Origin of the sequence: Sporomusa acidovorans, from assembly GCF_900101845.1 — a bacterium.
In the GTDB taxonomy this organism is placed as follows: Bacteria; Bacillota; Negativicutes; order Sporomusales; family Sporomusaceae; genus Sporomusa; species Sporomusa acidovorans.
This window is the reverse complement of sequence record NZ_FNAM01000003.1, coordinates 1-54,994: the sequence shown is the minus strand read 5'-3', so window position 1 is coordinate 54,994 and position 54,994 is coordinate 1. Positions and strand designations below refer to the sequence as shown.

Annotated in this window: 73 protein-coding genes and 1 pseudogene; 15 read left to right on the top strand and 59 right to left on the bottom strand. The window is 45.0% G+C overall.

All coding sequences use genetic code 11. From position 1 onward, the window contains the following. Window positions 1–607: 607 nt before the first annotated feature. Entirely contained in the window at window positions 608–1,297 is a 690-nt protein-coding gene (locus tag BLR65_RS03775) for a class I SAM-dependent methyltransferase (protein ID WP_093792644.1), read from the top strand. A gap of 54 nt (window positions 1,298–1,351) precedes the next feature. Here BLR65_RS03775 and BLR65_RS30725 read toward each other — a convergent pair whose 3' ends face one another. Next, on the bottom strand, window positions 1,352–1,765 hold the full coding sequence (locus BLR65_RS30725; RefSeq protein WP_245692380.1) for a TVP38/TMEM64 family protein: 414 nt from the start codon (window positions 1,763–1,765) through the stop codon (window positions 1,352–1,354). Window positions 1,766–1,788: 23 nt separating this feature from the next. Continuing rightward, complete coding sequence (locus BLR65_RS30720; protein ID WP_245692377.1) at window positions 1,789–2,052, bottom strand: hypothetical protein; 264 nt, start codon at window positions 2,050–2,052, stop codon at window positions 1,789–1,791. A gap of 117 nt (window positions 2,053–2,169) precedes the next feature. Between BLR65_RS30720 and BLR65_RS03765 the strand changes: the two genes are divergently transcribed. From BLR65_RS03765 to BLR65_RS03755, 3 genes are all read left to right on the top strand, one after another. Beyond that, entirely contained in the window at window positions 2,170–3,087 is a 918-nt protein-coding gene (locus BLR65_RS03765) for a YIEGIA domain-containing protein (protein ID WP_093792642.1), read from the top strand. A gap of 6 nt (window positions 3,088–3,093) precedes the next feature. Beyond that, on the top strand, window positions 3,094–3,282 hold the full coding sequence (locus BLR65_RS03760; RefSeq protein ID WP_093792640.1) for a capping complex subunit for YIEGIA: 189 nt from the start codon (window positions 3,094–3,096) through the stop codon (window positions 3,280–3,282). A gap of 219 nt (window positions 3,283–3,501) precedes the next feature. Next, window positions 3,502–4,614, top strand: coding sequence for a cell wall-binding repeat-containing protein (locus BLR65_RS03755; protein WP_093792638.1), 1,113 nt, complete (start codon window positions 3,502–3,504; stop codon window positions 4,612–4,614). 97 nt (window positions 4,615–4,711) lie between these two features. Here the strand turns inward: BLR65_RS03755 and BLR65_RS03750 are convergent, their stop codons facing one another. From BLR65_RS03750 to BLR65_RS03740, 4 genes are all read right to left on the bottom strand, one after another. Continuing rightward, window positions 4,712–5,770, bottom strand: coding sequence for a YncE family protein (locus BLR65_RS03750; protein WP_176772677.1), 1,059 nt, complete (start codon window positions 5,768–5,770; stop codon window positions 4,712–4,714). 475 nt (window positions 5,771–6,245) lie between these two features. Continuing rightward, window positions 6,246–6,404 (bottom strand): hypothetical protein, encoded by a 159-nt coding sequence (locus tag BLR65_RS29475; RefSeq protein ID WP_176772676.1) that lies wholly within the window; start codon window positions 6,402–6,404, stop codon window positions 6,246–6,248. Window positions 6,405–6,483: 79 nt separating this feature from the next. Beyond that, window positions 6,484–7,704: a DUF3084 domain-containing protein gene (locus BLR65_RS03745; protein ID WP_093792636.1), complete on the bottom strand. Its 1,221-nt coding sequence runs from the start codon at window positions 7,702–7,704 to the stop codon at window positions 6,484–6,486. 161 nt (window positions 7,705–7,865) lie between these two features. Next, complete coding sequence (locus BLR65_RS03740) at window positions 7,866–9,008, bottom strand: S-layer homology domain-containing protein (protein WP_093792634.1); 1,143 nt, start codon at window positions 9,006–9,008, stop codon at window positions 7,866–7,868. A 395-nt stretch (window positions 9,009–9,403) separates the two neighbouring features. Between BLR65_RS03740 and BLR65_RS03735 the strand changes: the two genes are divergently transcribed. Further along, window positions 9,404–9,949 (top strand): hypothetical protein, encoded by a 546-nt coding sequence (locus BLR65_RS03735; RefSeq protein ID WP_093792632.1) that lies wholly within the window; start codon window positions 9,404–9,406, stop codon window positions 9,947–9,949. Window positions 9,950–10,189: 240 nt separating this feature from the next. After that, window positions 10,190–10,741, top strand: coding sequence for a hypothetical protein (locus BLR65_RS03730; protein WP_093792630.1), 552 nt, complete (start codon window positions 10,190–10,192; stop codon window positions 10,739–10,741). A gap of 428 nt (window positions 10,742–11,169) precedes the next feature. Here BLR65_RS03730 and BLR65_RS03725 read toward each other — a convergent pair whose 3' ends face one another. Continuing rightward, window positions 11,170–11,355, bottom strand: a complete 186-nt coding sequence (locus BLR65_RS03725; RefSeq protein ID WP_093792628.1) for a hypothetical protein — start codon at window positions 11,353–11,355, stop codon at window positions 11,170–11,172. Between the two features lie 453 nt (window positions 11,356–11,808). On the opposite strand from BLR65_RS03725, the gene BLR65_RS03720 reads away from it, so the two are divergent. The 3 genes from BLR65_RS03720 to BLR65_RS03710 all read left to right on the top strand — a co-directional run bounded on the left by BLR65_RS03720 (window position 11,809) and on the right by BLR65_RS03710 (window position 14,335). Beyond that, the gene (locus tag BLR65_RS03720; RefSeq protein WP_093792626.1) at window positions 11,809–12,504 is read left to right on the top strand and encodes a CAP domain-containing protein; all 696 of its coding nucleotides are present in this window, start codon (window positions 11,809–11,811) and stop codon (window positions 12,502–12,504) included. A gap of 342 nt (window positions 12,505–12,846) precedes the next feature. Beyond that, complete coding sequence (gene spoIIP, locus BLR65_RS03715; protein WP_093792624.1) at window positions 12,847–13,983, top strand: stage II sporulation protein P; 1,137 nt, start codon at window positions 12,847–12,849, stop codon at window positions 13,981–13,983. A 16-nt stretch (window positions 13,984–13,999) separates the two neighbouring features. Continuing rightward, window positions 14,000–14,335 (top strand): hypothetical protein, encoded by a 336-nt coding sequence (locus BLR65_RS03710; protein WP_093792622.1) that lies wholly within the window; start codon window positions 14,000–14,002, stop codon window positions 14,333–14,335. Between the two features lie 74 nt (window positions 14,336–14,409). On the opposite strand, the gene BLR65_RS03705 is transcribed toward BLR65_RS03710, so the two are convergent. The 13 genes from BLR65_RS03705 to BLR65_RS03650 form a co-directional block, all read right to left on the bottom strand. Then, window positions 14,410–15,090: a hypothetical protein gene (locus BLR65_RS03705; protein ID WP_093792620.1), complete on the bottom strand. Its 681-nt coding sequence runs from the start codon at window positions 15,088–15,090 to the stop codon at window positions 14,410–14,412. A 367-nt stretch (window positions 15,091–15,457) separates the two neighbouring features. After that, the gene (locus BLR65_RS03700) at window positions 15,458–17,140 is read right to left on the bottom strand and encodes an ABC1 kinase family protein (protein ID WP_169716898.1); all 1,683 of its coding nucleotides are present in this window, start codon (window positions 17,138–17,140) and stop codon (window positions 15,458–15,460) included. A gap of 163 nt (window positions 17,141–17,303) precedes the next feature. After that, window positions 17,304–17,720 (bottom strand): hypothetical protein, encoded by a 417-nt coding sequence (locus BLR65_RS03695; protein ID WP_093792616.1) that lies wholly within the window; start codon window positions 17,718–17,720, stop codon window positions 17,304–17,306. Between the two features lie 289 nt (window positions 17,721–18,009). Then, window positions 18,010–18,729 (bottom strand): multicopper oxidase domain-containing protein, encoded by a 720-nt coding sequence (locus tag BLR65_RS03690; protein WP_245692374.1) that lies wholly within the window; start codon window positions 18,727–18,729, stop codon window positions 18,010–18,012. A 46-nt stretch (window positions 18,730–18,775) separates the two neighbouring features. Then, window positions 18,776–18,907, bottom strand: a complete 132-nt coding sequence (locus BLR65_RS31320) for a cupredoxin domain-containing protein (RefSeq protein ID WP_281241484.1) — start codon at window positions 18,905–18,907, stop codon at window positions 18,776–18,778. Between the two features lie 68 nt (window positions 18,908–18,975). Further along, the gene (locus BLR65_RS03685; protein WP_093792614.1) at window positions 18,976–19,701 is read right to left on the bottom strand and encodes a YetF domain-containing protein; all 726 of its coding nucleotides are present in this window, start codon (window positions 19,699–19,701) and stop codon (window positions 18,976–18,978) included. Window positions 19,702–19,773: 72 nt separating this feature from the next. Continuing rightward, window positions 19,774–19,968, bottom strand: a complete 195-nt coding sequence (locus tag BLR65_RS03680; protein WP_093792612.1) for a spore coat protein — start codon at window positions 19,966–19,968, stop codon at window positions 19,774–19,776. Between the two features lie 18 nt (window positions 19,969–19,986). Next, window positions 19,987–20,187: a hypothetical protein gene (locus BLR65_RS03675; RefSeq protein WP_093792610.1), complete on the bottom strand. Its 201-nt coding sequence runs from the start codon at window positions 20,185–20,187 to the stop codon at window positions 19,987–19,989. A gap of 14 nt (window positions 20,188–20,201) precedes the next feature. Continuing rightward, window positions 20,202–20,966 (bottom strand): YetF domain-containing protein, encoded by a 765-nt coding sequence (locus BLR65_RS03670; RefSeq protein ID WP_211285152.1) that lies wholly within the window; start codon window positions 20,964–20,966, stop codon window positions 20,202–20,204. Beyond that, the gene (locus BLR65_RS03665; RefSeq protein ID WP_211285151.1) at window positions 20,941–21,639 is read right to left on the bottom strand and encodes a YetF domain-containing protein; all 699 of its coding nucleotides are present in this window, start codon (window positions 21,637–21,639) and stop codon (window positions 20,941–20,943) included. The genes BLR65_RS03670 and BLR65_RS03665 overlap by 26 nt, the downstream gene beginning before the upstream one ends. A gap of 34 nt (window positions 21,640–21,673) precedes the next feature. Beyond that, a complete protein-coding gene (locus BLR65_RS03660) occupies window positions 21,674–22,192 on the bottom strand; it encodes a DUF4149 domain-containing protein (RefSeq protein ID WP_093792608.1) in 519 nt (172 codons plus the stop codon). 175 nt (window positions 22,193–22,367) lie between these two features. After that, the gene (locus tag BLR65_RS03655) at window positions 22,368–22,568 is read right to left on the bottom strand and encodes a hypothetical protein (protein WP_093792606.1); all 201 of its coding nucleotides are present in this window, start codon (window positions 22,566–22,568) and stop codon (window positions 22,368–22,370) included. 43 nt (window positions 22,569–22,611) lie between these two features. Next, window positions 22,612–22,791: a hypothetical protein gene (locus BLR65_RS03650; protein WP_093792604.1), complete on the bottom strand. Its 180-nt coding sequence runs from the start codon at window positions 22,789–22,791 to the stop codon at window positions 22,612–22,614. Window positions 22,792–22,933: 142 nt separating this feature from the next. Between BLR65_RS03650 and adhE the strand changes: the two genes are divergently transcribed. After that, window positions 22,934–25,528, top strand: coding sequence for a bifunctional acetaldehyde-CoA/alcohol dehydrogenase (adhE, locus tag BLR65_RS03645; protein WP_093792602.1), 2,595 nt, complete (start codon window positions 22,934–22,936; stop codon window positions 25,526–25,528). Between the two features lie 50 nt (window positions 25,529–25,578). Here the strand turns inward: adhE and BLR65_RS03640 are convergent, their stop codons facing one another. The 9 genes from BLR65_RS03640 to BLR65_RS03600 all read right to left on the bottom strand — a co-directional run bounded on the left by BLR65_RS03640 (window position 25,579) and on the right by BLR65_RS03600 (window position 31,327). Next, the gene (locus BLR65_RS03640; RefSeq protein ID WP_093792600.1) at window positions 25,579–26,019 is read right to left on the bottom strand and encodes a hypothetical protein; all 441 of its coding nucleotides are present in this window, start codon (window positions 26,017–26,019) and stop codon (window positions 25,579–25,581) included. A 1-nt stretch (window position 26,020) separates the two neighbouring features. After that, window positions 26,021–26,818, bottom strand: a complete 798-nt coding sequence (locus BLR65_RS03635; protein WP_143122489.1) for a hypothetical protein — start codon at window positions 26,816–26,818, stop codon at window positions 26,021–26,023. Further along, window positions 26,803–27,156: a hypothetical protein gene (locus tag BLR65_RS03630; RefSeq protein WP_093792596.1), complete on the bottom strand. Its 354-nt coding sequence runs from the start codon at window positions 27,154–27,156 to the stop codon at window positions 26,803–26,805. Before BLR65_RS03630 ends, BLR65_RS03635 begins: the two co-directional genes overlap by 16 nt. Beyond that, window positions 27,143–27,916 carry a hypothetical protein gene (locus tag BLR65_RS03625; protein WP_143122488.1) on the bottom strand — a complete coding sequence of 258 codons (774 nt, stop codon included), beginning with the start codon at window positions 27,914–27,916 and terminating at the stop codon, window positions 27,143–27,145. The genes BLR65_RS03630 and BLR65_RS03625 overlap by 14 nt, the downstream gene beginning before the upstream one ends. A 9-nt stretch (window positions 27,917–27,925) precedes the next feature. After that, on the bottom strand, window positions 27,926–28,609 hold the full coding sequence (locus BLR65_RS03620) for a hypothetical protein (RefSeq protein ID WP_093792592.1): 684 nt from the start codon (window positions 28,607–28,609) through the stop codon (window positions 27,926–27,928). 37 nt (window positions 28,610–28,646) lie between these two features. Then, window positions 28,647–29,675, bottom strand: coding sequence for a hypothetical protein (locus BLR65_RS03615; RefSeq protein ID WP_093792590.1), 1,029 nt, complete (start codon window positions 29,673–29,675; stop codon window positions 28,647–28,649). Window positions 29,676–29,886: 211 nt separating this feature from the next. Beyond that, window positions 29,887–30,066: a hypothetical protein gene (locus BLR65_RS03610; RefSeq protein WP_093792588.1), complete on the bottom strand. Its 180-nt coding sequence runs from the start codon at window positions 30,064–30,066 to the stop codon at window positions 29,887–29,889. Between the two features lie 156 nt (window positions 30,067–30,222). After that, window positions 30,223–30,936, bottom strand: coding sequence for a L,D-transpeptidase family protein (locus BLR65_RS03605; protein ID WP_342741365.1), 714 nt, complete (start codon window positions 30,934–30,936; stop codon window positions 30,223–30,225). A 136-nt stretch (window positions 30,937–31,072) separates the two neighbouring features. Continuing rightward, complete coding sequence (locus BLR65_RS03600; RefSeq protein WP_093792586.1) at window positions 31,073–31,327, bottom strand: SHOCT domain-containing protein; 255 nt, start codon at window positions 31,325–31,327, stop codon at window positions 31,073–31,075. A gap of 68 nt (window positions 31,328–31,395) precedes the next feature. Here BLR65_RS03600 and BLR65_RS28920 point away from each other — a divergent pair, with 68 nt between their 5' ends. Continuing rightward, window positions 31,396–31,872 (top strand): hypothetical protein, encoded by a 477-nt coding sequence (locus BLR65_RS28920; protein ID WP_143122487.1) that lies wholly within the window; start codon window positions 31,396–31,398, stop codon window positions 31,870–31,872. Between the two features lie 122 nt (window positions 31,873–31,994). Here the strand turns inward: BLR65_RS28920 and BLR65_RS03590 are convergent, their stop codons facing one another. The 18 genes from BLR65_RS03590 to BLR65_RS03505 all read right to left on the bottom strand — a co-directional run bounded on the left by BLR65_RS03590 (window position 31,995) and on the right by BLR65_RS03505 (window position 44,597). Continuing rightward, window positions 31,995–32,291 carry an SHOCT domain-containing protein gene (locus BLR65_RS03590; RefSeq protein WP_093792582.1) on the bottom strand — a complete coding sequence of 99 codons (297 nt, stop codon included), beginning with the start codon at window positions 32,289–32,291 and terminating at the stop codon, window positions 31,995–31,997. 187 nt (window positions 32,292–32,478) lie between these two features. Beyond that, window positions 32,479–32,688, bottom strand: coding sequence for an SHOCT domain-containing protein (locus tag BLR65_RS03585; protein ID WP_093792580.1), 210 nt, complete (start codon window positions 32,686–32,688; stop codon window positions 32,479–32,481). A 194-nt stretch (window positions 32,689–32,882) separates the two neighbouring features. Next, entirely contained in the window at window positions 32,883–33,503 is a 621-nt protein-coding gene (locus BLR65_RS03580; protein WP_093792578.1) for a class I SAM-dependent methyltransferase, read from the bottom strand. A gap of 130 nt (window positions 33,504–33,633) precedes the next feature. Continuing rightward, a complete protein-coding gene (locus BLR65_RS03575) occupies window positions 33,634–34,239 on the bottom strand; it encodes a DUF2231 domain-containing protein (protein ID WP_169716897.1) in 606 nt (201 codons plus the stop codon). Window positions 34,240–34,445: 206 nt separating this feature from the next. Then, on the bottom strand, window positions 34,446–34,907 hold the full coding sequence (locus BLR65_RS29470) for a hypothetical protein (protein ID WP_176772675.1): 462 nt from the start codon (window positions 34,905–34,907) through the stop codon (window positions 34,446–34,448). Window positions 34,908–35,064: 157 nt separating this feature from the next. Beyond that, a complete protein-coding gene (locus BLR65_RS03565; protein WP_093792572.1) occupies window positions 35,065–35,256 on the bottom strand; it encodes a hypothetical protein in 192 nt (63 codons plus the stop codon). 316 nt (window positions 35,257–35,572) lie between these two features. Beyond that, window positions 35,573–35,755 carry a hypothetical protein gene (locus BLR65_RS03560; RefSeq protein ID WP_093792570.1) on the bottom strand — a complete coding sequence of 61 codons (183 nt, stop codon included), beginning with the start codon at window positions 35,753–35,755 and terminating at the stop codon, window positions 35,573–35,575. A gap of 190 nt (window positions 35,756–35,945) precedes the next feature. Continuing rightward, window positions 35,946–36,425: a hypothetical protein gene (locus BLR65_RS03555; protein WP_093792568.1), complete on the bottom strand. Its 480-nt coding sequence runs from the start codon at window positions 36,423–36,425 to the stop codon at window positions 35,946–35,948. 167 nt (window positions 36,426–36,592) lie between these two features. Next, window positions 36,593–36,865 (bottom strand): hypothetical protein, encoded by a 273-nt coding sequence (locus tag BLR65_RS03550; RefSeq protein ID WP_093792566.1) that lies wholly within the window; start codon window positions 36,863–36,865, stop codon window positions 36,593–36,595. A 118-nt stretch (window positions 36,866–36,983) separates the two neighbouring features. Continuing rightward, window positions 36,984–37,277, bottom strand: coding sequence for an SHOCT domain-containing protein (locus BLR65_RS03545; RefSeq protein WP_093792564.1), 294 nt, complete (start codon window positions 37,275–37,277; stop codon window positions 36,984–36,986). 220 nt (window positions 37,278–37,497) lie between these two features. Then, window positions 37,498–38,115, bottom strand: coding sequence for a hypothetical protein (locus BLR65_RS03540; protein WP_093792562.1), 618 nt, complete (start codon window positions 38,113–38,115; stop codon window positions 37,498–37,500). 4 nt (window positions 38,116–38,119) lie between these two features. Next, a complete protein-coding gene (locus BLR65_RS03535; protein ID WP_093792560.1) occupies window positions 38,120–38,461 on the bottom strand; it encodes a hypothetical protein in 342 nt (113 codons plus the stop codon). Then, window positions 38,451–39,236 carry a cytochrome b/b6 domain-containing protein gene (locus tag BLR65_RS03530; RefSeq protein WP_093792558.1) on the bottom strand — a complete coding sequence of 262 codons (786 nt, stop codon included), beginning with the start codon at window positions 39,234–39,236 and terminating at the stop codon, window positions 38,451–38,453. Before BLR65_RS03530 ends, BLR65_RS03535 begins: the two co-directional genes overlap by 11 nt. A gap of 28 nt (window positions 39,237–39,264) precedes the next feature. Continuing rightward, window positions 39,265–39,918 (bottom strand): hypothetical protein, encoded by a 654-nt coding sequence (locus tag BLR65_RS03525; RefSeq protein ID WP_093792556.1) that lies wholly within the window; start codon window positions 39,916–39,918, stop codon window positions 39,265–39,267. A gap of 65 nt (window positions 39,919–39,983) precedes the next feature. Further along, window positions 39,984–41,018 carry a hypothetical protein gene (locus BLR65_RS03520; protein WP_093792554.1) on the bottom strand — a complete coding sequence of 345 codons (1,035 nt, stop codon included), beginning with the start codon at window positions 41,016–41,018 and terminating at the stop codon, window positions 39,984–39,986. A 230-nt stretch (window positions 41,019–41,248) separates the two neighbouring features. Then, complete coding sequence (locus BLR65_RS03515) at window positions 41,249–42,352, bottom strand: sensor histidine kinase (RefSeq protein ID WP_093792552.1); 1,104 nt, start codon at window positions 42,350–42,352, stop codon at window positions 41,249–41,251. Continuing rightward, the gene (locus BLR65_RS03510) at window positions 42,345–43,043 is read right to left on the bottom strand and encodes a response regulator transcription factor (RefSeq protein ID WP_093792550.1); all 699 of its coding nucleotides are present in this window, start codon (window positions 43,041–43,043) and stop codon (window positions 42,345–42,347) included. The genes BLR65_RS03515 and BLR65_RS03510 overlap by 8 nt, the downstream gene beginning before the upstream one ends. A gap of 213 nt (window positions 43,044–43,256) precedes the next feature. Next, a complete protein-coding gene (locus tag BLR65_RS03505; RefSeq protein ID WP_093792548.1) occupies window positions 43,257–44,597 on the bottom strand; it encodes an HD-GYP domain-containing protein in 1,341 nt (446 codons plus the stop codon). Between the two features lie 122 nt (window positions 44,598–44,719). Between BLR65_RS03505 and BLR65_RS03500 the strand changes: the two genes are divergently transcribed. Further along, complete coding sequence (locus BLR65_RS03500; protein ID WP_094607922.1) at window positions 44,720–45,391, top strand: GGDEF domain-containing protein; 672 nt, start codon at window positions 44,720–44,722, stop codon at window positions 45,389–45,391. 63 nt (window positions 45,392–45,454) lie between these two features. Here BLR65_RS03500 and BLR65_RS03495 read toward each other — a convergent pair whose 3' ends face one another. From BLR65_RS03495 to BLR65_RS03470, 7 genes and pseudogenes are all read right to left on the bottom strand, one after another. Further along, complete coding sequence (locus BLR65_RS03495; protein WP_093792544.1) at window positions 45,455–46,009, bottom strand: LemA family protein; 555 nt, start codon at window positions 46,007–46,009, stop codon at window positions 45,455–45,457. Between the two features lie 225 nt (window positions 46,010–46,234). Then, window positions 46,235–46,876 (bottom strand): methyltransferase family protein, encoded by a 642-nt coding sequence (locus BLR65_RS03490; RefSeq protein ID WP_093792542.1) that lies wholly within the window; start codon window positions 46,874–46,876, stop codon window positions 46,235–46,237. Window positions 46,877–46,882: 6 nt separating this feature from the next. After that, window positions 46,883–47,701, bottom strand: coding sequence for a prolipoprotein diacylglyceryl transferase (gene lgt, locus BLR65_RS03485; RefSeq protein ID WP_093792540.1), 819 nt, complete (start codon window positions 47,699–47,701; stop codon window positions 46,883–46,885). Between the two features lie 19 nt (window positions 47,702–47,720). Beyond that, window positions 47,721–47,861: a hypothetical protein gene (locus BLR65_RS29465; RefSeq protein WP_169716896.1), complete on the bottom strand. Its 141-nt coding sequence runs from the start codon at window positions 47,859–47,861 to the stop codon at window positions 47,721–47,723. Between the two features lie 217 nt (window positions 47,862–48,078). Next, entirely contained in the window at window positions 48,079–48,387 is a 309-nt protein-coding gene (locus BLR65_RS03480) for a DUF2680 domain-containing protein (protein ID WP_093792538.1), read from the bottom strand. 456 nt (window positions 48,388–48,843) lie between these two features. Then, entirely contained in the window at window positions 48,844–49,011 is a 168-nt protein-coding gene (locus BLR65_RS03475; protein WP_245692410.1) for a YgaP-like transmembrane domain, read from the bottom strand. 156 nt (window positions 49,012–49,167) lie between these two features. Beyond that, window positions 49,168–49,290 (bottom strand): annotated as a pseudogene (locus BLR65_RS03470) (cation transporter); the annotation flags it as partial. Between the two features lie 181 nt (window positions 49,291–49,471). Between BLR65_RS03470 and BLR65_RS03465 the strand changes: the two are divergent. Continuing rightward, the gene (locus BLR65_RS03465) at window positions 49,472–49,768 is read left to right on the top strand and encodes a hypothetical protein (protein ID WP_143122486.1); all 297 of its coding nucleotides are present in this window, start codon (window positions 49,472–49,474) and stop codon (window positions 49,766–49,768) included. Window positions 49,769–49,804: 36 nt separating this feature from the next. Then, window positions 49,805–50,071, top strand: coding sequence for a hypothetical protein (locus BLR65_RS03460; RefSeq protein ID WP_093792530.1), 267 nt, complete (start codon window positions 49,805–49,807; stop codon window positions 50,069–50,071). Between the two features lie 156 nt (window positions 50,072–50,227). On the opposite strand, the gene BLR65_RS03455 is transcribed toward BLR65_RS03460, so the two are convergent. Together BLR65_RS03455 and BLR65_RS31680 are read right to left on the bottom strand one after the other, a co-directional pair. Next, a complete protein-coding gene (locus tag BLR65_RS03455) occupies window positions 50,228–52,651 on the bottom strand; it encodes a heavy metal translocating P-type ATPase (protein WP_425441009.1) in 2,424 nt (807 codons plus the stop codon). A gap of 78 nt (window positions 52,652–52,729) precedes the next feature. Then, window positions 52,730–52,810, bottom strand: a complete 81-nt coding sequence (locus BLR65_RS31680; RefSeq protein WP_093792528.1) for a hypothetical protein — start codon at window positions 52,808–52,810, stop codon at window positions 52,730–52,732. A gap of 133 nt (window positions 52,811–52,943) precedes the next feature. Here BLR65_RS31680 and BLR65_RS03445 point away from each other — a divergent pair, with 133 nt between their 5' ends. Continuing rightward, the gene (locus BLR65_RS03445) at window positions 52,944–53,288 is read left to right on the top strand and encodes a four-helix bundle copper-binding protein (protein WP_093792526.1); all 345 of its coding nucleotides are present in this window, start codon (window positions 52,944–52,946) and stop codon (window positions 53,286–53,288) included. Between the two features lie 54 nt (window positions 53,289–53,342). On the opposite strand, the gene BLR65_RS03440 is transcribed toward BLR65_RS03445, so the two are convergent. From BLR65_RS03440 to BLR65_RS03430, 3 genes are all read right to left on the bottom strand, one after another. After that, window positions 53,343–53,726, bottom strand: a complete 384-nt coding sequence (locus tag BLR65_RS03440; protein ID WP_093792524.1) for a NusG domain II-containing protein — start codon at window positions 53,724–53,726, stop codon at window positions 53,343–53,345. Continuing rightward, the gene (locus tag BLR65_RS03435; RefSeq protein WP_093792522.1) at window positions 53,720–54,469 is read right to left on the bottom strand and encodes a TPM domain-containing protein; all 750 of its coding nucleotides are present in this window, start codon (window positions 54,467–54,469) and stop codon (window positions 53,720–53,722) included. The genes BLR65_RS03440 and BLR65_RS03435 overlap by 7 nt, the downstream gene beginning before the upstream one ends. A gap of 355 nt (window positions 54,470–54,824) precedes the next feature. Continuing rightward, on the bottom strand, window positions 54,825–54,994 hold a 170-nt coding region (locus BLR65_RS03430; protein ID WP_143122484.1), incomplete at its 5' end, for a nickel-dependent hydrogenase large subunit.

The following is a 54,994-nucleotide window of genomic DNA, read 5'->3' as shown; positions in this document are numbered from 1 at the left end:
CTAGCTATACTATAAAGAGGCTTTCCCTATTGCGGGCAGCCTCTTTGTTTTTCCATTAAGTCCCTATCTGTTACTCAGCTTGCGCTCCCCCTATCTTTCACTGACAGCAACTAGCTTTTTAAAAAACAACAGCTTTTCTACTTTTACTCTAACAGTTTTAAAGCTCGTTGCCACACTGTCAACGTAGTACACGTCTATACCATCTACTACAACCTTTGGATAGCTTTGAACCTTCCCCTGATCAATTCCCAGTCGCACGGACGGGAGCTGCGCCTCGCGGCCGCCCTTTCAGACACTGCCTGGTCGTTTGGCAACGGTAACGGTGATGGCCTTATCCTTATTATTTTTCATTATATAATTAAGGGCATCAGGCTCAATAATGATATTTATTTTATTCACCTCCCGATATCGTGGTTTTGGCTTCAGTATAGCAAACGAATGTGAATTATTTATGAAGAAATGGCGTTTTTTGTATATTAATTTCCAGGTTTCAGAGCATACCGCTCAGGAAAACTCCTTTAGATTGCACTACCCCTTACATAAATTATAAAGTACAGGCTACCATATAACCAATACCGCTTTGAACCTACAACGGGGAGTGCAGCCTATGAACATACTTGCTCGCTTAGCACGCAGAATACAAGCCGAAGGACTGGGAAAAACCATTAAGTATCTCGGCTATGCTGGCTGGGATGGAATAAAATCATCACTACAAGACGCCATACTTGACCTAAAGTACAGCGGTCGGCTGCTGACAGGGCATCTCCCTACCGCCTATAAGCACCTTGGTGCAAATGATGTATATCATACTGAATACTCGGCCATGTCGATCATTTTTGACCAAGTAACGATCACGCCACATGACGTATTGGTTGATGTCGGCTGCGGTAAAGGACGCGTCATTAACTACTGGCTCAGCCAGGGATATACCAATAAAATATATGGCCTTGAACTTGACCCAGTTGTGGCCCAGGAAACGGCTGAGCAGTTCGGCGCTTGGGCTAATGTTACCATCTTACCTGGTGATGCTATCAAGAATCTCCCCCAGGACGGAACCGTCTTTTATCTCTATAACCCCTTTTCCCGCGAAAAGTTCTATGATTTTGAATCACATATCACTAAACTGGCGCACGCTAAAACGATAACTCTTGTATATTACCGGCCAAAAAGCCTGCATGTATTTAATAATGGCCGCTGGCATATTCGACTGATTGATTTTGACCAGGACTTAGGCATCCATCAATGGGGCCGGCTAAACAAATACCACAAGCTTGCTATCCTTACTCCGGTAAACTAAAGTGCAAGTTGTTCCCAGGCCGGCAACAATTCCCGCCCATGTCTGTCGTTTAGTTTAGTAGCCATTTACCAATTTACGTCTGTTGTACCACCATAAAAGACCATAGGTAACTGTTACCCCAACAACAACCAGGGTAAGACGCAACAGATTTTCCTGATAGTTTACAACATCATAGCCCACCACTACTTCTAACGCAGTTGAAGGCAACTTGCCAAGAAAGTTAGCCATAATATAATCCTTCAGTGATATACGGCTCACTGCACCTAAGGCGGTAATGATTCCGGAAGGGAAATAGGGTAACATCCGGGCAAAGAGCATCATCTTGAAACCGCTGGCACCGCTAAATTCATCGATTTTCTGCAGCATATTGCTCTTCTTGATTAGTTCCTCCGCCGAGCTGCGCAGCACCGTTCGCATTAAAATAAAACTTAAAATTACACCAACAGTCTCGGCAAACCAAGAAATCACAATACCGGGTCCAATGCCGAAGACTATGCCGTTGGCAGTAGATATGAAAATGGAAGGCAAAAACCTACCATATTTATGAGTATATCGATAACAATACTAATGACAATGGCCCACGCCCCGAAAGAACGGAGAAATTCAATTGTGCCATTTATATCGCCGCTTGTTGCCAAATACCAGATAGTCGCAAACAAATCCGGTCTGGCCAGGTAAGCGCCCGCAATCATGACCGCCAGCACCACGACAGCGGCAAGTTTAACTACTACTTCGCGATTTATTTTATTCATCATTTTACGTCTCCTTCAACGTTTGATATAAGGTACTACGAATACTATACCAAGACATTGTGCGATTCTCGTGAAGGAAATATGGAGTTCTAATGAAGAAAACAGTAGGGAGGCTAAAACATGGAGGGCAAAGGCGCCATTTCGCCTGAAGATCTTATCTTAATTCTCATTGCAACGGCAATGGGCACGCTAGCCCGTTATCTTTCCCTGAAAGTTGACTACCGCCAATACCCTTCTCACCCCAACGGTTACCTTATTCACCTGGTGATTGCCTTTATCGCTGCCGCAATCGGCGCTGTGGCCATACCGGCCATAAAAAGCAATAATTATACAGCAGTAACCTTTTTAGCACTCGCCATCCAGCATTTCCGGGATGTCCGGAAAACAGAGCGGGAAAGCCTGAAAGACCTGGAATGTACCGAATTCACACCCCGTGGAGAAGCGTATATTGATGGCATTGCCAAAACCTTTGAATCAAGAAACTATTTTTCACTTATTGTGGCGTTAACTACCGCTGCAACTATCGAGTTTATAAGATATCTGGGCTTTGCTAACGTTATTCAAATCGCTGCCGGCATCATCGCCGGCTATTTGGTGTTTTTTGGCATAAGTCGCTTTTCGCAGGGTAAGACGGTAGGTGACATCGCTTCGATTAAACCCGGGGTAATCGAAGTTAGAGGGTCCGAATTATATGTTGACGGAGTTTTTGTTAGCAACACCCTCGGCACAAAGAACGCGCAAAAAATGGTACAGGCCGAAGGGTTAGCCGTAGTAATTGAACCAACCGAAGAGCATTATCGAGTGACCTTGGATAACTTCGGCCAGCGCAAAGCCATGTTATTTGAAGCTACCCGTAGCATTGGAGTAAAAAGGTACCACTACACCCGGAAAGATTATGAAAGCGGCAAAACAGTCATTGTTCTTGTACCACTGCTACGGGATGCAGAAAAGCTGATAAACGTAGTACGCCACACACCCTTATTAGAGTCGGTAAAGAAAAGCCACTCGGTAATGAAATCTACTATTTGGGGAGAGTAAGATTAAATGAAGCAAAATACTACGATTGTTGCTGCCATCACCCTTCCCCACCATAAAGTGCCAGGCTCGGGCGGAGCCTTTATGATTGAAGCAAGTACCGAGGAAGAACAATATACGCTCATGCAAGATATCGCCAAAGCACTTAAGGCCGATGTAGTTAAATTAAGTAATGGCATCTTTATCTTGATAGGATAGTTAAATTAAAATTACGGAGGTGCCGGGTGATACAAATATCACAGGATGCAAATCTTTCTTTATCGTGGGCATCTAAAAAGGAGTCTCGCCGAGACTCCTTTTTCTTATTTATGAGCGAATTGTAAAGCAACTACTACGCATCTTGCATAAAATATATACAGAAACAATACCATTCTATATGAATCTATATGAATACAGCAGAACGAGGTGATCTTCAGGATGTTTCCATTAAATACAGTGGATACAACGCGCATTCCTTACGATACGGCAGTTGACCTGTCGGTTGCCGTATCACGCATGCAGTGGCCTAAGCCTGATATGGAGAAAGCTCCCAAGGTGCTCATACTGGTACCAGATGAGCATTTTCCTTACGCCTTTGCTGCGACCAGTTTGGTGCATGACCCCATTATGGGCAACTTATTACTTACGCCAGTTGACGAGCTTGCTTCGCTTACCCGCGAAGAAATAGAACGCCTTGACCCTCCAGGTACCGACTCCGTGCCGCCAATTATAGCTGTTGGCCCTTTTACCGCTCAAGTCATTCGCGAAATCGAGAGTATGGGATATGACGTGCTTCACATCACCGGGAAAAACGTCTTTGCCACTGCCGTTAAAGTGGCGAAACTAAGAGAACAACTAACACCCGAATCACCCGAAGGTCCGGTGAGCTTATTTATCGTGTCCGCCGATAATCCCTACGAAGGCATATTGGCAACCTATTATGCGACACATTCCGGTGTGCCGATACTACTTACTCATAAGGACCGGCTCCCCCGGTCAACAGCTACAGCCTTACAGGACATGACTGATAAAAACGTGTATATTATCGGCAGCAGATATTCTGTGTCCGATAACGTCGCCCGGGAAATCAGTTCTATCGTAAAACCACCTGTCCGGCGCATTGCTGGCGAGGACCCCTTTGCAACATCGGTTGAGTTTTCCACCTACTACGACCCGGTAACTAAACTTGGCTGGAACCGAAATCGTAAAGGGTTAGGCGATGCCTTTACGTTCGGCAACCTTACCCGCTGGGACTTAATTCTCGCCGCCTCGGCCCTGTCCCATCAGGGAAAGCATACCCCTCTTCTGCTTGTCGAAGCTGATTGCGCTCCCCCGGTAGTGCTGAATTATCTGCAATACCTCAAACCGCCTTTTCGTATGCCCCCCATGCCGCCGTTTATGCACGGGTTTATCCTAGGTACGCCAAAAATTATCCGCCTTACTACGCAAGCCGATATCGAAGAAGCGCTTAAAATTGACGAACAGCCAGAGAAACATGCAATACATCCGAATACTGGGCGAGAGGGAACAGCTCCATCCGAAGATCCATAAAAATATATAATACAAAACTTTTTGCGGTGATAGCAAAAAATATCCTGTAGGGAAATGTCCTTACAGGATATTTTTCATCCACCAGTGGTATTTCTATTTACTGCTTAAACGTAATTCCATTGGGAATTTTGCCTACCTCGACCTTGCCAACAACCTTGTCGGTTGTATTATCAATGATACTCACTGTGTTTTCATACATATTGGTAATATAGACAAACTTGTTGTCATTACTTGTCACTACGCCATGAGCACCTTTGCCAACTTCTAGGGTTGCCACTACTTTCTTTGTAGCCAGATCCACTTTGGAAACGGTATTGGACGGACTCTGCTCAGTGCCTTGATTGGCAACAAAAGCGTACTTGTTATCATACTGGATAAAGACTTGGGCTGGCCCCTTACCTACTGCTATCTTTTCCACCTTATCGCTGGTTAAGTCCACGATGGCCAGTATGTTCTCGGCATTGGCGGTAGCGACAAGTATTTTGCCATCACTCGTTATAGCAGTGGTTACCGGCGCTTTGCCAACTGTGATTTTACGTGTTTCTTTCCATGTGGGAATATCAATCACACTGACTGTATCTTCCCCCATATTGGCGATGTAGGCTGTTTTGCTGTCCTGAGAAATGCGAAACCCGTGAGGGCCTTTACCGGTGGGAACTGTTTGCACAACATTATAGTTTTTGGCATCAATGACTGTCACATTATTGGACGCGTTGTTGGTTGTTAGTATATATTTACCATCCTGGGTAAAGACAACATGTGCCGGATGAGCGCCAATCTCGACTTTTTTGATAAGATTATTGGTCATGGTGTCGTAAAACATGGCAAAGCCGTTCATCTCCATGTTTCCATGACCTTGCATCTTGGGCACTAAGGTGGCTCCCAGCACTTTACCATCCGGTGATATCTGCACATTATGTACCGCACCATCTAAGGGAATGGTATCCATTACCGTATTGGTGGCAGCGTCAATTCTAGTAATGCCGCCTCCTTCGTTGGCCGTATAATAGATGCTTTTTAAAACAACCGGCGGCGTTTCTTGCGTCGACTGCTTTGGTGTCTGCGACGGCGGAGTTTGGTTTTTAGTTCCAGCGCAAGCAGAGACCGCCATCGCCATAACTAATGAACCGCAAATTAGTACATTGCGTAATTTCATAGAAATCATCCTCTCATAGACTATAGATATACGGGGCATATAGTTTCACTGCTATTTTGTCCTACGCAATACTTATCTAGCCATAAAGAAACTCTCCCGCAATTATGAGGATTCCCTCCGAATAACACTTTTCATACTTTGGGGGTTCCTGCATCGATCGGAGAGCAGCCTATTAGTGATACTTCTGTAACGCTCGCAAGACGGGCCATCAGTCTCTCCCTCCCACAAACTTGTTATGCTATTTTACTATGATCATGTTGCCTGGGCCACTTGTCTCTGTGGCAATTTTTGTGAAGCAGCATATACTGGGGAAAACAGGAGAGGAGCGACAGCCATGAGTCAAGTAACAAAATTATGGTTGCTAGGAACGGTCTATATTTTAATTAGCGTTAAGTTGAAATTACTTGCTTGCCGGCAGCGAGTCAACTAGCTCACCGATAACAACCCCCAGGATATCTCTAATATAGATAACAGACTATATTTTAAATTCTGCCAGTGCTGTATGCAACTCTTCTGCCATCCTCGCCAGTGCTTGGCTTGCAGCAGCCACCTCTTGCATGGCTGCCGATTGCGAGGATGTTGTGAACGGTGCTAAGAGGTTTTGTGCACAAAAGATTGCCCTGCACTTCACCATTGCAGGGCAATCTTTTGAATGCGACGTACACCCACCGGCCGCCGAATACCAGTATGTACGCTACTTGAAATTTAATTTTTTATGGATGTTCTATAACAATCTTGATTTCTAATGGGCCAGCCACCGAAGTATCTGCAAGCGCAACCGCGCGTAACTGCACGATGCCCCCTTTCTTCTCAAGCTGGTTTACCACATTGAATAGTTCAGTCCCACTGATTGAGCCTACTGTACCCTGCAGCGGATCAGCTAGTACTCCTTTCTCCACAGCAATTCGGTTCACTTGCTGTAAAAACTGTAATACCACCGGCTCTATACTACCTCTATTTTCTTGTACATTAATCGTTGTTTTAGCAATCGTTTCGCCTTTAGCGAAGATTTGTTTATTAGGATACACTTCCAGATACGCAATGACTGCTTCATTCCATACTGTATTCTCGTGGGCAACAATCCGCACAACCATACTGCTATCAGACTTTTGCAAAGCCTTGGTTGCATTTTGGAAGTCGGCTTGACTAATCCACAACACTTCGGCCTCTGTACCCTGTTTTCCTATTTTCTGCAGAACTTTCCGATTGGTCTCAGAAATAACGCGCAATAATTCGTTTTGCACTTGCTCGACAGAGGTGTCGATAACCGCAGTAGCCAACACTTCATTGGCTCTGTAGAGCACAGTTTCCGCTCGCAGGTATTTAATCCCAGAGTTCAGTTGAGCTGTTGTTTTAGAGAGCCGGTCAGCATCGCTTTTTAACGTATCCCGTACCCTGGTTAATTCAGCAATGCGCGTATCCAACTTCCCTTTCGTGGTTTCCAGTGCCGCAATATCCGTATTGGCTTTTGCTAAGTCCACCTGAACTTTAGTGAGTGCTGCCATTGTCTGGTCATGCTCTTCCAGTGCGTTGACCAACTCGGTTCTTGCATGCGAAAGCTGGTTGGTTACGGCATTAATTTGGCTTACAAGATGGTTGTACTCCTGCTCTTTTGCCTGTAACAGGAGCTGATTGTCCTCAAGTTGTCGGTTCTTTTGGGTTACTTCCGAAGAAAGCGCCGTCAATTCGCCGCGTATTTTCTCCATACCAAACAAGGCTGTCCGGACATCGTAGGACACAATAGTTAGGATGGTAAGGGTGGATGCGGTAATAAGAATTCCGGTGGTTACGGCTACGATAATCGAGGTGTACTTGGGCCGCAGTCCAAACAAAGACAGCTTCTTTTTTCCCACCTTAGTACCAATCTTGTCACCAATATAGGCGATGGCACCGCCCATAATACCTAGGATAGCAATAAGTACCAGACCAAACATAGAAATCCCCTCCCTCAATAATGATTGCGGCACCAAACACTACGAGGTAAAAGGGATTCTTGTTACCTAAGAATAACCCGTTTTGTCCCGTCGTTAACCTGATTTACGTTAAGTCTTTAGCAATAAAGAGGCTCCGGTTTAGCCGGAGCCTCTTTATTTTTTTAGAATTTAACGTTCACAGTAGCTTTGGTTTGTTCGCCGGCTGCGTCCAGATTCTTATAGTCAAGCTCAAGATTTACATTCTTCGCTAAATCCCTGCCATAGGTAACTTGGAATCCTTTGTCTTTTTGGCTGTTGCTGCCAAAACCGGTAGAAGTAGTACCGGCAAAGTTAAAGCCCGATTGTTCTGGTAGGGCATTGGCATCAAAGTTAATATAACTTACCCGCGCACCTAAGATATCAGTACCTACACGGTAGGCATTGGCTTTCTGCGAAACATTACGGACATATTCTGCTCCCACTTTTTTACCGAACACGCTGACATCTGTGCTCAAGGCAGCATACTCGTTTGCCGTACCTGCGTTATCTATTTTGAGATAATCAGCCGCCACGTTGGTTCCAAAGAGTCGGTTCTGATATTCTGCGGCCTGAACGCTGGTGTCGCCGCTATTATCATAGGCCAACGTCAGCCCACCTAACTTTGCCTTGGCACCCGTAATCGCAGCGCCATCGACTTCATAGGAGTTATACAGAAGACCTTGTCCAAGTTTTAGGTCTTGTTTACCTAAAACAGTATCAACAGCTCCTAGCTTGGTTTCAACGTTAAATCTGTCAATTCTAGGGGAACCAAACTTATCAATAGAAGTCTGGTCTATTCCATCCTCGTCCGCTGTGGTTAAACGGGCATTTAACTTAGTATCGTCATTAATTTTGCCTGTTGCACCAAGACGGAAACGGTAGGAGGCATCTTCAGTGTTATTGTCATACTGGACTCGTGCTTCGCCGCTGAATTTGATTTGATTATCCAGTTGTTTTTGGATACCGTCAACTTTAACTCCCAGGCTGTTAAGTTCAGTAGCAAACTCACTGGCTAATTTATCCACAATTACTTTTTGGTCAACGGTAGAAACTTTTCCCATGGCGGTGGCGACGATTTGCGCCATTTCATACCGAGTAAGTGTTTTCTCGCCTTTGAAGGTACCATCTCCATACCCGCCTACAATACCGGCGGCAGCCAGTTTATTTACTGCATCGTAAGCCCAGTGCTTTGCGGGAACATCGGCAAAAGGATTTGCAAACGCCGGTACGGCGAAAGCCACAGTTAGTGCTGTGCAAATAGCAGTTCTAAACAATTTCTTTTTCATTTGTATTCCTCCAATTAAATTATTAATAATTGTGTAAACCCAAGTCTTACGTTTTTGCGTTATTTAGACTTGCTTCCGCGTCGCGAATGCATGTTTACACTCACCTTGGATTAGTCCCTTTTTGGCTGCTAATGAAAGCTTCTCTCGCTTCTTCACTGGCAATTACCATCAGAGAACTGTGGAATTTCCCAGGCGATGTATTCATAATACCAAGTTATTATGAATATCCCATGAATTTCCTATGAAGAAATTATGCTATTTTTATGAAGTGCGTTATGTGTACTCCAAAAAAACCACAATTTCTTCACGGGTTATTCATGATAACTTCACAATAGTTCGTTATAATTACCCCATGGAGACATACTTCATAACACATATCTAAGGGAGGCTTCACAATGAAACAGATAGCAGGGATTCTAGTTTCTTCGTTGCTCTTATTGCCACTTGCCGCAGATGCTTCTATCAGCACAAAGGCTAATTCTTCTAACACTAGTACCTATGTTAGCCAAATAACTAATACCGGTCCGTGGAGTTCGATTAGAGTACAATACACAAATGATAAAACTTTACCCATCCTTACGCTGACCAAAACCGACTCCAGGGATTATTTGTTTTCTGATAGAACACAACTGGTTACTGATGGAGTGGCTTCTGATTTGAAACTCATGGCTACATACCGGAATCCTACAGGCTTCAGAACACAAACCAGCAGCCTGGGTCGCTACGAATTTACCCCGACACAGATAGCCAGCATTCAAAACGCCAAAAATGTATCATTACAAGTGTCTTTCCGCAACACGAGTACGATAACTTGGAAGGTCTCAGAAAAAGTACTGAATGAATGGAAAGAAATCTTAGCTAGAGGACAAAGTCAGGTTTCTTTGCAAAAAACTCCCATTAGCATAGATAATCACTCACCTATCACAGGTAATCAGCCTTAAACAGGCAATACCCCAGCTTTTGCAAGGGAAAGCTGGGGTATTCTTATTATACGGCTATAAAACCCCGTCAGGCAACATTCCAATGCATACATGAGGGTATGGCACAGCAGAGTTATCAGTAACACCCGAAGAAAAAGCGTAATTTATTCACAGGCTATTCATTATAAATTCATACGATGCAGCTATAATTAAGCACAGGAAGACGATATTCCTAACAACCAAATCTAGGAGGATTTACACATGAAAAAAGTAGCAGGGATTTTAGTTACCGCATCATTATTGTTTTCACTCTCCGCTGATGCCGCTGTCAGTACTAAGGTTAATAAAGACGATACAACCACCTACATTAGCCAAACATACTTAAGTGGTCCTTGGGATTCCATAAAAGTACAATATACCAAAGAAAAATCTTTACCAACCATTACACTTAGCATAGCCGATCCTTCGTACAATAACCCGACGTATTATTTGTTTTCTGACAAAACAACATTAGTTATCGACGGCGTGGTTTCTGATTTGAAGCTAGTTGATACATACAGGGATCGTAATAACGACCTTGGCATTTTTGAATTCACGCCGGCACAAATCGCCAGTATACAAAGTGCTAAAAAAGTCTCGCTTCGTGTCTCCTTCTACAACAAAAATACGCTTACCTGGAAAGTTTCAGAAAAGATGGTAAATGACTGGAAAGAAGTTTTCGCCGGCGAACGCAAGTTTACCAAAGATCAAAATCGTATCTCTTTGCAAAACTCTATGCCTCAGAACATGCACTCCACGCATCATGGCAACTAACCGGAACTCACAGGCAACTCCAACTGGCGGTTGCTTTAAAATTATTCCTTAACCGGCTCCAAAGAATGAATGCCCCAAGCTTTCGCCAAGGAAAGCTTGGGGCATTCAAGTATCATTCCACGTAACAACAGTACAACAAGGGTGCCTAATATAAGTGAAGGCTCGACAGCTCGGCTGTCAATGCAAATAAGTGCCAAAGAGAAGCTTGAACGGATTCTAGTGTTTACAGCGCTCGGCATAGCAATCTAACCAAGCAAGGACCACAGTAAGAACTAGACCATATGTCATTGCAGTGAAAAGGTGTGATAAATTTGATTCCGCCGTAGCGTGTTCCAACATGGGTATATGGAAAATTGTACCTAGTGTGTGGATTATAACCCAGACTGCCGCCCCATAGGTAGAGCCTGAAATTAGTGGATAACTGTTTTTTAATTTTGGGAGCAAATACACAATACAATACCCAGCAGACCTGCAGCCGCTATTTGAAGTATCTGCGCGAAGATTTCTTCCCGCATCGATTCCGGAAAATCACCCCATACCACTATTGCTGCTATATCGAGATATCTAACCTTGGCGATACCGAGTGTATAGGATATCAGATTTACTGCAGCCATTACTACTCCGGCAGCTGTCCCTGACAGATAACCTCACGAACTTGTTTTGCATCCTTACCACCTGTATTCTCATTTTTCACCATGAGTTTCTACGTTTCCCTCAATAGCTAAGACAGTGGGTAGACATCCCCATATTTAGTATTACAATTCCCACATTAATTATTTTGGGAATAAGCTAAGTTTTGCCTAATGGTAAATTCGCCAACAGGCAATTGCGCTTACATATGCTCTTATTCTTTACGCAACTGGCCTAAAACACCCCAAGCTTTCGAATGGAAGCTTGGGGCATTCTCACTGAGTTATTCGCCTAAATCCGACAAGGCCTATTTTGCCTGGTACACCGTTTTGGCGAACCTTACCAAAGGTTATTGGCTTGGTAGGGGCGAATAACCGGATATACGGTAATAAACCCATACCATTTGACTTTAGCTAAAACTAGAAAGCAGGAACCTAATGTTCAAACGCAAACTATGTAAAACATTAACCTTAAGTCTCCTGACTCTGTCGCTTGTTACAACATCATGGGGGGGAGCCTGGGCTACCGCGCAAGCGGCTGCCGCCGATGAGCAAGCCACAGAAATTACTGCACCTAGTAATGGAACAACGAATACCATTCTCGGGGGGCTATTGGCGATAGGTCTTATCGCTGCCCTAACTAACCAGGGTGATAACTCCGATGGTGCTGCCCCGGCGAAAGGTACCGCGCCTGCGTCCCCACCAGCAACTAACCCAACACCCTCTGCACCACAAGCACCTCAGGTTAGCGGTGTCACTGCCGATGAACAGCTCGCCGTTAATTTATTAAATGCTGACCGCGCCGCTAACGGGCTGCCGCCGCTTAAACTCAACCTAGCGGTAACTGCAGTCGCTCGGCAGCATGCGCAGGACCAAATTAACCGGAATTTCTTCGCCCACGTCAATCCGGATGGCAAGTCTCCCTTTGACCGGATGCGCAGCGCTGGTATCTCCTTCGGCTATGCTGGCGAAAACTTAGCCATTAACCGTAACGTTACCGCGGCCGAACAAGCTTTCATGAACAGCCCCGGCCACAGAGCGAATATCCTTAATGCCAAATATAAACAAGTTGGTATTGGTGTGCGCTATAGCCCCCAAGGCTCTGTTTATGTTGTACAAAACTTTATTGACTAGCCAGCCTTAAAAACCTGTAGGGAATCTTCCTTACAGGTTTTTCATTGTCCTGTAAGAAAGTATAACTTTCCGTCTGGATAAGGGCAACATCGGCTTCCGCTTTCGCTAAGGCTCGGCGCAAGCCGTGTTTTCTTTATCCTGAGACTAACCCGCTCTAAGACTCCCATCTTCTACAAGTGGGAGTTAAGAGCGGCTAAGTCCCTGGATAAGGGCGACTAACCTTCAGATGGGGTTAAAACCCCACCTGAAGCTAAGTCTACTTTATCTGGCTTAACATACTTTAGCATATAAATTGTAAAACCAGGTCAAGCTACCAGTAATTATCTGTTCACGAGGTGACTTATGCCAATTCTGCGTTTATTTACTATGGTTTCCGTGATGATACTAGCATCACTAAACGTCAGTAATAGTGTAGCAGCGCCAGTCGATAGCGCCACAGAAGTAAACGACGGCTTTGTGACAATTACAGATACACTGGGCAAAATCATCTTTCAAACTGGCCTTGCCGTCCATCCTGGTGATGAATTTATCGATGAGGATAACCGGGTCTATGCTGTTACTTCCGTTCAAGGGACATCTGCTACAGCAGAATATGTTCGCGAAGAATCTATTAGCGGCCTATGGCCGCAAACTGTACCTGTGCAAGCACCCGCACAGCCGGCAAGTCAACTGGTGAGCATCTATCATACACACACAGATGAATCCTATATTCCTACCGACGGTAAAGCTACCGTCAAGGGTGACGGTAGCATCCTGCTTGTAGGAGAAGCCTTTAGTAAACGGTTATCTGAAGTCGGTTACCAGACCACTCATGATAAAACCCTTCATGATCCCCATGACGCCAACGCCTATCAGCGCTCCCGGCGAACCGTAATGAAGCTGCTTCAACAACAGCCGGCCGCGTTATTTGATATCCATCGCGACAGCGCGCCAGCCAAAATATATAACTTTCAAGTCAACGGCCAGGATGCCACCAAAATATTACTAGTCGTTGGCCGCCAGAATCAGAACATCAATACCACCATGAATTATGCCAAAACCATTAAAGCAGCCGCTGATGCAAAATACAAAGGCTTAGTACGTGGTATCTTTATCGCTAAAAGCGGCTATAACCAAGACTTAAACCCTCGTAGTATTCTGATTGAAATCGGCACCCAGTATAACAGCCGGGAAGCCGCCGACCGCAGCGCCGCTCTCTTTGCTGATGTAGTCCCTTCTTTTCTTGCACCCACCACTCAGGCTCCAGCGAGTCAAGCTCCGGTTGCTCAAGCAACACCTTCGGTATCACCAGATATTGTTGCCAACAATGATCCCGGCCCACGCCAAGATACCCTCCTTATTATTGGCGCATTAGTTGCGGGTACAGGTGCTTTCCTTTTTCTTAGTACAGGCAGTTTTAAAGAAGCCAAATCCAAACTCCTCCGTTTTGGTAAATATGAGTTTGGTGACATCTTCCGGTCATGGAAAAAACGAAAATAATGAGGAGTAGTAAGCCATGAAAAATCGCCGGTTTTTCTGTATTTCTCGCTCTACATTAGTAATTGGTGCAGTATTACTGGCCGTAAGCCTTGGCTTATATGTGACAAGCCAACCTGCCACCCCGGAGCAGAAACCACTGCCGGCACCCCAATCCCCAAGCTATACCTCTTTCGTTATCTTAGAGGAAACAACCGGTGAAACCTTAATGCAAATCTCTGTACCACCTACCGTAGGTGATGAACTGGTCACAGACACCAACAAACGCTACACCGTTGTCAAGGTAGAAGAAAAGCGGGCTTACGCCCGCTTTGTTGAGGATGTTAATCTGAAAAAATACCAAAACCCCAAATAATTACAGGACAAACGCTTTACACGTTTGTCCTGTCTTGCTTTTCAACCTGCCAAGCAGAGCACCTATTTCTTATACTACTTTACCCCTGCCGACTGTGTTCCCTTTTTTACAATAACTCCGTCCACTGCGGTGTAAACTACGTCGTCTTTGATCCAGCCCTCGATGGTATGACCACCCATTACCTGTTTTTTGTATCCAGTAGGGTTACGGTCAATCACAACATATTCTGGACCGTTTTTAGTGCTGCCCGGCCTAACCATGACTGTTTGCAGGTCTTTATTGATACGATAAGCCTTGGTAGTGACTCCGTCAACGGCCGTGTATGCAACACCGTCTTTGATCCAGCTCTCAATAGTTTGACCGCCAACTACCTGTTTGTTATACCCAGTAGGATTACGGTCGATCGTGACATATTCTGGACCGTTTTTAGTGCTGCCCGGCTTAACCATGACTGTTTGCAGGTCTTTATTAATACGATAAGCCTTGGTAGTGACTCCGTCAATAGCGGTATATGCCACACCGTCTTTGATCCAGCCCTCAATGGTGTGACCGTCAACTACCTGTTTGTTATACCCAGTGGGATTACGGTCGATCGTAACATATTCTGGACCATTCTTAGTGCTGCCCGGCTTAACCATGACTGTTTGCAGGTCTGATTTAATTTTGTTGGTTTCCGGAAGAAATTCGTTGGCCGAAGCCACACCCGCTACCATCATGCTCATCAGTAAAGTTGCTGTTATAAAAGTCTTTTTCATTTTCATTACCTCCTTGATTTCTTTATCCATATTATACCTAGCCAATATGAATATCTCTTGAAGGAATTGTGTAAAACTTGTGCTATTTTACCAGTCTTTATCTAAATTTGAGAATGGCTTCTAAAGTATGGTGTGAAATCAAGCATGAAGCGTACAGGCAACGGCTATATCAATGCCGCATTGAGTCTTCTTCCACAGCTTAGGAAAGTAAAAAGCCCAGCACCATGTGCCAGGCAGTCGCAGCAATATATTCTTATTTCGAATCCCTATTGCCCTCTATTTCTACTTTACGACTTAAAGGTAATTCCATTAGGGGATTTTGCCGAACTCGCTAGGGAATCTCCCGCAGCTCGGCCATTCCTATTATTTAATGCTTAACTTGCCGGAATATCTTAAAGAACAAATATACCGTACCAATCATTGAGGCTATTAATAAATAATAACCTGTGTAATGAATTTCAGCCTGTAGAGGACCCGTACCAGAGTGCATCATAATGGCTGAAGTTAATAGCATACTGGAGATTATCAGACTATAGGCAATACGGTTGATGGACTTGTCAAGTTTATCGCCAAGAAACTCCATACCACTGATCGATAAAGGAATTTTCTTCTCCCCTCTGGTCATACCAGAAATGAATGTGGGTAGCTCACTAAAGAGTATTCGCAGCTTCTTCTTGACATCCAGTACATTTGCCAACATGGCCGCTTCACTTACCTGGGGCATAATATTGCTTTGGAGGAAGATCGCAATAATAGGCCGGGCTATCTCCAGAAAGTTAACATCTGGATCGATTTTGCGAGCATTTCCTTCCGCAATAGCAAACGCCTTGCCTAATAACAGCAGGCGCTCAGGCATGCGAATACCATACTTTTGAGAAATATGCATCATACCGAAAATCATCTTTCCTATTTCAACATTGCCTTGAGACATATTCTGGGATACAAACATTAGCTCTGCCATATCTTCATAATAATTTTGCCAGTTTGTTTCCCCTGTGGAATGGCCCATTTCTAGTGCCACATTCATCAACTTATCTACATCGGAATTTTGAATGGCGGTGAAGTTTTCAATTAACCGCTCTGTCATGCGCGAATCAATTCGCCCCACAATACCGAAATCAAGGTAGACTATTTCTCCCGCCTTAGTAAGACGAATATTGCCTGAATGGGGATCGCCGTGAAATACGCCGCATAAAATCACTTGACGTAAGAAACTGTCCAGAAATTTCCTGGCTAATTCCTTGCGGACAGCAGGATTTTGAGTTTCAGCTGCCTGTTCAATACTAATTCCCTCAATATACTCCATAGTCAGCAAATTCTCGTTACTTAACTCCCATTCTACCCTCGGTGCACGGGCCAACCCGGCATCGGCTAAGAGATTGCGGAACAACTGGATATTTCCCGCCTCTACCGATAAATCAAATTCTTTTTTGAGAGAATGGGCGAAAATAGCAAAGCTATTTTCTATATCCATTAGGTTGTTGACTTCTGGCTGTTCTGCTAAAAAGGTAACTATTTTTTGCATTATCCGCAAATCCAATTCAGTCTTATTGATAACCTCTGGTTTGCGAACCTTTATCACTACCTTGCGCCTGTCAGCCAAAGTAGCGGTATGAGTCTGGGCAATCGAGGCCACCCCTAGCGGCTGAGGATCTATGTACGTAAAAATATTCTTATACTCTGGCAAGTTTTCGGCAATCAACTGTTCAATTCGCTCAAAAGCAACCGGTGTTACTTGCTCTTGTAGGCTTTTCAGGGCATCGGTAACAAAATCAGGAATAATATCCGGGCGGCTGCTTAAAAATTGCCCTAACTTAATAAATGTCGGGCCAAGTTCTTCCAGCATTCCCGGCAATCTTTGCACCAGACGGCGAAACTCTTCGCTCTTTAGAGTTTTTTCTAAATCCCCTGCACCACTGAGCACACCAAAGGCCATAAACCGGCGTAGGCCCAAATCTTTTACCAGAAAACCAAACCCGTTTTTAATAAAAACCCCGGCAATCTCCCTCGCCCGTTCGCGTACTGCATCATTTCTTTGCCATGTTGCCAAAATAATTCCTCCAAACTGCATAACCTAGTACCACTCATAGATGCCCAAACCTATTATCTCTAGCTATGTGATAACTCATTATATACCACAAGCGTACTATCTTACAAAAAAATCGTGTAAATAAAAAACAGTCAGCACAAGCTGACTGTTTTTTATTGATAACCTAGTTGTCTAGAACCTCTACTTGTTTAGCTACTATGACCGGACCTTGTGTCTGGGTCGCAGCCTTCCTGGTTTTAAACACTTCCCACAGTGCTCTGGCCAAGAATACCGAACCGCCAATGAGGAGAGCCCAGAATAAGAGGGTAATGGCTACACCGGCTAAATTGCCAAGAAAGCTTTCGAAACCTGAACCAGGCAGCATACCAGGCATGCTTGCCATGTTAGTCATATTGGCCATGTTACCGTGGTTATACATAGCCATGTTACCCATTTGGCCATACGCATCTACGCCTTGATTCATAACGCCCATGCCTTGTCCCATACCATTCATCCCCTGGCTCATGCCTTGATTCATGCCACCCATACCCATGTTCATACCTTGGTTCATGCCACCCATACCTTGATTCATCATCATCATGTTAGAAGTCCTCCTTTATATTTTGTTTATCTATTTATCAGTGGTTCTGATTTGTTTTAAGTATAACAAACCCAAATGAATATCTTATGAATACCCTATGAAAATCTTGTGAAATTTTTTGAGGTTAGACAGTACTGCTGATAATCTTACCAAGTGTACTAAACTCAATTGTATGCAGATTAAGAAACAATGAACGGGGTTGTCCCCAAAAAGAAAATTATGGAGTACTAGGTTCAATTCCCAAAAACAAGTCCGTACTACCCCAAAGTGATACGGACTTGTTTTTGGCTTAATCTATATACATAACAGTAGTAAACATGCCGCCTGTTTGTTTCATATGATTATTAGACATATGATGAGGAATATGACAATGAAGCGGCCAGACTCCGGGGTTATCGGCGGCAAATTCTAAATCAAATGTTTCCCCCGAGGCCACCGGGATTGTATTTTTTCGTAATCGAGAGCAGGGATGAATGCTATTGCCATCGGAAGCTACAATAGAGAAGTGATGTCCATGAAGATGAATAGGGTGCACTTGATCTCCAGGATTAGCTAATCTAACCCGGATTAGTTCACCACGATTAACTTCCAAGGGGGATGTATAGGGAAAACTTCGTCCGTTAATGGTGAAAAAGTTTAAATCGTCACTAAGCGGGTTAATATTATATGTGCCTAGCTTTACCATTCCATGCTCTAAGCCAATCACAGCGAATTCCTGAATAATTAGCGAATAATCGCGATCAACTGGCAGGCAATCTGAGTTAGGATCCAAAATGATTAGACCGCCGGCTAATCCCAGCATCTCTTGTTTTGCCGTATTGTGATGCGCGTGGTACATATGTGTGCCGGGGGGATTGATGATTCTAAAATGATAATCAAAATAACAGCCGGGTTTTATCGCCGGTGAAGCCTGAACATCGGGTACCCCATCCATAATGTTGGGTACATCCAGACCATGCCAGTGCACGCTGGTCGACTCAGGCAAGCAGTTATATACCCTAATATTCACATAATCACCGGGATACACTTTAATCGTTGGTCCGGGAATACAACCGTTAATATCCCCAGCCTTTAATAGATAATCCGGGTAATACCTCTCTTGCTACAGGTTCTGCGACAAATTCAAAGAATTTAATACCGCCTTTTATTACATAAGGAAGATCAGGAATATCCGGAGAAACAACCAAGCAAATCACTCCTCGCGCTCTTATGTTACATAATATTCGCTGAGTCTGTCGCCTGCTACCCGTTTTCTTTACTTTTTTACATGTTGATTAAGCGGCGCCTGGTCGCTTTTTTTATCTACATAAAGCGTGCCGTCGGGATTTATAGTGGCTAACGTTACTTCATTTAAATCAGTTACTCCTTGTGATTGTAACTGGCTCTCCAACCACTGTCGGGTTAACCCGCTTTCCGTTAAGTTCTTTTCGATTACTGTTCCGTCAACCACCAGTTCCTTACCAACAAATTGGCTAGCTGCCGCGCCTCGGGAAGAAAGATTTAAGTCCTTCGCCGTAACGGGTTGAAATTGAGCCTTTTTCAATATACTTAAGTGTCCGTTGGATTCCATTATACCGACTTCTATTTCATTAGGGTCGAATACACCGCGCATCCTCAGTTGCTTTAAGAGATGGTGCACATTAAAATATCTCTTGCCCAGATTATCTTCCAGTATCTTACCGTTATGGATTACCATGATCGGCTCCGAATCAATCAGTTTTCTGGCAGGAACACTCTTTAATGTAATAAAATTGATAATCATAATCCATACAGTCCAAACACCCAGACTTACTACGCCTGCTACCATGCCGATGCTGCTGTCAACCGCCATCGCTGCGGCGATAGAACCGATGGTAATACCATTGACATAGTCGAAAAAGGTTAATTGGGAAACTGCTTTGCGCCCTGCTATATGTGTTAGTATAAATAATATTACAAAGCCCAGCGATGTACGTATGACAATGTCCATAATGTCTTCCACCTGAACACCCCCTTATCAAAAAAGAAAGGTAGTTGTTCCACCTCTCTTTTATCCGTTTGACGTATTTGGTTATTAATTTTGCCCTTGCCCCATCAGCGTTTGGATTTCCTGCTGCAATTGCGAAAGGTTTTGCATTTTTGCATCTCTGAGTTGGGTAAAGAGCTGCCGCACTTCGGGATTGGTAATATCCATCATGTTCTTATTGTACATGGACTGCATCATCTTTTCATCTTGCATAACATCTGTTAAATAGTCAACGGTATTCATTATATTCCACAACTCCTTTTATACAATTCCGAGCTTAGACATGGCCTGTGACAGTGTACTATAGTGATTGCGAGCACCCTGCTCCATCCCTTTGAGCATCTGCTGATGAATAGGATCGGTAATCTTCTGGGAAAGATCAGCATACTTTTTCGCCATACTCTCCTCATGAGCCAACATTTCCTTAAACGCGTTATTCATCATTTCTTGTTCAGTGAGCATATTGTATTGCCTCCTTAGCCTTGGGTTTTTACCGAATAGTATAATTCACCGGCAGCATCTATCAGCGCAACATAAACATCCTTGATGTTGGTGATGCCTTTTTTCAGCAGCTGCTCATTTAACCATTTTTCATCATAGCCTAATGCATGCAGGTTTTCTGCTAAAACCTTTCCCTCCGTAATTAAAATGGTCGGCAGACCTCCTCCCATGGTTTTCCTGTTTAAGTCCTTGGGTGTTACCGGCTGATAATCGGATTTTTTTAGAACGCTGACATGTCCGCTGGTTTCCAGCACTGCTACCTCTACCTCATTAAAATTCGGAGCGTCTACTGTCCGTAGGTCTGATAACAAAAGTTCCAAGGGAAAGAACGTTTTGGCCATATTCTCGCGCAGAATTTTACCTCCTGCAATCAATGGCACCGCTTGCCCTAATACCAACCTGGCAAACGTCCTGTTTTTTACGGCAATATAGGAGATAAGATAGTGCAGAAGGTAAATCACCGCTACTACCGCAACAGTATTGATAATACTTATTTTGGGTTCAAACAAAGGAGCGGCGGTTAGTCCGCCCATCATCCAGAAAAAAGCGAAGTCATACCCGGCAAATTGACCGCCCGACCTGTGGGGCAAGACTTTGCCTTCAACATACAGCATAATGCCAACCACCAGAGTCCGAAGCACAAAAATGAACGGACTGATTTTCTCGGCAGTTCCGAATACTTCCTTTAACAGGTCCTCCAAATTCATCCCTTCTTCATACACTTGTATAGACTGTCCCATGAGCCTCCAGCATAGCCAAAAATACATCTTGCGGATTAGTAATTCCTTTTTCGCCCAATTTTGTTAGCAACCATTTGTGATCTAACCCCAACTGATGCAAATTAGCTTCGTCGATAACGCCATCATAGATAAGAATAGTAGACAGTGCTGCCAACTTTGGCGGCAGATTCATTTGCTTTCTGGTAATAGGTAGAGCCTCTGGTTTCTTTACAACGCTGATTTTGCCATAAGGCTCCAAGACAATAGTATCAATTTCTGAAAGACTATGCGCTCCTTTCAATCTTAACTGGCCTAAAAGGTTATCTATGGTCACATGACAGTCCAGCAAATTTTCTTTGAGCAATCGTCCTCCTTGCATTAAGATGGTAGGCTGCCGGTCAATACCTTTCGGCCATTTGATATCCAAATAGGATAACAAAACATTCACACCTGCGTAAACGAAAACAATTACAAGGCCGGAAACGAGTGAAGATTCCGGGGAGACCATCCGGACGGCAGCCAAACTCACGATGCCGGCTGCTACCAGATAATTGTGGCCTGATAAAATTCCCACCTGGCGGTGTCCCATCATGCGAGTAGCAATTATTAAAGCAATATATAGGACAATAGCCCGAATCACCAAGGCTAAGGTAGACAGTTCCTTACTTCCTTCCCAAAAAGCCTTCCATTCCAAAAATATTTCCTCCTAAATCAGCGAAAATGGTTAATTAACTTTTTTCCAGTAACGCTGAAAGAATCACTGCCAGAATGACAATAAGAACACCGGCATATAAATGAATTTTTGATAAAGTGGTTGCTGAATTGGAGACTCGCGTCATTTGCATTTGATTTTCTTGGTTTTGCGGTGTCGACGGATTAATCAGACTGCTCATTTTAGGGCCCAAACTAAAAACCTGAAACAGCAAAATGCCAATCATGATTGCTACTAAAATAAGTTTGATCGTCAAAACAATACCCGACGGTTCTTCCAGCAGCGGGGTGAGTTCCTTTTGCTTATCAAAGATGGCGTAGCTGCCGGTAAGGATGAGCAGAACAAGGCTGGTCCAGGTAAGCATGGAGAAATTTTTCATGGCCATGCCATTAATCGCATGGGCCTTCATATCCGGCAACGGCTTTAATGCCGGCTTAACGGCAAACTCGCTGTATATCATGCTGCCGATCCAGGTAACGGCGGCCAGGATATGTAATGTGCCGGATATTGTGTGTAAGAGCTCTTTTCCTTCCATAGGATAAACCTCCCCTAAAAAGATGACATCATGATCATTCGGTCAGTTATTATAATGACTTAAGTAAAGTATGTATACTAAACTATTTTTGTATACCGTCGAAGCTTACGTTATCACCACGTAAGTTTTATTATCAAAAAGAAAAAAGCCATAAATTGGCTTTTTTGCTTAAATCTTATACCATAGCCGGGGTCTGAAGCTGACTTAACGAATATTGACATTCCTCGATGCACAGATCAAGATGATGCGCTCCTTCGTTCAACATCATCTTTACCTGTGTATTGTTCTCCTGAGTTGCCATTGAACGAAGCTGCCCAGCTGTTTGCTGACATTGCTGCACACATTGTTGAATGTCATTAGCAGGATTAGCTGCCATACATGGTTCACCTCTTTCTTTAATGATTGTATAAAATTGAATCTTATTGGGCTTGCATGGACGCATGTTCACACTGGCGAATACACATTTCAACATGAGTTGCGCCAAATGTAACCATTTCCCTCACCCCGGCGTTAGGAACAGCGTTGGCCGCTGTCCGCAGCATATTGGCCGTGTTGGTACAATCAGTGATACATTGTTGGATCTGCTGTCTGTTTGCCATGATCTCACCCCCCATCCAGGTATAATATAACCATTTCGGTTGCATTTAAACCTGGCTCCGGTGGATTGGAGCAATTGCCTAAACATTAATAAAACCTGGCATTATCTAACACACTAGTAGAAGCAATACTAGGAGGTTGGATATGACTGACAACAATCACAAGAACATACCTGACAGGATAGAGATTTTAGTAGAAAACGGAAAAAACGCACTCACGGCAATGGTCAAACTTAGCCAGGAACAGGTAGATCATATTGTTAAAGCAATGGCTCTGGCCGGGCTGGAAAACCATATGAAACTGGCTAAAATGGCTGTCGAAGAAACCAAAAAAGGCGTTTATGAAGATAAGATTATTAAAAATCTGTTTGCTACAGAGTATGTTTATCACAGTATCAAATACCAAAAAACGGTAGGGATACTGGAAGACAACGAAGAAGAAGACTATTTTGAAATAGCTGAACCGGTGGGAATCATTGCCGGCATTACACCGGTCACCAATCCTACTTCAACAACCCTGTTTAAATCCATTATTGCAATGAAAACAAGAAATCCGATTATATTTGCCTTTCATCCCCATTCCCAGGAATGCAGTGTAGCAGCCGCCAAAGTGATGCGCGAAGCTGCCATTAAAGCCGGCGCGCCGGAATATTGCATTCAATGGACGGACGAGCCTTCCCTGGAATCAACCCAGGCGTTAATGAAAAATGATGGCATTTCCCTGATCCTGGCTACTGGCGGTTCATCCATGGTCAAAGCCGCCTATAGCGCAGGCAAACCAGCGTTAGGGGTTGGACCTGGCAATGTGCCTTGCTATATTGAAAAGACCGCAGATGTAAAGCGGGCAGTAACCGACTTGATAGTATCCAAGACCTTAGACAATGGTATGATTTGTGCCTCAGAGCAGGCCGTAATCATTGATGCCGCCATCTATGACGCTGTTACAGACTATATGAAGCGTCATAGCTGCTATTTTGTCAATGATGAAGAACGAGGAAAATTAGAGAAGACTGTTTTCGATGAAAGCTCAGGCAATGTGAATCCCGAAATTGTTGGCCAGTCGGCTTACACCATTGCCCAAATGTCCGGATTTGAAGTTCCAACAGACATCAAAATACTTATTGCTGAATTAGCAGGAGTCGGGCCCGAGTATCCCTTGTCCAGAGAAAAATTAAGCCCGGTGTTGGCCTGTTATAAAGTTACGGATTCTAAGGAAGGCATCCAGCGAGCAGTAGAAATGATCAATTTCGGCGGGGCGGGACATTCGGCAGTCATTCATTCCAATGATGACGCTGTTATCAATCAGTATGCGGAAAAGGCCAATACCGGCAGAATTATTATCAATCAGCCTTCCAGCCATGGCGCCATCGGCGATATTTATAACACGAGTATGCCGTCTCTTACGTTAGGTTGTGGATCATTCGGCCGAAACAGTACAACAGCAAATGTCACGGCTGTTAATTTGATTAATAAAAAACGTGTTGTCAAGAGAAGGTATAATATGCAATGGTTTAAAATACCGGAAAAAATTTATTTCGCGCCCGGTTCTGTCCAGTATCTTGCCAAGATGCCCAATATTTCAAAAGCCTTTATTGTTACTGACAAAATCATGGTAGAGCTGGGTTATGTGGACAAAGTTCTTCACCACTTACGCAATCGGGACGGTAGGAGTTATGTCCATTCAGAAATCTTTGCCGAAGTCCAGCCAGATCCGACTGTCGAAACAGTGCTTAAAGGCGTTGATGCCATCAGCAAATTCCAACCGGACGTAATTATTGCTCTCGGAGGCGGCTCAGCGATTGATGCCGCGAAAGCAATCTGGCTATTTTATGAACATCCTGAAACTGATTTTGCTGACCTTCGTATGAAATTTATGGATATCCGCAAGAAAGTGGTTAAGTATCCGCCCCTTGGGATAAAAGCCAAGTTTGTGGCTATACCCACCACTTCGGGTACAGGCTCTGAGGTTTCTTCCTTTACTGTTATTACTGACCCGAAAAGAGAAATCAAATATCCTTTGGCAGATTATGAACTGACCCCGGACGTTGCCATCATCGACCCGGACTTTGTTCAATCAGTGCCACACACGGTAACCGCTGATACCGGAATGGACGTTTTAACGCACGCAATTGAAGCGTATGCGTCGGTTATGGCTTCCGACTATACGGACGCGCTGGCGATGAAAGCCATCCAACTGGTCTTTGAATATCTCCCGCGAGCCTATCAAAATGGAGAAGACAAAATAGCCCGTGAAAAGATGCATAATGCGTCATGTATTGCCGGAATGGCCTTTACTAACGCTTTCTTGGGAATTAACCACAGTTTAGCCCATAAACTGGGTGGAGAATTCCATATTCCCCATGGCAAAGCAAACGCTGTCTTGCTGCCATATGTAATCAGATACAATTCTACCAAGCCCACTAAGTTTAATGCCTTCCCGAAATACGAGCACTATGTCGCTGATGAAAAATATGCGGAAATAGCGAAATACTTAGGATTAAACAGCCACACTACCGAAGAAGGCATAAATAGTCTGATAGATGCTATAAAAGACCTGATGAAGAAACTGCACATGCCTTTGACTATACAAGCTTGCGGCATACCGGAAAGTAAGTTTTCAAAGGTTTTGGATGAATTGGCAGACAAGGCTTTTGAAGACCAATGCACCACCGCTAATCCAAGAATGCCATTAGTATCGGAGTTAAAGGAAATTTACCAGCAAGCTTATAAAGGTGAATGATAAAAACATAAGAAAAAGCCTTTGCGCTGTGCAAAGGCTTTTCCTAACAGTTAATGGGGCATCATTTTGCTGGGAGCTTCTTTAATTAGACCTCTTATCGTTTCGACTTGCTTATCTACCGCCGCCTTATCAGGTGAGGGTTTGTTGACTTCGCTATTCAGAGCCGTAATGGCTTGACTTAAACGATCTCGAAACCCAGTATCCGAAAAATGGGATGACAGGCGATTATTGAGGGTAACCAGATTACCTGCCGAAGGTCTGGCTTCGGTAAGCTTATTGGCTTGTGACTTGGCGGCCACATCATCAAGCGCTTGATTCATTTGCGCCATAATAGGATTGGGGTCTTCCATATTGGCCATGTTGTGCTGAGCTTGTTGTCCGCCGCCCTGCTGCTGAGCAGGAGGAGCTGGCGGCGTCTGGCTCTTTTGACCACTGCAACCAGCTATCAGTAGTAAACTTACTACGCAAACTGCTATAAAAAGTTTACGCATACTACATCATGCCCATACCGCCGCCAGAGGAACCGCCAGACATACCGCCGCCAGCAGAACTGCCGCTCGACATACCGGACATACCGCCACCACTCGACATGTTCATCATGCCCATGCCACCGCCACCTTGCATATTACCCATACCACCGCCGCCTTGCATACCCATTGGCATACCCATCATACCCATACCGCCGCCTTGCATGCCCATTGGCATCTGTCCCATCATGCCCATATTACCACCTTGCATACCCATCGGCATACCCATCATACCCATATTGCCGCCTTGCATACCCATTGGCATTTGCCCCATAGACATTTGGCCCATCGGCATCTGGCCCATCATATTACCCATTGGCATACTGTTGACAGGTACCATAATGACCGGCACCATCATGCCACCGTTAAATGCGGCATTACCATACGGCATTTGCATATTACCGGCAAAACCGGCATTCATACCTGGCATCATCTGACCGCGGCCATACGACTGGCCATACATCGATTGTTGATTCGGCGCAAGCAGACCAACAACAGCCATTAACAGCAAGATACCCAGAAACGAATACAAGGCATATCTGAGCCACGGATTGTTTTCCATAAGTTTATATCCTCCCTTAAATTTTGTAGTGTAATTCGTGTTGGAAGGCGCGGTATCCGGCTTGCCTAGTACGCTAACAACGCTATGAGCCAAATAATTAGCCCCTGCGCCCAGCGCCACTACCAGCAAAGCGATCAGGAAAAACATATACATTGATCCCAGGAAGCCAAGACTGCTCAATACATTCACCTCAAGTGCCACACGATTAACAAAAATAGAGTTATGGACAAAATAAACGGCGTGAGGAAAAAAATGATGTTTGTGGTAAAGTCATGCACCCACCGCAAATAACCGCCCTGGTCATGCATGTTCATGGTCATAGACTGGGCCATTTCCTGCTTCCAGACCAGGAGATCAGAGAGTGTGATATTGGATGCATGCATCATGCGCATCATATCGCCCATGCTTTGCCCCATCATCTGGGTCATCATGTTACTGGTCTCAGCCTGATGATTTTGCCATACGTTGAGCAATACCAAGACAACAACCAGCAAAAATATAAAGGATAGTTGCCAGAAATGAAGTTTAGCCTGGTTCATTCGATTTCGCGCTCCTCCACACCAGGTAAGCCGCCAAAACCAGCGCTATCACCAGCAAATCGGTAAACAGCGGCACCGACAGCTCCACTACACCGCTTTGCCCACTTGAATCCATAGCCGCTATGCCCATCAGCGAGTTTTTCATGGCTTGCATCATGCCGGCCATAAATGCCTCCACCTGCTGCTTACTAGGGTCAGGCCCGCCAAACGCTATCATGCTGACTGCCACCGCAAAGAAAAAAGCAGAGGCAATAAACCATATGACTACCTTGAACCATTGCTGGGTCATCAGATTACCAGACGTTTGCTGTTTTGGCCATAGCAGGGCGTGTGCTTTCTGGTACATATGCCATACTAAGCTAGCCAGTACAATATAGGTCAATTTTTCGTGTACAAACATAGCAAATGCCAGGGCAGCCTTGTTGCCATGATGGCTTTTCCAGAGGATAATGCCAGTGACAATGAATAATAAAGTTGTCAGCAGAGTAAACAACCCGTATCCTTGCCTGCCAAATATTCCCCAGCCTAAATCACGCTGACTGTCATCTTTAAGCACCCGGGCCAACTCCTGTCCAAGGGCAAGGAAAGCTAGCACTACATAGGGAACAGCGATTACCCTGTGGACAAAGTCGGCAGTAGCAATGTCATAGTTAAGTACCCAAGCAAATCTGGCACCAACCATAGCCAAGCCACTGATGGCAAGTACGGCAAAAATAACAGTTAACAGCCAATGCACAACAAATTCCAGTCGAAGTTTCACGGTTACCAACTATTTCCCTTCGCGTTTATCTCCCGGTTTATTACCATTTGGGTTAAAAGAAGGCGGCGAAGACAGTTGCGCCGGCGGTTCAACCTGAATCGTGCTAGCACCGCTTGCCTGTTGACTAACCTGTTCGTTATCAAATTGGGCTTTCAAATACTGCACCAAAGCCACCGTTAAGGTGATGACAAGCGCCAGCATTAGGAGCTTAACTAAGAACCCAATGAGCATGAACAACATGACCTGTGGTGACGCACCATACCCGCCGCCAGACTGCATACCATTAAAGAGCGCCGTAATAAAGTATAGACCAAACACTACGGCGAGCACGACGGCCATGGTTCTAAGCACCGGATCTTGATTAACATACTCCATGGCCTTGGACGACTTTACAAAACCGTCCGGCTGATTGATGAATTTGCGGATGCCCATAATTAACCCGGCAATCAGCGCAAACACCAGCACCAAGACCAATAGATGCATGAGAAACCCGATGAGCCCTGGGATTAAACCGTCGAAGAAGGCTCCTCCCCCATAGCCGCCAGCAGCCGCCATACCGTGATGCCCGGCATTATTGCCAGCATAACCAGTCCCGCCGAAATTACTGCCAAACAAGAAACCGAAGACCAGCAGTCCCACAAAGACAATGAGGACTACTCTTAAAATGGGATCCCCTTTTGTTGTATCACCCATACTGTCCCTTCCTTTCTTTTTAATTTATGGTAAATGGTTACTGGGAGGCTTTCACATCATTAATCAGCCGCTTGATGAGAATCAAGACCCCCAGCACCATACCAAACGCAATGATAATGATCGCTAGATTAAATATCCAGGAACTGTCTCCCCCAGTCATCGACCCATGCTGCATGTTGGTCATGGTATTCATACCAGCTATGCCGCTCATACCGGCCATGGAGTTAGCCGGCATTTGTACCCTGGCCTGCCTGGCCTCATAAGCCATTTGGGTCATTTGCTGGTTCAAATCGTCACTTAACCGACTCAAGATGAGTGCACTACGCGCCAATTCGTAAATGCCCTGATGCAGCTGCTGCATCTTTTGGGTATTATACACATAGCCATCAGCAGGGGCATACGGGTTTACGTTGGCCATGGCTACCGATTCCTGGAGCAGTCGGTTGGCCTGAACCAGTTTAGCCCGGTTCTGCTGAATCAGGTTGTATCTGACAACATAGGTGTCAGCCGTAGGGGGATTGGCTTCAGGCATAACACTCTGGTCGGTTAAATCGTTATTGAGTTCGTTAAGCAGCATCATGGCCTGCGAAAACTTAAAGATGCCGTTGTGCAGCTGCTCTAGTTTTGTTTGATCATACACAATATTGCCTGTATTGGGCGGAAAATCCCGCCGCTCTTTACCTGGATTAATGTTAATGGTTACACCGTCGCGCGGGGGGATAGTAATTGCCCCTGTGCCACTATCCCGCGTAGGCGGGGTTGTCTGACTGGGTTGGGTAATCTGGGAATACGGATCATTAGTTATAAGCTCCATCGCCTGATTCAGTATGGTAGTGGCTTGTACCAGCCTGTCTTTATTCTGACTGGCCAAATTATTGAACGGGCTGGGCGGCATCACATTTCCGCCCTGCATGCCAGGCATCTGATGGCCGCCATGGCCGCCACCAGGGGCCATATTGGCAAAAAACTGGGACACATACGGAATCTGAATCCCCATCATCTGCGCGCCGTATAGCGCTACACCAGCAATTAATACAACAATAACAAGAAAAAACAGGAACCTCATCACATCAACTCCAACTCATGGTTTCAAGGTTAATATGACAATATTGCCTTGGCTTTATGCGTTTTTTTATAACAGCCACAAACTTTCGACAGAACAGCAAAAAACCGGGCCTGCGCCCGGTTATACAGAAAAAGGCCAAGAAGTAACCCACCGTAGGATTCTTCTTAGCCCTTAGTGCTTTAAAGCATATCTTTTAACTTTTTACCTGAACTTAGTGTGATTTATGTTCCTGGCTCTTATCGCCGTTCGACGGTACCTGCTCCTGTTGCTGCTCGGAATGGCTGTTATGCTGCTCGTTAGCCGATACAATATTAACAGGACCGATAGCGGCATTAGCCACAAACATACCTACTAATAAAGCGAACAAAACCTTACCCATTAATTTTTTCATAAACATTCTCCTCCTGCTGCTTTCTTAATTTACCGTAGCTTCCCTTTTCTTGGGTATATTTGTATATTATCATAGCAATGTGAATTTCTAATGAATAAATTATGATTTTTTACTATTGCTAGTTTTTCTTCTATATTAAAAACAACAATGCGTCTTTCAAATCTGCAGGAGGTTAACGAGTCCATTATCTACAACACCAGTGGGTTGTAGATTGTTGGCTTCCTGGTACTTTTTAACTGCCTCCTCGGTGGCTTTGCCAAAAATTCCATCCGCCCTGTCAGAAAGATAGCCCATGTCTTTTAATTTGCGCTGCAGGAGCACTACATCTTGCCCTGACATCTTATGTTTTAATTCTCTCTTGACTTTGTTTATCGGCCCTTCAATGCGAACTATAGTACCTAGCGGTACCCACTCAAATAACTGTTCTATATCGCTGTTTCGCATACGAATACAGCCATGACTTGCGTACTTGCCAATAGACCACGGCTTATTCGTACCATGGATTCCATAGATTCCCCACGGTACGTTTATCCCCATCCATCTTGTACCAAACCCGGTTCCCCAGTTATAATCCTTCCATACTACTTTAAAGTCGCCGATCGGTGTTGGTGTTTCACTTTTGCCAACCGCAATCCGATACTTTTTATATAATCCGGTACTATCATGTAGTTCAAGTACACGCTCAGGTATTTTGACAACTATATTTATTTCTCCCTGCGGTGGTTGGCTGGGCTGTGTTTGGACTGCGGCAATAGGCGGGTTTTCCAGCGGGTCTTCTTCAGCCAGGAAGTTAACAATTGGTACTAATACTAACAGTAGCACAACGGAAAACAACCTGAATCGCTGTATAGTTACTGTAGCCAAACGCACTTTTATTCAGCCCCCTATGCTTAAATATGGGCAATCGCATTATTGATGATATGTTGGTAGTTTTCCAAATATGACAGTACAAAAAAGCAAACAGCGCCGTTATTCACGACGCTGTTTGCTTGGTTAGCTCTACTTGTTACAAAGAACGTAACTCTTCCCTTATAGCTAAATATTCTTCCCGGCTTAATTCCCCATTGGCGTAACGTCTTTTGACGATTTCCAGGGAATTGGTTACAGGTTTTGGCTGACCAAATTTTTCACCGGCCAAGTCCCACGCCCAGCGTATAAGATAGGCAAAGCCGACTATCACTAGTGCCCAGAAAAGAAATGACGCAAGAGTTGATAGCAAGCTTCCTACGTAACTGCCTCCCGAATAGCCCCAATAATACATAAATCATCCCTCCATTTGAATAATTACATTCCCATCATACCGCTGCTGGAACTCATCCCCATAGACGATTGACCCATGTTCATGTTACCCATTGGCATTTGACCCATGTTCATGTTACCCACCGGCATTTGGCCCATGTTCATGTTACCCACCGGCATCTGACCCATGTTCATGTTACCCACCGGCATCTGGCCCATGTTCATGTTACCCACCGGCATTTGGCCCATGTTCATGTTACCCATCGGCATTTGGCCCATGTTCGTGTAACCCATCGGCATCTGACCCATGTTCGTGTAACCCACCGGCATCTGACCCATGTTCATGTTACCCATCGGCATTTGGCCCATGTTCGTGTAACCCATTGGCATTTGACCCATGTTCATGTTACCCACCGGCATTTGGCCCATGTTCATGTTACCCACCGGCATCTGACCCATGTTCGTGTAACCCATCGGCATCTGCCCCATGTTCGTGTAACCCACCGGCATCTGACCCATGTTACCCGCCATTCCGCCTTGAACTGCATTCATGCTCAGCGCCGGTAAAACGGCTGAGGATACAATCATGAGCAGCAGCAAGCCGAAGAAAGAGTACACTGCATAACGCAGCCATATGTTCTTACCCATCTTTTCTACCTCCCTCTATTTCTTATTTTGCTAACGCCCAATCATATGCCTGTCATATCGCGTTTCATTTGTTGAAGCTCCTCCCGGGTAATGTCGCCGCGGGCGTAGCGTTCATAGAGTATCCTAGTAGCCCCGGTTGCCATAGATGATTTGTAGATTGCAATGGGTTGCCGGGAGCTAACCAAGTCTAAAACCCAGCCCAACAGACGATAAATCATTGCGATAACAAATACCCACAGTAACACGGTTATCACCAGGTGGGCAATATTACCGACAAATGACAGTCCATCATATCCGTAGCCGGCATAGGAATACATCGGTGTTGTGTAGTGACCCATCCTCTTCCCCCCCTTCTCTGTTGATTTATCTTCCGTACCTGTATTATACCAATTCAATATGAATAACCTATGAAGATTGGCTAGATTTTGCAATATTAAACCACTTTTATTTTGTGAGAAAAAGCAATTACCCGGTACAATTACCGGGTAATGGGAAAAGACTTATTCAATTGCACTCGCCTAAGAGTTAGTGCTGAGCCCCAGCCAATTCTTGCTTGATCGAAAGATACTCATCACGGTCAATTTCCCCGCTGGCATAACGACGCTTAGCAAGTTCAAGAGCATCTATCTCGACTTTCGGAAGTCTCAGTTTATGCCCGTAAGCCTCCCAAGCCCACCTAGCTAAGTAAACCGCACCTGCAAGCGTAACCACCCATAATAGTAACATAATAATCATTTTCTAAGCCTCCTAATAAATATAATCAAAACTGGGCCGGTATCGGAGACAGTTTGGGTCCATGACCCATTTAAACGCCACCGTCCTGCCGTTACAGTTATTGTATCAAGTCTATGTGAATATCTCATGAAGGTTAGATGTAAATCCTATGAAACTTTACTCGTTATTAAAATTGCAGTTGTTCAAAAACCGATTCAGACTGGCGATGCCACAATAAGTTTAATTATCTTACCTGAATACTCCTCAATCGAATACGGCTGTATGCCTGCCTCATTCACGTTCTTTACTGTTTCCCTGTTAATATTCGAACCGATGACATGTAAAGCTACCGGATTAAGAACATCCATTAGCCACCCTAAAAACGGGTTTTCACTGCGTACATGCTCAAGCAAAATGATCCGCCCGCCTGGCTTGCATACCCGTTTAACTTCTTTTAAGCCTTGAACCGGATCGGGTACAGAACAAAAAACGCAGGTAGCAATCACAGTATCAAAAGTATTGTCAGGAAAGGTCATATGTTGAGCATCCATCTCTAACAGAGTAACAGGTATCCTGGCCTTTGTTAGTTTTTGCTTGGCTTTTTTTAGCATGCCTGGACTAAAATCAATCCCTGTTACTTGGCAACCAGGTAAGTAAAATTCCAGATTAGCGCCGGTGCCTACCCCCACCTCTAATACCTTACCTGTAGCCTGCTCAACGGCCTTACGGCGAAGTTTTACCGGAATCATTTTATCCATCCAATCGTAAAACAGGGCAGTCCGATTATACCTTCTTCGGATGGTATCGGTATGGCTTTTCGGTGTTTTTTTAGTCATGATAGTCTTCCTCCTAGAACATGTACATCTGGTATACATTATCCCCGCGTCAGCACCCAGTCAAACAGTGTCTGCCCTATGTCCTATGCAAACAAGCCAGCCGGGTCACCGGCTGGCTTTGTACATAAGGTTAATGTGTATGAGTCGCTCCGTCACTGTGTACATGAGTCTCGCCCGACTTGGGGGCATTAGTCGCACTGGGCTGAGGCGTCGTTGCAGTGTTGTTAGAGGCGGGGGCTGGCGGCGGGGTGTGATGATGCTCTGCTCCGTCACCATGGCCGTGCTCATGTGTGCCGGTCGCTTGCGGTACAGCCGCCACCCCGACACCGAATTCATAAACCAGACGCCCGCCCAAATGGGCACCATATGTCATTGTGCCTACGGCCAATACGCCAATAGCGAAATAGATAACTAACTGACTTACCGTCCCAGGCAATAATGTTTTTTTAATACTACGCCAAACCAACATGAAACCAAAAAGAACTGCGGCGGCATACTCAATATTTTTATGACGCTCCATAATAACATGAGACGCATCATTATGCCCAGCCGTATTTTCTGCATAAATTCCTGAACCAATGGCAACGGCCATAGACATAACGCCTATAAGCAAACACCACCAACCGGCCGAGCGTAATGAGTCTTTTTTTAGGACTACGCTTACTATATCAAATAAAAAACCGATTAACAGCAAAGCGATAGGAAAATGTATCACTGCAGGATGAAGGTTTTGCATACAATGACTCCTTTTCATATAAATAGGTCGGTTATTACTCTCAACAATGCAGGCTATTCCTCCTGTGACCTTTCCCCCTCCCAGCCTAAACTATCATAAGCCATTTTATTATACACGATGAATATGAATTTCTAATGAATTCGAATAGAAATTTAGGGCTCAACAGAAAAAGCCAGCCATAAGGCTGACTTTTTCTGTTATATTAGTTAATCAAGCACTTCCACTTGCTTGGCTACTACAACCGGAGCGGCTTGCACCGTCTTTTTCGGTTTAAACAACTCCCATAGGCCTCTTGCTAAGAATACTGAACCACCGATAAGGAGTGCCCAGAACAGCAGTGTGATAGCAATGCCCGCAAGATTACCCAAAATAGACTCAAATCCAGAACCCGGAATCATACCAGGCACACTTGCCATGTTGGCCATGCCTGCATGATTAGTCATCGCCATATTCCCCATTTGGTTATACGCGTCCACACCATGATTCATGTAACCCATACCTTGGTTCATACCCATGTTCATGCCTTGATTCATACCGTTCATGCCCATGTTCATGCCTTGGTTCATACCATTCATACCCATGTTCATGCCCTGGTTCATGCCACTCATGCCCATGTTCATACCTTGGTTCATGCCTTGACTCATGCCTTGGTTCATGCCTTGACTCATACCTTGGCCACCACCCATGCCACCCATCATCATCATCATGTTAGAACCTCCCTAATTTTTTTCTCTATTGACTTGCCTCTACGTCAAGTATAACAAACTAAAATGAATATCTTATGAATACGAGATGAAGAACTTATGTAATTTTCGCAGTAATCTCTTATACAGAAATATCTACTGTCTTACCTAATTTCGGATCGACACTAAGCTGCTTAGTGCTGCTAGTCGTAGCTTTTTCAGTTGCTGCTGTATTTTTGCCAGCAGTCATCTGGCTATGCTGAGACCCGCTGCACCCGGACATACCTGCCATGCCACTTGCTGAACCACCTGCTGATACATTTGACATATTCATTTTCGTATTCCTCCCATTTTTAAGCTTGGTCAGACATTTCCATCCGCCTATGTACATTGTACCAAATCAATATGAAGATCTAATGAAGATAACCTTGAATTCTGACAAAAGTACTACTCCTATTTTTTGCGCAAAAAAAAGCCGGGAGGTACTCCCGGCAAGCTGCTTCCATGGTTGGAACGTAAAAAAATTTATATTTACTGAGGATGTATTTAGTATACCAAACAAAAATGAAGATTTAATGAAGATTCTCCTGGAAAAAGAAAAAAGACGAAACCTTTGCCTATTGCAGGAAGGATTCGTCTTTTGGTGTATCTTAGTGGTGGCCGCTATGCTCGTTTGACTGATTATTTCCATCAGTAGGTGGCGGCACTTGCTGCTCAGTTTGCTGAGTATTGGTTTGCTCAGCAGCGAGTATAATCGGCGAAACTATCCCGGAGGTCGCTACAAATGCTCCCATCATTAGTGCTACTACTAACTTAGATACCATCTTATTCATACATCCAGCTCCTTTGTATTGACAATGACATGAGGGCTTGGGTGAGTACCCTTCATTTACTTATACAAATAGTACCACAAAAATGTGAATAAGTTATGAAGAAGACACGAATTATTTATGTGATTTTGCTAAAAGACCTCTACGCAAGCGCAGAGGTCAAACAAAATGTATCGAGATAGATTCTCTTATTTTAGTGCTTATGACTACTTAAGTCGCCCTTAACTTTTAGCAATAATTCTTGAAGCTCCTTAATCTTGACATCAAGGCCAGCCTGATCGACTTTGGCTGCATGAACGGCATCTTTAATGGCCACAGCACTTTGGCGGGTCTTATTCTTTAATCCATCATCCATGATATGAGGCACTAGCTTATCGGCAGTCTGAACAAGTTGTGCAGCCACTTTCTGTGCCTCAGCTGTTTGGCTTGCTTTTTGCTTAGCGGCCACGTCAGCTAGCTGTTTCTCCATATCGGCCAAGAACGGCATCGGATCTCCTGCCGGCATAGAATGGATTTGCTGATTATGCCCCTGAGAATGTTCCTGACTGGCTGCCTGCTGAGGAGCCGCCTGTTGTGCCAGTTGCGAAGTCGGCTGACTGGAACCACAACCAGCTGTCAGCGACACGGTTAATAATAGCGCGATACCACCTAATACGACTTTTACTTTTTTCACGAGCATCCTCCTCAAGTATGTATAAGCTGTTACGCCTTTCGGTCTTATTATAGCAGCTCATTATGAAGAACTTATGAAGAGGGAATCGTTTTTTTGTTATTTGCAAAAAAAATGCGGCGCTGTAAGCCAGAGCCGCATTACGGTAATACATTTATGTGCTAATGGAATTAATATGGCCTAAAATATGGATTGCTGTACATTGGTGCAGCATATCCATTCATATGTTGCCCATGCATTCCCATATGATGAGAGTAATATCCCCCAAAGCTGGGACCCATGACAGGCATAGGACCTGGCGGTACAACGCCATATCCGGCTCCATACATACCATATCTGGGAGTAACGGCATCCATTAACGCGGCTACAAGTAAGGCTCCCAAAAAGAAGTACGCTGCCTTTTTAAGCCAAGGATTTGAAAACGAATTAAACATACTAAACATGGAAAAACCTCCCTTTATCTATCTTTATGAATTATTACCAATTTTACTCTATTTTACCATGTTTAAGCAAAAAAACAGCGCCCAAGAGCACTGTTTTTTTATGCGTTTACTTCTATAGCTAAGCCAAGTCCTGTTTGATACGTTCAAATTCTTCACGGTTGATTTCGCCACGAGCATAACGCTGCTTAAGTATCTCGATCGCGGAACCAGTTGCATCAGGTGCTGCCGAAAGCAAACAGGCAGATTTGCCGGAAACTGTTTCCATTAGCCATCGCACTAGAAAGTACAGTCCCGCCAAGAGCAATACCCAAAAGAGCAGGCTAAATACACCATGGAATAAGCCGCCAAATAGTGAAGAACCGTACCCGTAACCATAGCCCTGTCCTGCATAATTCATCATGCCATAACCCATACCTTACGCCTCCTTACTTTTTGTATTTTGTTACACATAGTAGTATACCGCCGTCCGCCACCTCCAGTCACCAAAAAAGTAACGGACTCCTCGTGTATATTATAGCAAACAATTGTGAATATCCTGTGAATTTTAGGAAATTTTACACTTCAGCCTCGCAAATCAAATTGGCGTTGCGAGGCTGAAAGTACTTCACATATATTTACTATGCTAAAACTAATTACATACCCATCATACCCATACCGCCGCCACCTTGCATTTGGCCCATGTTCATATTGCCCATCGGCATCTGGCCCATGTTCATGTTGCCCATCGGCATTTGGCCCATGTTCATGTTGCCCATCGGCATTTGGCCCATGTTCATGTTACCCATCGGCATTTGGCCCATGTTCATGTTGCCCATTGGCATTTGACCCATGTTCATGTTGCCCATTGGCATTTGGCCCATGTTCATGTTACCCATCGGCATTTGGCCCATGTTCATGTTACCCATCGGCATTTGGCCCATGTTCATGTTACCCATCGGCATTTGGCCATACTGGCCGTAGCCGTACATAGCCTGGTTAGGTGCGACAAGCCCACCGATAACCAAGAGCAGTAGAATTCCTAAAAAGGAGTATAGAGCATACCTAAGCCATTGATTGTTTTCCATAATATTGTTTCCTCCTCCAAATAGTTGTTTTGATTTTACCGTGGTACCGGCTGGCGCAGCAGCCATCTGGCCAACTGCTCCGGTCACTGTTTGGATAATGTAGCTGGCCCCAGCCCCTAAGGCAACAACTAAGAGGGCTAGTAAAAAGAACATGTACACCGAGCCCAAAAAACCTAAAGAGCCCATTCCTTCACCTCAACTGCCAGACAATCAGTAAAAATACTGTGCCGGCCAAAATTACCGGAACTAACAAAAAGATGGTGTTTGTTGTAACTGTATGTACCCACATTAAGAATGAACCTGCCTGTTTTGCTCCCTGGGTCATTCCCACCTCGCTTTTCCAGGTTAAGAGATCGGCTAAGGTAATATTGGATGCATGCATCATACGCATCATATCCCCCATGCTTCCCCCCATCATTTGCGCCATCATCCCGGCTTGAGTTCGTTGCTCATTCCAGGCACTCATCAGCGCTAGCACTACTAGCAATAAAAAACCAAAAGCCAGTTGCCAAAAATGTTTTTTAGCGTTCATTTTTCTGCTGCCCCTCCCACAAGAAGCCAATTGCCAGCAAAAACGCTAGAATCAAAAGGATTACCAGCATGGATGCCGACATGGGGAGCACGCCTGTCACCTGTCCGGCAACCGTTAACCCTGGCTCCATATTTGCTAGTCCCATCAGCGATTTGTCCATCGCCTGCATCATTCCGGCCATATAGGCCTTTATCTGCTGCCCACCTGGCGGCGGTCCGGCAAAGGATACCATAATGGCAGCTACGGCAAAGAAAAATGACGATGTAATGAACCAAACAACTAGCTTAAACCAGCGCTGAGTCATCAGATTATTGGCCACTGCCTGTTTCGGCCACAACAATCCATGCGCCTTTTGATACATATGCCAGACAAGGCTGGCTAGGACAATATATGTAAGGTTCTCATGAACAAACATGGCAAAAGCGACGGCTGCCATATTGCTATGATGGCTTTTCCAGAGTATTACCCCGGTAAGGATAAACAGCAGCGTTGTAACAAGGGTAAAAAAGCCGTATCCGCTGCGCCCAAAAATTGACCATGGCAAATCCTTTTTGCTGTCTGACCGCAATACCCGCATAACCTCTTGCCCAATAGAAGCCAAAGTAACGATTACATAGATAACGGCTGTGACCCGGTGAACGATGTCGGCGGTCGCAATATCATAATTGAGAATCCAACCAAACCGGGCCCCAGCCATGGCCAGACCGCTGATGGCCAGTATGGAAAAGGTTATGGCCATCAGCCAGTGCAAAACAAACTCCAATTTCAACTTCATAATAACCACCTGTAAACCATGAGTCTATTTATTCAGGCTCGTTCCCTGCCTTGTGAGCAGGACGGGACGCCTCCAATTGAATTATCTCTTGTTTCGGCGGCTGAGCGGGAGCCTGATTCTTGAAGTACTGCCAGAGAGCCAAACTGCCGAAAGCCACAAAAGCAATCATGAGAAGTTTTACCAGGAAATTAATCAGATTGAGAATCATAAACTGAGGCGAGACGTTATACCCTGAGCCAAAACCAATACCACTCAACAGGCCGGTTACTAGATACAGCCCGAAGATACCGGCGATAGCAATGACGAGCACCTTAAGCACAGGGTCCTGGTTGATATATTCGATAACAGGATACTTTTTTAATGCTTCTGAATCCTGTTTAGCGACAAAGTTTTTCACGCCGATAACAATCCCGGCAATGAGCGCAAACACCAGTAATACCATGAGTATTTGGATAAGGAACTGAATTAGCCCAGGTATTATCCCAGTCATATAGCCTGGGCCACCGGCTGCCCCGGCACCCATCCCGCCATGGTGACTGGCGTGTTGGCTAGCCTGGCTGGCACTTGCATCATAGCCGGTTCCGCCAAAGTTAAAGCCAAAGAGGAAACTAAACACAATCAAGCCCAGAAATACTACGAGAACTGTCTTTAAAATTGGATCTTTTTTTAATGCATCACCCATACATAACCCTCCATCTCTTATGCTTATCAAGTAACAATCTTTGCCCGGACGTCACTAGCGCCAATCTATTCTTGTGGCGCAATCAATTCACGGATCAGCTTTTTAATCAGGACAAGTACTCCCAATACCAGGCCAAAGATTATGACAATTAAGCCAAGACTAAATACCCCTGAACTGTTACTAAAAAAGTCAGTTCCAGATTGGGCGTTGTGGGCGCTATGATTCTGGGCCTGGTTCATGCCGGCAGCCTGCATCGGGTTCATAGCCTGAACACGGGCAAGCTTGGCGTCATAGGCGGCCTGCATCAGCTGTTGGTTCATATCCTCATTTAGTCTGTTTAGCTGTAACGAAATGCGAGCCAGCTCTGCGATACCCTGATGAAGCTCCTTCATCCGCTGGCTATTGTACACATAACCGCTAGCCGGTGCATAAGGGTTGATGTTAACTAGTGTCATGGATTCGCCCAGCAGCCTTGTGGCTTGATTAAGCTTAGTACGGTTTTGTAATAGCAAGTTGTACCGCATTACATAGGTTTGCAGGTCTGGCGGATTGGCCTCCACCAACACACTCTGATCAGTCAAATCATTGTTGAGATCATTAATCAAGGCAATGGCTTGCGAGAATTTAAAAATCCCATAGTGCAGTTGCTCTAATTTGGCCTGGTCATACACGGCAGTAGTGCCAGGAGGCAGCTCATGGCCTTTTTCCTTCTCACCGGCAATATTAATTGTCACACCTTCACGGGGGGTGATACTGATATTGCCGCTGCCTTCCCCACTGTCAGTGCGGCGGCCTACCGTAATCTGCGAATACGGGTCATTGGTGATTTGCTCCATAACTTGATTTAATACCACACTAGCTTGTACCAGCTTGTCCTTATTCTGGCTGGCCAGATTGTTAAAAGGACTGAGTGGCGGTTGAGTGCTGCCCCCGCCATGGCCACTGTGGCCTTGAGGTGCGCTCGCCTGGTGCTGACTGTGTCCGCCGGTAAGCATGGGCAGATCGAACACATTCCAGCCATTCATCTGGGCCCAGTATACGCCGCCCCCAGCCATCGCCAGTACCAGAATACCTGATAGTACCACCTTGAAAAATCGCATATTATCCTCTCCATTGTTATAAAATACTGCTGGGCCGAACTCTTTCTGGCTAAAATATTACTCTATGGCCCTATGTATGAACCCTGGTGCGAATAGGCTGTCCCTCCCTTGTATGCTTCTAGTTTAACTATAGCAAACTCATATGAATTTCTTATGTAGACATTATGAATATCTGATGAATTTTTCCAGGAAGACCTTGCAAAAAGAAAAGACCCGGCCGCGCCGGGTTGTTACCTTACAACAGTATAGGGTAAATATACAAAAAAGGTGGTTCCCGCGCCTTGACTACTATCGACCATGACTTTACCGCCGTGGAATTCTACCAATTGCTTCACAATGGCTAATCCCAGCCCAGAACCGCCGCTTTTGCGGTCCCGGGATTTTTCGCCCCGGTAAAAGTGGTCAAAGATGTGGGGAATATCGTCAGGCGCGATACCTGGCCCGTTATCACTGACAGCAATTTTTACCCACTGCCGACCTTCCATTTTCTCTAATCCTGTTGTTGCCGAAACTTTGCCCCTATCTGGGGTATATCGTAGTGCGTTAACAAAAATATTGCTAATTACCTGACTAATCCGGTCAGGGTCGACGTGAATCTCAGGCAATTTATCATTTAAATTACACTGGACAACCATTTTCTTTTCGTCAATCGTTGTTTTCATCAATTGAATAGTCCGGCGTACGAGATAATTAATATTGGTAGGTTGCTTATCCAGGGAAAGCTGCCCAACCTCAGCCAGTGACAAGTCTTTGAGATCGGTAATGAGGCGATTCAGCCGAATGGTTTCCTCATGAAGTGACGCCACTTCTTCTTTATTTAAGTCAATCACATCATCTAACATGCCTTCCAGGTGACCCTTGATAATAGCAATTGGCGTCCTCAATTCATGGGCAATATTAGCCAATAGCTGCTGCCTTAACTTCATGTTATTTTCGAGCGTTTTGGCCATCCGGTTAAAAATTTTGGCCAGATGTCCTACCTCATCTTTTGAGGAAATCGGTACCCGTTGCTCAAAATCCCCCTGTTCAATAGCCTCGGCAGCTAGGCTAAGTCTACGTAGTGGTACGGTGATACTGCGTGCTAAGGAATAGCTTGCCATTAACCCTAGCACAATGAGTATGGCCCCTACCCAAGTTAGGGACCTATGGACAGAGGCTAAAAATGTTAATTCAGCCTGCCCCATGTGATGCCTCATGCCGCCGCGCCCCATAACCAGCAAATACTCCCGAAAGAGCTGATCCATCTGATAATCGGCAAGATAGATTAGTAGTACCACGGTAAAGGCCACAAATAAAAACATGAGGCCGGTAATCCGGTAGACAATGCTATTCATCCTTGGCCACCCCGGCTAATTTATAGCCCATCCCATAAACGGTCTGGATATACTGCGGTTCTTTGGGGTTAGCTTCCAGCTTGCGCCGTAAGTTTTTTATATGGGCATCAATGGTCCGTTCGTACCCCTCGAACGTGTAACCATGAACTTGTTCGGCGATTTGAAGGCGGCTGTACACCTTTCCCGGGTTGGTAGCCAGCAGTTCTACTATCTTAAATTCGGTGGGTGTTAGCTCCACCACTTGGCCGTCCCGGCTTACCTGGTAAGAATCCATGTCAATTGTCAAACCACCAATTTTAATGGTCTCTTTGCGTAAAACGGCCCTATTGGTACGCCGCAATATGGCCTTGGCACGGGCCACTACCTCTTTGGAACTAAAAGGTTTAGTCACATAGTCATCGGCGCCCAGTTCCAGGCCCACCAGCCGGTCACTTTCTTCATCCCGGGCAGTAAGCATAATAATCGGAATATCATTATCTTTACGCAGCCGCCGGCATACTTCCCAGCCGTCAATGCCAGGCATCATCAAGTCAAGCACCATAATATCAGGCCGATGTTCGCGCACAGCCATTAACGCATCAATGCCATCAGCCGCCGTATAGGCAATAAACCCATCCTTCTCAAAATATATTTTTAACAATTTTACCAATTTGGCATCATCGTCCACTAGTAACACTGAATTTTGCGCCATTGTAGTACCTCCTCGATTACTTCTGTATCCTTGTGACTCCTACTACTGCAATATAAAATATCGTTTGTAATTGACCAAGTGTACCCTAATTAACACCAGTATACACTTTTAATATGAAGAACTTTTGAAGAATCTATGAAAAACTTATGTAAATTGAATCTTGCTAACCAGAAAATAAACAAAGGGCGGCCTTTGCCGCCCTACCCGTTACACCTAATTAAGCCCATGTGCACTTTTTACAAACGCGTCCACCACCTGGGGGTCAAACTGGTCACCAATACAACGACGAATCTCTTCTAGCGCCACCTCTTCCGGCATACCTGTCCGGTACGGCCTATCTGAGATCATGGCCTGATAGGTGTCAGCCACAGCAATAATACGCGCTCCTAACGGTATATTGTCTCGCGATAGAGCCTCTGGGTATCCCTCTCCATCCCAGCGGGCGTGATGATGTCTTACACTCTCGGCTACCTCTTTAAGGGCAGGAATACCAGCGATAATCTTAGCGCCGGTTTCAGGATGCTGCTTAATTATGGCCCACTCCTCCGCATCCAGCCGGCCTGGCTTATTGAGTATGTGGTCAGGAATGCCTATCTTGCCAATATCATGGAGTAACGCAGCAATCCGCAAGGTTAATAGTTCGTCCTCAGCAAGCCCAAGTTCGCGTCCAATAGCCTCAGCTATACTGGCAACCTGGGAGGAGTGTCCATAGGTATAAGCATCCTTGGCTTCCAGGGCCGTTACCAGTGATTCAATCGTAGACATCATCAAACTTTCCCGTTCACCATGTAGGGCAGTGGCCAGACTATTAATCCGAGCGGCAAGCAGGGACACCTCGTCGCTCCCCTCTACTCTCAGGTGAACATCATGCTTGCCGGCCGCAATTTGATCGATGGCTAAATCAAGCCTCTGAATTCTAGCGGCGAAATTCCTGGCAAGGAACCAACTGCACACCCCGACCACGGCAACCGCTCCTGATGCAACTATAAATACCCGCTCGGCAAAATGACGGGTATCGTTGGCCACAGCGGCTGCATCTACCTCAAGTGCCAGCCAGGCCACCGTTCGCGAGTCAACCTTTACCGGGGCATACACAGTTACAGTACCTGTTTCACTATTATCGGTAACCATAGGTCGATTGCCATCCCAAAAAGTAACTGACTGGTCATTATGTATCGTACCAATTTGCCGCCCGTTATCATTCCGGGCATCCCATTCACTACGTATTATCAATTGCTCATTATCGGCGAAACGCTGCAGCAGAAATACTCGGGCAATATCTGGACTATTTTTGCCAATTGACTGCATAAGCTGCCGTAGCCGCTTATCGGCCGGCTCTTCCGGCACCTGTCCGGTAAGCTCTAGTTGAGCTTCACCGGCAACATGCATGACGGCCATGTTGGCCGTGACTACAAGATCACGTTTTAATGTATCCAAGTGATTTGTGCGCATATGTAAAAATAAGGTATAAGAAATTGCCATAGTAATGATAGCCGAAAGTAAAAAAAATGAGGCAAACAGTTTGGTCTGCAAAGAAAACTTTAGCGTTGGCAAAGGATAAACGCCCCCTTCAATAGACAAGCAACCCACGAGCTTAAAAATATATAGTCAGCTCCGAGGCTGTACAGTATAATAAAATCACCATCCTGGAATATTTAGGGCAAAGGACTGTGATTATGTACAGATACCGCACTATTATGTTAAAAAGTCTTCCCGTCATCTTAGGTATTCTCGGCCTATTATTCGGACTAAGCTGTTATCTGTTAGAAAAGCATGCCATTAGTAATGAGTGGCACTATTTTTACTGGTCCATCTTTTTTGTTATTCAGGCAATTGTCGGAATAGCCTACGGCCTACTGATCCGCAAGCTCTATCATTTCGTCTATACTGACAGCTTAACCCAGCTGTGGAACCGCAAGTATTTTTTTGAAATACTAAAGCAAGAACTCCGCTGTCCCGACACCAGTGCAACCACCTTTCTCTTCATGCTGGATATGGATAATTTTAAGTGTATCAATGATACGTTTGGTCATCAAGCAGGTGATGAAGCGCTCAAAGCTCTTGCCAGGGTATTACAAAACAATATACACCCCACCGATGTTGCGGCACGGCTGGGCGGAGACGAATTTGCCCTCCTTCTGCGAAATGCCACGCAAGAGACCGCCTGTACCACGGCGGAAACCATCCGGCAGACAGTTAATTCAAAGCTTGCCAAGTATAATTCGAGCGTCAGTATTGGGATAGTCTCCAGTACAGCAGCCACTGGCAGTGATGCGCTGCTCGCTCTTGCCGACCAGGCTCTGTACCGGGCAAAAGTTCATAAAGATTGCACTATATTTTCAAAGTGATCCCATAGCAGTAAGGTTATAGGCCCGGCGATTGCCGGGCCTTGCTTATTGAGAGCCAACTTACTAAAATTTAACCTGCGGCACCTGTTTTGCGCCCTCATCGGCTTTAAAATACTCTTTGGGACCAAACCCCATCGGGCCGGCAATAATACTGGCAGGCAATGAGCGGATAGACGTGTTATACCCTTGGACGCTTTCATTGTAATCCTTACGGGCGACAGCTAGACGGTTTTCTGTTCCTGCCAGTTCATCCATGAGGGCCCGAAAGTTTTTGTCCGCTTTTAAGTTAGGGTAGTTTTCCGATATTACCAGTAGCCTGCTTAAAGCTGAACTCAGTTCGCTATTGGCCTGTGCTTTAGCAGCAGGTCCTTGGGCCCCGCCCAGTTTAGCCCGCGCATCGGCTACCGCTTGAATGGTTTGCTGCTCATGACCGGCGTAGCCTTTTACCGTGTTAACCAGGTTGGGAATCAAGTCGGCCCGGCGCTGAAGCTGGTTTTCGATTTGACTCCACTTGCCGTTCACATTCTCGCTCATGCCGACTAAATTGTTATATCCCGAAAAAACACTAACTGCTATAACCGCTACAACCGCCAAAACAATCCACACTGTTTTATTCATAGTAGTTCCTCCTTAAAGTGTTCTTGCTAACAGCCACTCTATATGACCGAAAGCTAGTTGCTCGAACTTATTTTATGACTTCAGTATACACCATAATTATGAAGAAGTTTTGAAGAAGCCATGAAGAAATTGTGATATTTTGCTAGGAACTGAGACATTAGCAGCGTATTATATGCCCTTATTAAAAAAGCCTAGCTGTTCAAAGCTAGGCAAAACCTAGTGTAACTATGAGGCTTTACGCATCCCGGAACGGCTAAAGGGAATAAATCCGGGGGTAACAGCTGCATAACTGGCATATTCCTCCCCGAATTGTTCCAGGGCTTCCTTTTCTTCCTGACGCGCCAACCACACATACATACGGATAAGTACCGGATACATGAGCACTGTAAGCAGTGTCGGCCATTGAATTAAGAAGCCGGTCATGACCGCGATAAACGCAATATACTGGGGGTGACGCACATAGGCATACGGCCCGCTAGTCGCAACTACGCCCCTGCGTTGCGCTCTATATAAGAAAATCCACGTAAACCCAAGAAAAATTAGCCCCCCGGATATGAGTATGTCACTAACGCCATGAATGGGATTGCTATGCGGATCACCGGTAAATCCGAGCAAAGTATACCAAAGATGTCCATAGTCGTGGGAAAAGATATCCAGCTCCGGATAACGGCTTCCCAACCAGCCTGAGAGCAAATAGATTGTCAACGGAAAACCATACATCTCGGTAAACAGCGCCACAATAAAAGCCGAAAACGTACCAAAGGTACGCCAATCTTTGAGTGAACGCGGCCGCGAAAAACTAAACACAAAGACAATAATAATCAATGAGTTAATAATGACTATCGGCCATAAACCGTAATGTGCCATTGCTACCTACACCCCTTTCGCTTTTTTTCTATCCAAATTTCTGAGATAACCTACTTCTCGTATGACAACCTTAGTCCGGGTCGCATACCATGCCCACAGCAAACTGGCCGCCAATGCCGTGAGTAAGGCTGTAAGCTGCGCAGCCTTGAGTCCGCCGATTAAGAGACTATCTGTGCGTAAAAACTCTAACCCGAACCTGGCCAGTGAATACAGCACAAAATAGGCTAGCGCCACCTGACCGTCAAATTGCTTACGCGGAAATAAATACAGTAATACCCAAAGGATTACCATATCAAGCCCAGCCTCAAACAGTTCAGCCGGTACCAGCGGCACGTTCCCCCAGGCGGAATACGCCGGAGTTCCCGGCTGATAAACCACACCATACCAGGCATCAGTGGGTTTTCCATAGGCATCGCCATTGAACAAACACCCAATACGTCCAATGGCCTGACCTAAAATCAGCGCCGGCGCGCCAATATCGACAAACCGCCTAAACGATAATCCCTTGCGGGGAAAATACCTGAGTGCCAGTAAGACATTGGCTATGACCGCTCCCTGTATGGACAGGCCTCCTTCCCAGAACATCAGGGCATGCAGCGGATTGGCAGCATATTGTTCCCAAGAAAATACAACCTCCCACAGCCTGGCCCCCAAGATTCCGGCAAACAGGCCGTACACTACATACTCTAGCAGAATATCTTCGGTAAATTCACTGTTTTTTCCCAACCGTGTTGCCAGCCATAAACCAGCTAATACGCCTAAAGCCACCATTAGGCCCCAGGCACGAACTTCGAATTCCCCGATAGTAAATAAGATTGGTTGCAAGATGACTTCCTCCTACAGTTTAATAATGCATAGCATAGACCATCGCCACTGCGCTTGCTGTCCATGCTCCCCACTTTAGCAATTTTAAAATTAGATTCTGCCAAGGTGTGTACGTTTCTTGGTTATCACCAGTAGGTAAATCCTGCTTATGTTGTTCCATGCTAATCCTCCTTCATTCCAGTAACCAAGCCGCTTTATCTGGAGCTATCCTGCTCTAACACTGCCAGTTTCGTAAGGTAGAGCTTTAGAGCGCTATCTTTCTTATAATCATAGCAACTTTTTATGAAGAACCTATGAAGATAGTATGAAGAAAATTTGATTTTTTCGCATAAAAAAACAAACAGTCCTCCTAAGTGAGGACTGTTTGCGTCATACATCTATTGCTGAGGAATATCAGTACTTTGCTGGCTGGAATGACAACTGGCATTGCCACCCATCATTCCGCCGTTACCACTCATCATGCCGTTCATCATAGAACCCATGTTAGCCATATGCTCATCCATGGCTTTGGCCTGTTCCGGCGTCAGCACACCGTCTTTCACATGCTGCTCCACCATTTTTTTGTGCATTTCGTTCATTTGCCCTTTATCCATCATACCGGGTGCAGTCGACTCCGCAAAAGCCAAGGTGGCTCCTAGCGTAATAACCAGTGAAGCGGCCAGACCTATAATTAAACCTTTTTTCATTTTGTGTTCCTCCTTGCTTGGATTTGTCTTTATTATAGCAAGTCATTATGAAGAACCTATGAATACTTCTTAAAGAACTTGTGCGATTTGCAAAACCTACCTAGGATAACCGGTGAACCTATTCCCAAACGAGAATGATAGTGGAAGTTATCGTAATGCCACAATCGTAACCTTTAACATAGGTAAACTATTTCTGCCTAATAAAAAACGAACAAAATCTATAAAAGACTTTGTCCGTTCTGTTGGTTTTATCCGATGACTAAGTCGCTCTAAGACTCCCGCTTCTACAAGCGGGAGTTATACCCAAAGGGCACAGGCGAGCGTCTAAGTCCCTGGATAAGGTCGACTAAACTTCAGATGGGGTTAAAACCTCACCTGAAGCTAAGTCTTTCTTTATTATCAAGTTTCTGTAGCCGCTATTTAACGGGTTGACCAACCCATAAGATCATAGACAATTCAGTAGCCCCATACTGCTTCTACAAACTGAAATACTGCAAAAATCAGCGCAATGGTTGTCCACCAGCCTGTCAATGATTTGGAAATAACCAACCATAGTAAAATTATACCAATTATACTTCGAATTATTCTATCCGTGTTACCTAAATTCTTTCTAAGATCAAGCACCAAGACCTACTCCCCCTTAGATAGCTCCAATACAAATAAGCGACATAGATATAATCTATCTTTCCCAATCCAGACCGTATCATTCACCGATGACCTAAACCAAAATACGCAGAAGCCTACTGTGCAGGCTTCTGCATATTTTTTCTAATCCCGTAATTAAACCACGTCAAAGCCAGCGTCTTCCACAGCCTTCACAAGCGCTTCTTTTTTTGCCAGATCAACACTGGCACTTACCACTCCTGGAATGGCCTGGAGTGCTTTTTCAGCAATCATTTTGCATTGACCGCATGACTTTTAATAGTTCGTATGGTCGCCTTAATTACACGGATTATGGCTACAATTCTCACAGATTTTGAGATAATATAAAATTTGTCATCATATACTCTTATTAAATTGATATATAATTGTATGGAAAATAGGGGGAGGCATAATGTATTCGATTTCGCCGTATATAAAATTAGTGGCAAATCATCTTGAACCATTAGATCCCGAAAAAGTCATGCGATTGGCTGCTCAGGCTGCAAAAATATTAGCTGAAGAATTAAATCCTAACGAGCAAGAAATCCTTGGCAGTTTATTTATTGTGCTAGGAAACATATTAATAAAAAGTTCCGATTTAAACGCTGAACCTCAAAATAAAAGTCAACAAAACAGAGAAGCAGCCCTTGAGTTTGTAGAAATAGAATTGGAGTTACAGAAGCTGCAAAAGCGTGTTGATGAATTAACAAAAAAGAATACCTGCTCGCATGAGAAATAAACATTACCAAATTTATTATTTATAAGGAATAAAAAAATGGAAAATGAAATGCTTTTCTTTGAGTTATCTACGGATGAACTTACTATCTTAGCGGTTCTTGTTGCTCTGGGCTTCTCTAAAGGGTTAAATATAAATCAAATAAACGTACTGGGTAATTTTTTAGCTGCAGTAGGAACCTTGATGACAATGATAGTTGCTCAAGAACAAGCATTGACCAGCCTTCAGCAAGAAAAACAGGCAGACGATGTGCAAAATCAAATAAAAGAATTAGAACAGCAAATTCAACAAATTTTAAATAAATGATTTTCCCGGAGCAGGTTTTTATTAAAAACTTTACGGAGTGCTTTCTCAACAGCCATTTTACAATGTCCGCAAGACATGCCCTCAATTTCAATATTGTTTCCGGTGCTGGACTCACAACCTCCCCCCTAAAAAAACAGTCATATACACGTCCCTGGTTTAATCCCTATACGGGTTGAACCCTTTCAGTCTCAGCGCGTTTGTTACCACTGAAACCGAACTAAAAGCCATAGCTGCCCCTGCTAATACTGGCGATAAGTAGCCCATTGCCGCAACTGGAATGCCCAGCGAATTATAGACAAGCGCCCAGAATAGATTCTGCTTAATATTGCGCATAGTTGCCTTACTTAAGCGAATGGCAGCCACAATGCCGGTCAGGTCACCCCGCATTAGCGTAATATCGGCAGCCTCAATAGCAACATCGGTACCTGTACCAATCGCAAAGCCCACATCGGCGGTAGCCAGCGCCGGTGCATCGTTAATGCCGTCCCCGACCATAGCCACAACCTTGCCCTCTTTTTTGAGTGCCGCTACCTTTTCAGCTTTATTCTCTGGCAGTACCTCGGCCATAACATTGTCTATGCCAACCGTTTGAGCCATGGCCTGAGCAGTACGAATATTATCTCCTGTTATCATCCATACTTCTATGCCCATCTTTTGCAGTTCGGATACAGCTTGAGCCGAATTCTCTTTTACGGTATCAGCTACAGCGAACAAACCACTTAGCTTGTCTTCCAAGGCAAACAGCATGACTGTCTTGCCCTGCAGCTCCAACTCTTCAATTTGAGGAACAGCTGCTGCAAACTCAATATTATTTTCATGCATTAGCTTGCGAGTACCCAGTAAAATTCGTTTACCTTCAATGGTAACCTCGACCCCATGCCCCGGAATGGCAGTGAAAGACTCAGGGTCTTCCGGAGATATACCTTGCTTTTTACCATAGTTAACAATAGCCTGGGCCAAGGGATGCTCGGAGTTTTTCTCTGCCCTGACAGCCAGCCTCACTAGTTCAACTTCTGCAAGCCCAGCCAGCGCCACAATATCAGTAACTTCAGGTTCACCTTTGGTAATTGTGCCTGTTTTATCAAGAACAATGGTTGTCAGTCTATGGGCATTCTCTAAGTGCTCAGCGCCTTTTATTAATATTCCGTTTTCCGCGCCTTTACCTGTCCCTACCATAATTGAGGTCGGCGTAGCTAAACCAAGTGCGCAGGGACATGCGATAACTAATACGGCAGTAAAATTAACCAACGCCCGCGAGAAATTGCCTGGGTCCAGGAAAAAGAACCATACTGCAAAGGTTAGCACCGACAAGCCTACGACGACCGGTACAAAATATGCTGATACCACATCGGCAAAACGCTGAATTGGCGCTTTCGACCCTTGGGCTTCTTCAACAATACGTACAATCTGTGCCAAGGCGGTATCTTTGCCAACTTTAGTAGCCTTGAATTTAAATGTTCCCAATTTATTAATAGTTGCGCCAACTACCTGGTCACCAACTTTTTTATCAACAGGCAAACTTTCCCCGGTAAGCATCGACTCATCCAGCGTGGATGTCCCTTCAACAATAACCCCATCGACCGGAACTTTTTCGCCTGGACGCACTATTACAACATCGCCGACCAGGACCGATTCGACCGGAATGTCGCTTTCCTGTCCATCACGTAACACTCTGGCCGTCTTGGCCTGCAGCCCCATAAGGGCCTTAATGGCCTCAGAGGTCCGCCCCTTGGCAGTAGCTTCCAGCAATTTACCCAAAATGATGAGCGTTATCAAAATAGCCGATGTTTCAAAATATAAGTCGGGTGCCTGGCGAAGTACGTTAGCTATGCTATAAAAATAAGCAGCCGATGTTCCCAGTGCCACCAGAACATCCATGTTCGCGCTGCCGTTCTTAATCGCTAGATAGGCACCCCGGTAAAACTGCCAGCCGGCGATAAATTGGACAGGCGTTGCCAGTACCAACTGAAGATACGGATTCATCAGTAACTCGGTAGCCCTGCCCATTACCCCCAACATATGCATGGCCATCGCCAGCAGCAGCGGCAGGGAAAACACGGTAGCTACCAGCAAGCGAAAGCGCTGCCTGCTAACCTCTGCTTCACGGGCCTTCTTTTCTTTGTCTACCGCGGCGGTATCTGCTACATCATGCACACCATAACCAAGGGTTTCAATTTTACCCTTAATATCGTTAAAGCTGATTACGCCCGGATAATACTCCACCGTAGCCTTCTCCACCGCCAGGTTGACAACGGCGCTCACAACGCCGGGCAGCTTATTCAAGCCTCTTTCCACCCGACCCGAGCAGGCCGCGCAGGTCATGCCGGTTATCTTTAAATCGATTTTATCCTTAATAACCTGATAGCCTAAATCCTCTATTTTTTTTACTACCTCGCTAAGGCTGATTTGTTTCGGGTCGTAGGTCACCGAAGCCTTCTCAGTGGCAAGATTAACAGCAGCCTTTTCTACTCCTTTTAGTTTGGAGAGCCCGTGTTCCACCCTGCTGGCGCAGGCGGCACAAGTCATGCCTTCTACTTTTAAAAGCATATTTTCTACAGATGCTTTATTGGACTCAGTCAATTCTTTCACCCCTTCACTTTGTAAACTTGGATAAGACGCCTATCTACTCATCAATAGCCTCTTCCATACGGTTTTCTTTTATAACGTCAACCACACAACTTTTAATATGACTTCAATCATTATAAGTGCTACCTGATTGAGTGCGACCCTCGCCGCCATAATCTGCTGCAGAATATCTACGCAATAGCGGCCTTCATTTAGTTTTGCCTAGACAAAAGCAGAGTAACCATACCGAATAATTACCGTACCCGTTGAAATAATAAGAGAGTAAATTATATTAGGAGGGATATCCATGCCTACAGTACTAACTGCACCAAACAAGATGCAGACATGTATCGATGCTTGCAACGGATGTATGCAAGCCTGCGAGGAATGCTTGTCTTTGTGCCTGCAGGAAGCCGATGTTAAAGCAAGAGCCCACTGTATCAATATGCTCCGTGACTGTGCTGACATATGCGCCATGTCTGCCCAATATATGGCCCGGGGTAGCCATCATGCCAAACAACTATGTTCTCTCTGCGCAACCATTTGCGATGCTTGCGCCAGTGACTGCGCTCAATTCAAAGATCCCCATTGTCAACAGTGTGCCGACGCTTGCAAGGCATGCGCGGCAGAGTGCCGGAAAATGGCTCAGTAACAGCAATATGCCCCCGTCACCTAAGCAGCCGGCTTACGTAACGGGGACTTTTTGCTAGCGAACTATCGTATCTGTATCAACTGGCGCCGAAGACACAATTTTGATGACAATGCGATAAGGAAGACAAACAATTTGCTGCGGTGCGTGCTGGATCCAGCCCATCTTAATACAGTCCTGGTTGGGACAATCGGCTTCTCGCACCCGAATTCTGGTGTGCTGCACCTCGATAATGTCATAGTGAGAGTCGCCGCCAATCCGGATTTCTTGCTTATATCCCTCTTTGAGCGGCACAGTTTTATATAAGGTACCCTCCACCCATATTTCGGCTTTTTGCTCGCCACCCGCAGCCACTATGGACATGTTGAGCCCAATCCCGACTATAGCTATCAGGAGTACTAAAACAACCAATACCTTATCAGCCCTTGTCATTCCTACCATTTGCGGTCAGCGCCTCCGCCACCGCCTGACCCGCCTCCGTAACCGCCGCCACCACCACGGAAACGCAACAACGATAATAAGAGTAAAGTAATACTGCCGCCGAAGAATAACCAGTCACCTGCTACCAGTGCGGCCAAACCAACAAAAGCTATCACTTGCAGCCATCCGGGTAATCCGTTCCACCAAGTAGCGACACCTAGGCTTGCATCGGCTGCTTTATTTTTTTCATTGGAGCGTCCATCTTTACCGTACTCCCCCGATATAGTGCCGACCAACGCCTTGTATCCTGTCCACACGCCGCGATTGTAGTCACCTTGTTGAAAATACGGCAGTACTGATTCATCCAAAATTCTACCTGCCTTGGCGTCATTAAGGACTCCCTCCAAGCCATATCCAACCTCAATTCGCGACTGCTTGTCATTTACTGCAATCAGTAGTAGGACACCATTATTCTGGTTCTTGTCGCCAATCCCCCACTTACGGAGAATCCCGAGGGAATACTCTTCAATCGGCACACCTTCTAACGAATTCACCGTGACAACAACCACTTGCGCCTTAGTACTTTCTGCTATTTTCCTGCCTAGTTTATTGATCTTAACTTTTGTTTCATCAGACAATACACCGGCATAATCCTGCACATACCGGCTGCTGACCGGTGCAGGCGGTATTGTCGTCTGGGCTGAAGCTACGGCAGTCACTGCCAAAGATATCACAAGTATGAGCCAAACCAGTAACTTCTTCATTCTAGTCACCTACTTTTATCTAACTCTTTAGACTAATTGTACTCTTTCCGTATGAAGAAGTTATGAATATTTGGTGAAGAACTTATATTTTTATCAAAGTCTATGTATCGTACATCGGATAGCATTTGCCCTTTCTTCAGTAAAATGAGTGGTCTTTCGTTACAGTCGAATCGTTATGCTCAATAATAAAAAGTAGGGCAGTTAAAGTGATTACAAATCACCTAAACTGCCCCCTCTCTTATATCTTCATTCAAATTCACTTTCGATATCCATGCCATCAAGCAGGTTTATGATTACTTGTTTACTATTAACAAACTGCAAACATTGCCAGCGAAAAGTTTAGTAATGTATTTTCTTATATGAAAATAGGTTTGGCATTAGGAACTTGCAGCGCGTGCACCGCACAAGTAAAACACGGATCGAACGAACGTACCACCCGCCCTACCTCGATCAGGTTTTCGGGATCAGTCACCGGTACACCAATCAGCGCTTGTTCCACCGGCCCGCGTTTTCCTTCAGCGTCCC

What these genes read in the sequence shown, in the direction of transcription:
- BLR65_RS03535 (WP_093792560.1), bottom strand. Translation starts at nt 38,461, where the DNA reads ATGAACGCTAAAAAACATTTTTGGCAACTGGCTTTTGGTTTTTTATTG.
- BLR65_RS03720 (WP_093792626.1), top strand. Translation starts at nt 11,809, where the DNA reads ATGTTCAAACGCAAACTATGTAAAACATTAACCTTAAGTCTCCTGACT.
- BLR65_RS03725 (WP_093792628.1), bottom strand. Translation starts at nt 11,355, where the DNA reads ATGGCTGCAGTAAATCTGATATCCTATACACTCGGTATCGCCAAGGTT.
- BLR65_RS03695 (WP_093792616.1), bottom strand. Translation starts at nt 17,720, where the DNA reads ATGATGATGATGAATCAAGGTATGGGTGGCATGAACCAAGGTATGAAC.
- BLR65_RS03650 (WP_093792604.1), bottom strand. Translation starts at nt 22,791, where the DNA reads ATGGCAAACAGACAGCAGATCCAACAATGTATCACTGATTGTACCAAC.
- BLR65_RS31680 (WP_093792528.1), bottom strand. Translation starts at nt 52,810, where the DNA reads ATGGCGGCGAGGGTCGCACTCAATCAGGTAGCACTTATAATGATTGAA.
- BLR65_RS03750 (WP_176772677.1), bottom strand. Translation starts at nt 5,770, where the DNA reads ATGAAATTACGCAATGTACTAATTTGCGGTTCATTAGTTATGGCGATG.
- BLR65_RS03600 (WP_093792586.1), bottom strand. Translation starts at nt 31,327, where the DNA reads ATGTATTATTGGGGCTATTCGGGAGGCAGTTACGTAGGAAGCTTGCTA.
- BLR65_RS03565 (WP_093792572.1), bottom strand. Translation starts at nt 35,256, where the DNA reads ATGAATATGTCAAATGTATCAGCAGGTGGTTCAGCAAGTGGCATGGCA.
- BLR65_RS03670 (WP_211285152.1), bottom strand. Translation starts at nt 20,966, where the DNA reads ATGGGACAGTCTATACAAGTGTATGAAGAAGGGATGAATTTGGAGGAC.
- BLR65_RS03490 (WP_093792542.1), bottom strand. Translation starts at nt 46,876, where the DNA reads ATGGCACATTACGGTTTATGGCCGATAGTCATTATTAACTCATTGATT.
- adhE (WP_093792602.1), top strand. Translation starts at nt 22,934, where the DNA reads ATGACTGACAACAATCACAAGAACATACCTGACAGGATAGAGATTTTA.
- BLR65_RS03545 (WP_093792564.1), bottom strand. Translation starts at nt 37,277, where the DNA reads ATGGGTTATGGCATGATGAATTATGCAGGACAGGGCTATGGTTACGGG.
- BLR65_RS03510 (WP_093792550.1), bottom strand. Translation starts at nt 43,043, where the DNA reads ATGGCGCAAAATTCAGTGTTACTAGTGGACGATGATGCCAAATTGGTA.
- BLR65_RS03525 (WP_093792556.1), bottom strand. Translation starts at nt 39,918, where the DNA reads ATGGGTGATGCATTAAAAAAAGATCCAATTTTAAAGACAGTTCTCGTA.
- BLR65_RS03515 (WP_093792552.1), bottom strand. Translation starts at nt 42,352, where the DNA reads ATGAATAGCATTGTCTACCGGATTACCGGCCTCATGTTTTTATTTGTG.
- BLR65_RS03495 (WP_093792544.1), bottom strand. Translation starts at nt 46,009, where the DNA reads ATGAATAAAACAGTGTGGATTGTTTTGGCGGTTGTAGCGGTTATAGCA.
- BLR65_RS03765 (WP_093792642.1), top strand. Translation starts at nt 2,170, where the DNA reads ATGGAGGGCAAAGGCGCCATTTCGCCTGAAGATCTTATCTTAATTCTC.
- BLR65_RS03575 (WP_169716897.1), bottom strand. Translation starts at nt 34,239, where the DNA reads ATGCAAAACCTTCATCCTGCAGTGATACATTTTCCTATCGCTTTGCTG.
- BLR65_RS03775 (WP_093792644.1), top strand. Translation starts at nt 608, where the DNA reads ATGAACATACTTGCTCGCTTAGCACGCAGAATACAAGCCGAAGGACTG.
- BLR65_RS03755 (WP_093792638.1), top strand. Translation starts at nt 3,502, where the DNA reads ATGTTTCCATTAAATACAGTGGATACAACGCGCATTCCTTACGATACG.
- BLR65_RS03460 (WP_093792530.1), top strand. Translation starts at nt 49,805, where the DNA reads ATGGAAAATGAAATGCTTTTCTTTGAGTTATCTACGGATGAACTTACT.
- BLR65_RS03630 (WP_093792596.1), bottom strand. Translation starts at nt 27,156, where the DNA reads ATGAACCAGGCTAAACTTCATTTCTGGCAACTATCCTTTATATTTTTG.
- BLR65_RS29470 (WP_176772675.1), bottom strand. Translation starts at nt 34,907, where the DNA reads ATGAGTCAAGGCATGAACCAAGGCATGAGTCAAGGCATGAACCAAGGT.
- BLR65_RS29465 (WP_169716896.1), bottom strand. Translation starts at nt 47,861, where the DNA reads ATGGAACAACATAAGCAGGATTTACCTACTGGTGATAACCAAGAAACG.
- BLR65_RS03590 (WP_093792582.1), bottom strand. Translation starts at nt 32,291, where the DNA reads ATGGGTCACTACACAACACCGATGTATTCCTATGCCGGCTACGGATAT.
- BLR65_RS03760 (WP_093792640.1), top strand. Translation starts at nt 3,094, where the DNA reads ATGAAGCAAAATACTACGATTGTTGCTGCCATCACCCTTCCCCACCAT.
- BLR65_RS03445 (WP_093792526.1), top strand. Translation starts at nt 52,944, where the DNA reads ATGCCTACAGTACTAACTGCACCAAACAAGATGCAGACATGTATCGAT.
- BLR65_RS03580 (WP_093792578.1), bottom strand. Translation starts at nt 33,503, where the DNA reads ATGACTAAAAAAACACCGAAAAGCCATACCGATACCATCCGAAGAAGG.
- BLR65_RS03745 (WP_093792636.1), bottom strand. Translation starts at nt 7,704, where the DNA reads ATGTTTGGTCTGGTACTTATTGCTATCCTAGGTATTATGGGCGGTGCC.
- BLR65_RS03655 (WP_093792606.1), bottom strand. Translation starts at nt 22,568, where the DNA reads ATGGCAGCTAATCCTGCTAATGACATTCAACAATGTGTGCAGCAATGT.
- BLR65_RS30720 (WP_245692377.1), bottom strand. Translation starts at nt 2,052, where the DNA reads ATGATGAATAAAATAAATCGCGAAGTAGTAGTTAAACTTGCCGCTGTC.
- spoIIP (WP_093792624.1), top strand. Translation starts at nt 12,847, where the DNA reads ATGCCAATTCTGCGTTTATTTACTATGGTTTCCGTGATGATACTAGCA.
- BLR65_RS03620 (WP_093792592.1), bottom strand. Translation starts at nt 28,609, where the DNA reads ATGGGTGATACAACAAAAGGGGATCCCATTTTAAGAGTAGTCCTCATT.
- BLR65_RS03610 (WP_093792588.1), bottom strand. Translation starts at nt 30,066, where the DNA reads ATGAAAAAATTAATGGGTAAGGTTTTGTTCGCTTTATTAGTAGGTATG.
- BLR65_RS03540 (WP_093792562.1), bottom strand. Translation starts at nt 38,115, where the DNA reads ATGGGCTCTTTAGGTTTTTTGGGCTCGGTGTACATGTTCTTTTTACTA.
- BLR65_RS03660 (WP_093792608.1), bottom strand. Translation starts at nt 22,192, where the DNA reads ATGGAAGGAAAAGAGCTCTTACACACAATATCCGGCACATTACATATC.
- BLR65_RS03710 (WP_093792622.1), top strand. Translation starts at nt 14,000, where the DNA reads ATGAAAAATCGCCGGTTTTTCTGTATTTCTCGCTCTACATTAGTAATT.
- BLR65_RS03435 (WP_093792522.1), bottom strand. Translation starts at nt 54,469, where the DNA reads ATGAAGAAGTTACTGGTTTGGCTCATACTTGTGATATCTTTGGCAGTG.
- BLR65_RS03740 (WP_093792634.1), bottom strand. Translation starts at nt 9,008, where the DNA reads ATGAAAAAGAAATTGTTTAGAACTGCTATTTGCACAGCACTAACTGTG.
- BLR65_RS03730 (WP_093792630.1), top strand. Translation starts at nt 10,190, where the DNA reads ATGAAAAAAGTAGCAGGGATTTTAGTTACCGCATCATTATTGTTTTCA.
- BLR65_RS03530 (WP_093792558.1), bottom strand. Translation starts at nt 39,236, where the DNA reads ATGAAGTTGAAATTGGAGTTTGTTTTGCACTGGCTGATGGCCATAACC.
- BLR65_RS03675 (WP_093792610.1), bottom strand. Translation starts at nt 20,187, where the DNA reads ATGCTCACTGAACAAGAAATGATGAATAACGCGTTTAAGGAAATGTTG.
- BLR65_RS03480 (WP_093792538.1), bottom strand. Translation starts at nt 48,387, where the DNA reads ATGAAAAAAGGTTTAATTATAGGTCTGGCCGCTTCACTGGTTATTACG.
- BLR65_RS03735 (WP_093792632.1), top strand. Translation starts at nt 9,404, where the DNA reads ATGAAACAGATAGCAGGGATTCTAGTTTCTTCGTTGCTCTTATTGCCA.
- BLR65_RS29475 (WP_176772676.1), bottom strand. Translation starts at nt 6,404, where the DNA reads ATGGTGAAGTGCAGGGCAATCTTTTGTGCACAAAACCTCTTAGCACCG.
- BLR65_RS03705 (WP_093792620.1), bottom strand. Translation starts at nt 15,090, where the DNA reads ATGAAAAAGACTTTTATAACAGCAACTTTACTGATGAGCATGATGGTA.
- BLR65_RS03640 (WP_093792600.1), bottom strand. Translation starts at nt 26,019, where the DNA reads ATGCGTAAACTTTTTATAGCAGTTTGCGTAGTAAGTTTACTACTGATA.
- BLR65_RS03550 (WP_093792566.1), bottom strand. Translation starts at nt 36,865, where the DNA reads ATGTTTAGTATGTTTAATTCGTTTTCAAATCCTTGGCTTAAAAAGGCA.
- BLR65_RS03560 (WP_093792570.1), bottom strand. Translation starts at nt 35,755, where the DNA reads ATGAATAAGATGGTATCTAAGTTAGTAGTAGCACTAATGATGGGAGCA.
- BLR65_RS03440 (WP_093792524.1), bottom strand. Translation starts at nt 53,726, where the DNA reads ATGGTAGGAATGACAAGGGCTGATAAGGTATTGGTTGTTTTAGTACTC.
- BLR65_RS03680 (WP_093792612.1), bottom strand. Translation starts at nt 19,968, where the DNA reads ATGAATACCGTTGACTATTTAACAGATGTTATGCAAGATGAAAAGATG.
- BLR65_RS03520 (WP_093792554.1), bottom strand. Translation starts at nt 41,018, where the DNA reads ATGCGATTTTTCAAGGTGGTACTATCAGGTATTCTGGTACTGGCGATG.
- BLR65_RS03615 (WP_093792590.1), bottom strand. Translation starts at nt 29,675, where the DNA reads ATGAGGTTCCTGTTTTTTCTTGTTATTGTTGTATTAATTGCTGGTGTA.
- BLR65_RS03500 (WP_094607922.1), top strand. Translation starts at nt 44,720, where the DNA reads ATGTACAGATACCGCACTATTATGTTAAAAAGTCTTCCCGTCATCTTA.
- BLR65_RS03585 (WP_093792580.1), bottom strand. Translation starts at nt 32,688, where the DNA reads ATGATTATTATGTTACTATTATGGGTGGTTACGCTTGCAGGTGCGGTT.